The sequence below is a fragment of the Rhodococcus sp. SB1D genome, from assembly GCF_048573875.1.
Lineage (GTDB): Bacteria > Actinomycetota > Actinomycetes > Mycobacteriales > Mycobacteriaceae > Rhodococcus_F > Rhodococcus_F qingshengii.
Map to the genome: position 1 here is coordinate 230,685 of NZ_JBMAIQ010000011.1, position 55,309 is coordinate 285,993.

General features: G+C 62.8%; 58 protein-coding genes (2 of these 58 only partly in view). 30 read left to right on the top strand and 28 right to left on the bottom strand.

The window, feature by feature from the left end; translation table 11 throughout:
* Window positions 1-342, bottom strand: the beginning of a protein-coding gene (locus tag ACN50D_RS23510; RefSeq protein WP_003944195.1) for an SDR family NAD(P)-dependent oxidoreductase. It extends 426 nt beyond the left edge of the window; the window shows 342 of its 768 coding nt (coding positions 1-342); its start codon is at window positions 340-342; its stop codon lies beyond the left edge, outside the window.
* Between the two features lie 158 nt (window positions 343-500).
* Here ACN50D_RS23510 and ACN50D_RS23515 point away from each other — a divergent pair, with 158 nt between their 5' ends.
* Genes ACN50D_RS23515 through ACN50D_RS23530 form a run of 4 tightly spaced genes read left to right on the top strand, consistent with a single transcriptional unit; the run spans window position 501 to window position 4,331 of the window.
* Window positions 501-1,091 carry a hypothetical protein gene (locus ACN50D_RS23515; protein ID WP_050655957.1) on the top strand — a complete coding sequence of 197 codons (591 nt, stop codon included), beginning with the start codon at window positions 501-503 and terminating at the stop codon, window positions 1,089-1,091.
* Window positions 1,084-1,734, top strand: a complete 651-nt coding sequence (locus tag ACN50D_RS23520) for a DUF6308 family protein (protein WP_003944144.1) — start codon at window positions 1,084-1,086, stop codon at window positions 1,732-1,734. The genes ACN50D_RS23515 and ACN50D_RS23520 overlap by 8 nt, the downstream gene beginning before the upstream one ends.
* A 35-nt stretch (window positions 1,735-1,769) precedes the next feature.
* On the top strand, window positions 1,770-3,227 hold the full coding sequence (locus ACN50D_RS23525; protein ID WP_064442942.1) for an HNH endonuclease signature motif containing protein: 1,458 nt from the start codon (window positions 1,770-1,772) through the stop codon (window positions 3,225-3,227).
* Window positions 3,228-3,230: 3 nt separating this feature from the next.
* Complete coding sequence (locus ACN50D_RS23530; RefSeq protein WP_212634056.1) at window positions 3,231-4,331, top strand: FAD-dependent monooxygenase; 1,101 nt, start codon at window positions 3,231-3,233, stop codon at window positions 4,329-4,331.
* On the opposite strand, the gene ACN50D_RS23535 is transcribed toward ACN50D_RS23530, so the two are convergent.
* The gene (locus ACN50D_RS23535) at window positions 4,294-4,752 is read right to left on the bottom strand and encodes a GNAT family N-acetyltransferase (RefSeq protein ID WP_249343254.1); all 459 of its coding nucleotides are present in this window, start codon (window positions 4,750-4,752) and stop codon (window positions 4,294-4,296) included. The two genes, ACN50D_RS23530 and ACN50D_RS23535, sit on opposite strands and share 38 nt — an antisense overlap.
* 104 nt (window positions 4,753-4,856) lie before the next feature.
* A complete protein-coding gene (locus ACN50D_RS23540) occupies window positions 4,857-5,540 on the bottom strand; it encodes a TetR/AcrR family transcriptional regulator (protein ID WP_007735953.1) in 684 nt (227 codons plus the stop codon).
* Between the two features lie 102 nt (window positions 5,541-5,642).
* On the opposite strand from ACN50D_RS23540, the gene ACN50D_RS23545 reads away from it, so the two are divergent.
* From ACN50D_RS23545 to ACN50D_RS23565, 5 genes are read left to right on the top strand one after another with little or no spacing between them, the layout of a single operon-like run.
* Window positions 5,643-6,833, top strand: a complete 1,191-nt coding sequence (locus ACN50D_RS23545) for a lipid-transfer protein (RefSeq protein WP_007735955.1) — start codon at window positions 5,643-5,645, stop codon at window positions 6,831-6,833.
* A gap of 42 nt (window positions 6,834-6,875) precedes the next feature.
* A complete protein-coding gene (locus tag ACN50D_RS23550; protein ID WP_030535858.1) occupies window positions 6,876-7,307 on the top strand; it encodes an SRPBCC family protein in 432 nt (143 codons plus the stop codon).
* A 7-nt stretch (window positions 7,308-7,314) separates the two neighbouring features.
* Window positions 7,315-8,190, top strand: a complete 876-nt coding sequence (locus ACN50D_RS23555; protein WP_019746344.1) for a MaoC/PaaZ C-terminal domain-containing protein — start codon at window positions 7,315-7,317, stop codon at window positions 8,188-8,190.
* A gap of 41 nt (window positions 8,191-8,231) precedes the next feature.
* On the top strand, window positions 8,232-9,098 hold the full coding sequence (locus ACN50D_RS23560; protein WP_007735961.1) for an SDR family oxidoreductase: 867 nt from the start codon (window positions 8,232-8,234) through the stop codon (window positions 9,096-9,098).
* 4 nt (window positions 9,099-9,102) lie between these two features.
* On the top strand, window positions 9,103-11,301 hold the full coding sequence (locus ACN50D_RS23565) for an acyl-CoA dehydrogenase (RefSeq protein WP_212634058.1): 2,199 nt from the start codon (window positions 9,103-9,105) through the stop codon (window positions 11,299-11,301).
* Between the two features lie 20 nt (window positions 11,302-11,321).
* On the opposite strand, the gene ACN50D_RS23570 is transcribed toward ACN50D_RS23565, so the two are convergent.
* From ACN50D_RS23570 to ACN50D_RS23585, 4 genes are all read right to left on the bottom strand, one after another.
* Window positions 11,322-12,734, bottom strand: coding sequence for an amidase (locus ACN50D_RS23570; protein ID WP_118604933.1), 1,413 nt, complete (start codon window positions 12,732-12,734; stop codon window positions 11,322-11,324).
* A gap of 90 nt (window positions 12,735-12,824) precedes the next feature.
* A complete protein-coding gene (locus tag ACN50D_RS23575) occupies window positions 12,825-12,983 on the bottom strand; it encodes a hypothetical protein (RefSeq protein WP_003944172.1) in 159 nt (52 codons plus the stop codon).
* A 144-nt stretch (window positions 12,984-13,127) separates the two neighbouring features.
* Window positions 13,128-13,778: a sterol desaturase family protein gene (locus ACN50D_RS23580; protein ID WP_003944185.1), complete on the bottom strand. Its 651-nt coding sequence runs from the start codon at window positions 13,776-13,778 to the stop codon at window positions 13,128-13,130.
* Window positions 13,775-14,497, bottom strand: a complete 723-nt coding sequence (locus tag ACN50D_RS23585; RefSeq protein ID WP_212634059.1) for a FadR/GntR family transcriptional regulator — start codon at window positions 14,495-14,497, stop codon at window positions 13,775-13,777. The genes ACN50D_RS23580 and ACN50D_RS23585 overlap by 4 nt, the downstream gene beginning before the upstream one ends.
* Before the next feature lie 166 nt (window positions 14,498-14,663).
* Here ACN50D_RS23585 and ACN50D_RS23590 point away from each other — a divergent pair, with 166 nt between their 5' ends.
* Complete coding sequence (locus ACN50D_RS23590; RefSeq protein WP_212634060.1) at window positions 14,664-15,686, top strand: ABC transporter substrate-binding protein; 1,023 nt, start codon at window positions 14,664-14,666, stop codon at window positions 15,684-15,686.
* Complete coding sequence (locus ACN50D_RS23595; RefSeq protein ID WP_054831752.1) at window positions 15,683-16,696, top strand: ABC transporter substrate-binding protein; 1,014 nt, start codon at window positions 15,683-15,685, stop codon at window positions 16,694-16,696. The genes ACN50D_RS23590 and ACN50D_RS23595 overlap by 4 nt, the downstream gene beginning before the upstream one ends.
* A 12-nt stretch (window positions 16,697-16,708) precedes the next feature.
* Here ACN50D_RS23595 and ACN50D_RS23600 read toward each other — a convergent pair whose 3' ends face one another.
* From ACN50D_RS23600 to ACN50D_RS23610, 3 genes are read right to left on the bottom strand one after another with little or no spacing between them, the layout of a single operon-like run.
* On the bottom strand, window positions 16,709-18,160 hold the full coding sequence (locus tag ACN50D_RS23600) for an amidase (RefSeq protein WP_212634061.1): 1,452 nt from the start codon (window positions 18,158-18,160) through the stop codon (window positions 16,709-16,711).
* 33 nt (window positions 18,161-18,193) lie between these two features.
* Window positions 18,194-19,456 carry an amidohydrolase gene (locus ACN50D_RS23605; protein ID WP_054188675.1) on the bottom strand — a complete coding sequence of 421 codons (1,263 nt, stop codon included), beginning with the start codon at window positions 19,454-19,456 and terminating at the stop codon, window positions 18,194-18,196.
* A 13-nt stretch (window positions 19,457-19,469) separates the two neighbouring features.
* The gene (locus ACN50D_RS23610; protein ID WP_042920610.1) at window positions 19,470-20,678 is read right to left on the bottom strand and encodes an MFS transporter; all 1,209 of its coding nucleotides are present in this window, start codon (window positions 20,676-20,678) and stop codon (window positions 19,470-19,472) included.
* A gap of 99 nt (window positions 20,679-20,777) precedes the next feature.
* Here ACN50D_RS23610 and ACN50D_RS23615 point away from each other — a divergent pair, with 99 nt between their 5' ends.
* Entirely contained in the window at window positions 20,778-21,812 is a 1,035-nt protein-coding gene (locus tag ACN50D_RS23615; protein ID WP_212634062.1) for an Lrp/AsnC family transcriptional regulator, read from the top strand.
* Between the two features lie 3 nt (window positions 21,813-21,815).
* Here the strand turns inward: ACN50D_RS23615 and ACN50D_RS23620 are convergent, their stop codons facing one another.
* Together ACN50D_RS23620 and ACN50D_RS23625 are read right to left on the bottom strand one after the other, a co-directional pair.
* Window positions 21,816-22,529, bottom strand: a complete 714-nt coding sequence (locus ACN50D_RS23620; protein WP_058227350.1) for a TMEM165/GDT1 family protein — start codon at window positions 22,527-22,529, stop codon at window positions 21,816-21,818.
* 294 nt (window positions 22,530-22,823) lie between these two features.
* Window positions 22,824-23,351, bottom strand: a complete 528-nt coding sequence (locus ACN50D_RS23625; RefSeq protein WP_003944138.1) for a hypothetical protein — start codon at window positions 23,349-23,351, stop codon at window positions 22,824-22,826.
* 165 nt (window positions 23,352-23,516) lie between these two features.
* On the opposite strand from ACN50D_RS23625, the gene ACN50D_RS23630 reads away from it, so the two are divergent.
* The 4 genes from ACN50D_RS23630 to ACN50D_RS23645 all read left to right on the top strand — a co-directional run bounded on the left by ACN50D_RS23630 (window position 23,517) and on the right by ACN50D_RS23645 (window position 28,141).
* The gene (locus tag ACN50D_RS23630; protein ID WP_212634063.1) at window positions 23,517-24,866 is read left to right on the top strand and encodes a DUF1254 domain-containing protein; all 1,350 of its coding nucleotides are present in this window, start codon (window positions 23,517-23,519) and stop codon (window positions 24,864-24,866) included.
* A 156-nt stretch (window positions 24,867-25,022) separates the two neighbouring features.
* Entirely contained in the window at window positions 25,023-25,595 is a 573-nt protein-coding gene (locus tag ACN50D_RS23635; protein ID WP_003944155.1) for an HdeD family acid-resistance protein, read from the top strand.
* Between the two features lie 4 nt (window positions 25,596-25,599).
* Complete coding sequence (locus ACN50D_RS23640; protein ID WP_212634064.1) at window positions 25,600-26,748, top strand: AI-2E family transporter; 1,149 nt, start codon at window positions 25,600-25,602, stop codon at window positions 26,746-26,748.
* Between the two features lie 43 nt (window positions 26,749-26,791).
* Window positions 26,792-28,141 (top strand): hypothetical protein, encoded by a 1,350-nt coding sequence (locus tag ACN50D_RS23645; RefSeq protein WP_058227349.1) that lies wholly within the window; start codon window positions 26,792-26,794, stop codon window positions 28,139-28,141.
* Here ACN50D_RS23645 and ACN50D_RS23650 read toward each other — a convergent pair.
* On the bottom strand, window positions 28,138-28,761 hold the full coding sequence (locus ACN50D_RS23650; protein ID WP_003944189.1) for a superoxide dismutase: 624 nt from the start codon (window positions 28,759-28,761) through the stop codon (window positions 28,138-28,140). The two genes, ACN50D_RS23645 and ACN50D_RS23650, sit on opposite strands and share 4 nt — an antisense overlap.
* Window positions 28,762-29,021: 260 nt before the next feature.
* Here ACN50D_RS23650 and ACN50D_RS23655 point away from each other — a divergent pair, with 260 nt between their 5' ends.
* The 3 genes from ACN50D_RS23655 to ACN50D_RS23665 all read left to right on the top strand — a co-directional run bounded on the left by ACN50D_RS23655 (window position 29,022) and on the right by ACN50D_RS23665 (window position 31,560).
* Window positions 29,022-30,200 (top strand): acyltransferase family protein, encoded by a 1,179-nt coding sequence (locus ACN50D_RS23655; protein WP_047272742.1) that lies wholly within the window; start codon window positions 29,022-29,024, stop codon window positions 30,198-30,200.
* The gene (msrA, locus tag ACN50D_RS23660) at window positions 30,139-30,852 is read left to right on the top strand and encodes a peptide-methionine (S)-S-oxide reductase MsrA (RefSeq protein ID WP_020905733.1); all 714 of its coding nucleotides are present in this window, start codon (window positions 30,139-30,141) and stop codon (window positions 30,850-30,852) included. The genes ACN50D_RS23655 and msrA overlap by 62 nt, the downstream gene beginning before the upstream one ends.
* 111 nt (window positions 30,853-30,963) lie before the next feature.
* On the top strand, window positions 30,964-31,560 hold the full coding sequence (locus tag ACN50D_RS23665) for a hypothetical protein (protein WP_223304488.1): 597 nt from the start codon (window positions 30,964-30,966) through the stop codon (window positions 31,558-31,560).
* 15 nt (window positions 31,561-31,575) lie between these two features.
* Here ACN50D_RS23665 and ACN50D_RS23670 read toward each other — a convergent pair whose 3' ends face one another.
* Entirely contained in the window at window positions 31,576-32,505 is a 930-nt protein-coding gene (locus ACN50D_RS23670; protein ID WP_058038067.1) for an LLM class F420-dependent oxidoreductase, read from the bottom strand.
* A 16-nt stretch (window positions 32,506-32,521) separates the two neighbouring features.
* Window positions 32,522-34,303, bottom strand: a complete 1,782-nt coding sequence (locus tag ACN50D_RS23675) for a hypothetical protein (RefSeq protein ID WP_212634065.1) — start codon at window positions 34,301-34,303, stop codon at window positions 32,522-32,524.
* Between the two features lie 415 nt (window positions 34,304-34,718).
* Here ACN50D_RS23675 and ACN50D_RS23680 point away from each other — a divergent pair, with 415 nt between their 5' ends.
* From ACN50D_RS23680 to ACN50D_RS23695, 4 genes are read left to right on the top strand one after another with little or no spacing between them, the layout of a single operon-like run.
* On the top strand, window positions 34,719-35,696 hold the full coding sequence (locus tag ACN50D_RS23680; RefSeq protein ID WP_212634066.1) for a DUF4328 domain-containing protein: 978 nt from the start codon (window positions 34,719-34,721) through the stop codon (window positions 35,694-35,696).
* Window positions 35,693-36,457: a glycerophosphodiester phosphodiesterase gene (locus ACN50D_RS23685; RefSeq protein ID WP_003944175.1), complete on the top strand. Its 765-nt coding sequence runs from the start codon at window positions 35,693-35,695 to the stop codon at window positions 36,455-36,457. Before ACN50D_RS23680 ends, ACN50D_RS23685 begins: the two co-directional genes overlap by 4 nt.
* A gap of 11 nt (window positions 36,458-36,468) precedes the next feature.
* Window positions 36,469-37,383: a DUF5926 family protein gene (locus tag ACN50D_RS23690; RefSeq protein WP_003944127.1), complete on the top strand. Its 915-nt coding sequence runs from the start codon at window positions 36,469-36,471 to the stop codon at window positions 37,381-37,383.
* A gap of 53 nt (window positions 37,384-37,436) precedes the next feature.
* Window positions 37,437-38,255, top strand: a complete 819-nt coding sequence (locus ACN50D_RS23695) for an alpha/beta fold hydrolase (RefSeq protein ID WP_003944129.1) — start codon at window positions 37,437-37,439, stop codon at window positions 38,253-38,255.
* Here ACN50D_RS23695 and ACN50D_RS23700 read toward each other — a convergent pair.
* A complete protein-coding gene (locus ACN50D_RS23700) occupies window positions 38,252-38,797 on the bottom strand; it encodes a ferritin (RefSeq protein WP_030535839.1) in 546 nt (181 codons plus the stop codon). The genes ACN50D_RS23695 and ACN50D_RS23700 overlap by 4 nt on opposite strands.
* A 154-nt stretch (window positions 38,798-38,951) precedes the next feature.
* Complete coding sequence (locus ACN50D_RS23705; RefSeq protein WP_007735998.1) at window positions 38,952-39,878, bottom strand: cation diffusion facilitator family transporter; 927 nt, start codon at window positions 39,876-39,878, stop codon at window positions 38,952-38,954.
* Between the two features lie 179 nt (window positions 39,879-40,057).
* Here ACN50D_RS23705 and ACN50D_RS23710 point away from each other — a divergent pair, with 179 nt between their 5' ends.
* Genes ACN50D_RS23710 through ACN50D_RS23720 form a run of 3 tightly spaced genes read left to right on the top strand, consistent with a single transcriptional unit; the run spans window position 40,058 to window position 42,019 of the window.
* On the top strand, window positions 40,058-40,687 hold the full coding sequence (locus ACN50D_RS23710) for a M23 family metallopeptidase (RefSeq protein WP_042453198.1): 630 nt from the start codon (window positions 40,058-40,060) through the stop codon (window positions 40,685-40,687).
* Between the two features lie 28 nt (window positions 40,688-40,715).
* Window positions 40,716-41,075 (top strand): BlaI/MecI/CopY family transcriptional regulator, encoded by a 360-nt coding sequence (locus ACN50D_RS23715; protein WP_003944179.1) that lies wholly within the window; start codon window positions 40,716-40,718, stop codon window positions 41,073-41,075.
* A complete protein-coding gene (locus tag ACN50D_RS23720) occupies window positions 41,072-42,019 on the top strand; it encodes a M56 family metallopeptidase (RefSeq protein WP_003944128.1) in 948 nt (315 codons plus the stop codon). The genes ACN50D_RS23715 and ACN50D_RS23720 overlap by 4 nt, the downstream gene beginning before the upstream one ends.
* On the opposite strand, the gene ACN50D_RS23725 is transcribed toward ACN50D_RS23720, so the two are convergent.
* On the bottom strand, window positions 42,020-42,664 hold the full coding sequence (locus ACN50D_RS23725; protein WP_212634067.1) for a DsbA family protein: 645 nt from the start codon (window positions 42,662-42,664) through the stop codon (window positions 42,020-42,022).
* Between the two features lie 126 nt (window positions 42,665-42,790).
* On the opposite strand from ACN50D_RS23725, the gene ACN50D_RS23730 reads away from it, so the two are divergent.
* Window positions 42,791-43,732: a cytochrome c oxidase assembly protein gene (locus ACN50D_RS23730; RefSeq protein WP_212634068.1), complete on the top strand. Its 942-nt coding sequence runs from the start codon at window positions 42,791-42,793 to the stop codon at window positions 43,730-43,732.
* A gap of 11 nt (window positions 43,733-43,743) precedes the next feature.
* On the opposite strand, the gene ACN50D_RS23735 is transcribed toward ACN50D_RS23730, so the two are convergent.
* The 5 genes from ACN50D_RS23735 to ACN50D_RS23755 all read right to left on the bottom strand — a co-directional run bounded on the left by ACN50D_RS23735 (window position 43,744) and on the right by ACN50D_RS23755 (window position 47,904).
* Window positions 43,744-44,289 carry a ferritin gene (locus tag ACN50D_RS23735; protein WP_003944176.1) on the bottom strand — a complete coding sequence of 182 codons (546 nt, stop codon included), beginning with the start codon at window positions 44,287-44,289 and terminating at the stop codon, window positions 43,744-43,746.
* A gap of 37 nt (window positions 44,290-44,326) precedes the next feature.
* On the bottom strand, window positions 44,327-44,797 hold the full coding sequence (locus ACN50D_RS23740; RefSeq protein WP_212634069.1) for a hypothetical protein: 471 nt from the start codon (window positions 44,795-44,797) through the stop codon (window positions 44,327-44,329).
* Window positions 44,798-44,896: 99 nt separating this feature from the next.
* On the bottom strand, window positions 44,897-46,132 hold the full coding sequence (locus ACN50D_RS23745; protein ID WP_174519508.1) for an LCP family protein: 1,236 nt from the start codon (window positions 46,130-46,132) through the stop codon (window positions 44,897-44,899).
* Window positions 46,133-46,292: 160 nt separating this feature from the next.
* On the bottom strand, window positions 46,293-47,114 hold the full coding sequence (locus tag ACN50D_RS23750; protein ID WP_212634070.1) for a CPBP family intramembrane glutamic endopeptidase: 822 nt from the start codon (window positions 47,112-47,114) through the stop codon (window positions 46,293-46,295).
* 10 nt (window positions 47,115-47,124) lie between these two features.
* Window positions 47,125-47,904 carry a DUF2470 domain-containing protein gene (locus ACN50D_RS23755; protein WP_003945406.1) on the bottom strand — a complete coding sequence of 260 codons (780 nt, stop codon included), beginning with the start codon at window positions 47,902-47,904 and terminating at the stop codon, window positions 47,125-47,127.
* A gap of 139 nt (window positions 47,905-48,043) precedes the next feature.
* Between ACN50D_RS23755 and ACN50D_RS23760 the strand changes: the two genes are divergently transcribed.
* From ACN50D_RS23760 to ACN50D_RS23770, 3 genes are read left to right on the top strand one after another with little or no spacing between them, the layout of a single operon-like run.
* A complete protein-coding gene (locus ACN50D_RS23760) occupies window positions 48,044-48,682 on the top strand; it encodes a hypothetical protein (RefSeq protein ID WP_007736015.1) in 639 nt (212 codons plus the stop codon).
* A gap of 31 nt (window positions 48,683-48,713) precedes the next feature.
* On the top strand, window positions 48,714-49,628 hold the full coding sequence (gene pheA, locus ACN50D_RS23765; protein ID WP_007736017.1) for a prephenate dehydratase: 915 nt from the start codon (window positions 48,714-48,716) through the stop codon (window positions 49,626-49,628).
* A complete protein-coding gene (locus tag ACN50D_RS23770) occupies window positions 49,625-50,293 on the top strand; it encodes a histidine phosphatase family protein (protein WP_083057958.1) in 669 nt (222 codons plus the stop codon). Before pheA ends, ACN50D_RS23770 begins: the two co-directional genes overlap by 4 nt.
* A 9-nt stretch (window positions 50,294-50,302) precedes the next feature.
* Here ACN50D_RS23770 and ACN50D_RS23775 read toward each other — a convergent pair whose 3' ends face one another.
* From ACN50D_RS23775 to ACN50D_RS23795, 5 genes are all read right to left on the bottom strand, one after another.
* A complete protein-coding gene (locus ACN50D_RS23775) occupies window positions 50,303-52,405 on the bottom strand; it encodes an acyltransferase family protein (RefSeq protein ID WP_212634071.1) in 2,103 nt (700 codons plus the stop codon).
* A 40-nt stretch (window positions 52,406-52,445) separates the two neighbouring features.
* On the bottom strand, window positions 52,446-53,264 hold the full coding sequence (locus ACN50D_RS23780) for an ESX secretion-associated protein EspG (RefSeq protein ID WP_065456350.1): 819 nt from the start codon (window positions 53,262-53,264) through the stop codon (window positions 52,446-52,448).
* Window positions 53,264-54,517, bottom strand: coding sequence for a PPE domain-containing protein (locus ACN50D_RS23785; protein ID WP_065456349.1), 1,254 nt, complete (start codon window positions 54,515-54,517; stop codon window positions 53,264-53,266). Before ACN50D_RS23785 ends, ACN50D_RS23780 begins: the two co-directional genes overlap by 1 nt.
* A 60-nt stretch (window positions 54,518-54,577) precedes the next feature.
* Window positions 54,578-54,877 (bottom strand): PE family protein, encoded by a 300-nt coding sequence (locus tag ACN50D_RS23790; RefSeq protein ID WP_042920574.1) that lies wholly within the window; start codon window positions 54,875-54,877, stop codon window positions 54,578-54,580.
* Window positions 54,878-55,011: 134 nt separating this feature from the next.
* On the bottom strand, window positions 55,012-55,309 hold the 3' portion of the coding sequence (locus ACN50D_RS23795; protein ID WP_007736028.1) for a metallopeptidase family protein. It continues 53 nt past the right edge of the window; only the last 298 of its 351 coding nucleotides appear in the window; its start codon lies beyond the right edge, outside the window; it ends in the stop codon at window positions 55,012-55,014.

Below are 55,309 nucleotides of genomic sequence, written 5' to 3' on the forward strand. Positions count from 1 at the left end.
CAGGTTGACGGTGATGACCGTGCGGAACAGCTCGAGGTCGTGCGGACCCTTCTTGGACAGGATGCGTCCGGCCCAGCCGACACCGGCACAGTTGACGACGATGCGCAGCGGGGAGCCCGACTCGACGATCTGGTTGATCGCTGCTTCGACCTCTTCGCCGCTGGTCACGTCGGTGGGGATGAGGGTGACGCCGGCGGGGACGTTGTCGCCTGCGCGCTCGATCGACGCGGGCAGATCCAGGCCGAAGACGGTAGCGCCGGCGTCGGCGAGGCGCTTGGCTGTTGCGGCGCCGAGGCCTGATGCCGCTCCGGTGACCAGTGCTGCGGTTCCCTTGATTTCCACTTCGTGTGCTCCTCGAGTTAGCGATCGGTAAGGCGGTGGTACGTGTCGAGAACCATAACGCGAGGGTGTATGTGAGGGCGAACGCGCGAGACCCGCGTAGGGCTGGGTACCTTGGACGCGAGGTCTGAGAGCAAAGCACCGGACGAGAGGGGACCTGCGTGAGCAAGGCGCCTGTGCGTCCCGCCGCTTCTGTCGAGAATTTCGAGCGGTTGCAGCGCGACCCTCTCTTCGAAGATCTTGCCGAACTGATTGCCGAGGTTCTCTCCTACGCGTTCGACGCTCCGGCCGCCGTCGAGATCGAACAGTGGACGATCAGTTGCCTGCCGTCGACCAACCGATCGGCGGAGCGCCATCGCTTGTTCACGCTCAATATCGGTCCGATGGAGATTCTGAGCGTCGAGTGCCATCTGGTCGGCGGTAAGGCGATCGAGCACGTCATGTCCGTGTACGTATCCAGTTCGGCACTGGAATCGCGAACCGGATGCAGCATCGAAGAACTCGACGCCAAGCACGATCTGGTCGCCATCAGACGCACCGAGTTGGCGTCCGCCGACGGCGACGGGACCGTGATCGACTGCAGTCTCGAGGACTCGGATGCGTTGGAACAGTTTGCTCAACTGCCCGTCGACATGACGACGGTTCGTCCGCTCGCGGAGCATCTTGTTGCCAAGGGCAAGGGCCCATTTCGGCAGTATCACAACGCCGGGTTCGCCAAATATGTACTGGAAAGGTCGCTCGACCATGCTTGATCAGTTGCCCATCCGACTCCCGCGTGTGCTGCGAGACGGGGACGATGACGGCGCGGTCGACGTGCTGCAGGAATATTTCACGAGGCCGCTCCGAAAGACCGGTTATCTCCGAACCGGTGCGTTGTGGGATTCCTGGGATCCCAGTGGCAATCGCGATCGTGATGCGAACATCTTCACCGCGGAAGATCTTGTTGCGGTGACGCTTCTGTCGGTTCAGGTTCCGGCGCAAGGAGCCTTCTTCCTGCTCGGGGAGAACAATGCCGAACTGAACCGACTCCTGGCGGACGTGGGCCCGGATCGCGATCTATCGAACGAACCCGATCCCTTCACTCCGGAATCTCCGGTGTGGCGGTTGGAGACGGCGCTTCGAGAGATTCACGGCGTCGGGCGAACCATGGCGTCCAAACTGATCGCGCGCAAGCGTCCGCGACTCTTCCCGATCTACGACGACGTCATCGGGCGGGAGTTGGGAACGAAGTCGGCCCACCTGGAACCTGTTCGCGTAGCCATGCGGGAAGACGAGTTGCAGAGTCGACTCCTCGATCTACGTGCACGAGCAGGTCTCGACGAATCCGTTCCGGTCATCAGGGTGTTGGACGTGCTGGCGTGGATGCAGGGTAAGGGATACAAACCGGCACTCTAGCTTTCTTGTCGGTGGGTGGGTTTATTGTCGAATGTATGTTCGATAAGGGATTGACGAGCGGTGTGGGGACATCCGTCGATGACGGCCGTCCTGTCGTCGACCCACTCGTGTTGCCGGACATGCTCTTTGCGACGGCGCAGAGCGAGAACATGCTAGCCGCGCAAAAGGTGCTCGGTGCATCCATGTTGTCGGAGTCGCGATTCAACGCCGAACTCGACGTGTCCGGTGATGTCGACAAGGCGTGGCGGATCGCATGCAACGAGATCGCGGTCATGCTCACGTGCTCGCGTCGTACTGCCGAAGTCCACATCGAGATCGGTGATGCCCTACGGGAGTTCCTTCCGCTCACCAAGGCCGCCTTCGCTGCCGGCGAGTTGGACTATGCGCGTGTGCGCAAGATTGTCGACGGACTCACCGGGGCCGATCCGGAGGCGATCGCAGCACTCGAGCGCCGGGTACTTGCCTCGGCGCACCGTCTTCCGCCCGGGCAACTGGAGCGCGACATCGAGCGCCAGCTCTTTGCCTACGATCCGGACGCTGCCGCCGAACGTCGCCGGAAGATGCTGGAACACCGCGATGTTCGCACGCGTGCAGACCGTCACGGACTCGCCCAGTTGCAGGCAACACTCAGTGCGACCGAGGCCGTCGAAGCGCTTGGCCTGATCAACGAGGCCGCCGGAAGCGTCTGCAACCACGATCCACGAAATGTCTCGACCCGTAGGGCCGACGCACTGGTAGCTCTCCTGCACGGCGAACAGGGGCTGACTTGCCAGTGTGGCAGCGAAACGTGCGAGGCAGTATCCCCAGCAGCTCGATCGACTGCATCCTCACGTCGGAAGCCGTTGTTGCACATCGTGTGTGATCTGGCGACGCTCCTCGGATTGACGTCAGATCCCGCGAGCATCGACGGATACGGGCCGATCGATCCTGATTTTGCTCGCGAGCTCTCCGCTGATTCCACCTGGCAGGCCTTGTTCGTCGATTTCCGCGCCCAGGTCGCGGGGAATCGACCGCGTCGGCAGCATGCTCCCACTGTCCTGCCGCTTGTCACCCGACGTGATCGCCCAAGTCGCGAACCGAACGGCTGCGGGGATCGGATTCGGGCAATGCAACGGTTGGTCGCGCGATCCCCGGACATCGTTCGAAGATCGGATGGGCACGGCGCCCAGCACGATCCACCTCCCGGCGCGCTGACCTATGCTCCGGGAGCGGCTCTGGCCGCATTGGTGCGGGCCGTCGACGGTCACTGCCGGTTCCCTGGTTGTTCGGTGCCCGCGAACAGGTGCCAACTCGACCACATCACCGAGTTCGATCCTTCCGATCCGAGACGTGGTGGGTGGACCATTGCGAGCAACCTCCAATGCCTGTGTCGTCATCACCATCAGGTGAAGACATACAGGTTGTGGACGCCGGTGATGCTGGAGGACCGTGCCATTCACTGGACCGATAAAACCAGCGGGTTGACGGCTGTCACGGTTCCGGAGAGGATCTGACCTGTGCCGGAAGGACAGTGCGCGGGAATCGTCGGCGGGGGAATTGGCGGGCTGACGGCTGCCATCGCGCTCCGCAAAGCAGGCTGGGATGTCACCGTGTACGAGCGTTCGTCCGAGTTCACGGAGGTAGGCGCCGCCGTCGTGTTGTTTCCCAACGCTCTGGCAGCGTTGGACGAAATCGGTGTAGGCGAACAGGTCAGGGCGAATTCCCTTCCGTACAGCTCGGGCGCGATCAGGAATCTGCGCGGGCAAAATCTGGTGACGCGCAAAATTGGTGACCTCGCCGGCGGTCGCGATCTGGTGACAATCCACCGCGCCGATCTGATCGACGTGTTGGTTCGCGCAATCTCCGCCGAGTGTCTACGCACCGGAACCAGGGTGACGGGTGTGGGCTGCGGAGATCACGGCCGCGCCGAGATAGTCACCGACGGTGATACCGCTCGATACGACCTTGTCGTTGCCGCGGACGGTGTGCACAGTGTTGTGCGACAGCAGATCTGGCCCGGCGAGGGAACCGTGGTACATACCGGAGTGTCAGCTTGGCGCTGGATCGTCGATGGTCCACCGCCGGATTTTGTCGGACAGGTATGGGGGATTCGAGGGGAGTTCGGGATTCTCCCGTTGGCGGGCAACCGCACCTACGCTTTCGCGGGTGCGCAACGCGGCGAGAGTTTTGCGCATTTTGCGGACTGGCCCGAACCTGTGTCGCAGCTCGTCGCGAACGCTGACCCGGCCCGCATCATCGAGAACGAACTGCTCGAGATTCGGACCCCGAAGTTGTTGACACGCGGCAAAGTTGCGTTGATTGGCGACGCCGCTCATGCCATGCGCCCTCACCTCGGGCTAGGTGCGGCTTTGGCGATCGAGGACGCCGTTACTCTTGCTTCCTATGCGGACGATCTCGCCGGCTACACAAAGGCTCGACGTCATAGAGTTCGAACTGTTCAATGGATTTCGCGGCAGATGTCGACCGTCGTGATGCCGGACAATCGATCGTTAGCGGCGGTGCGTGACGTCGTTGTGCGGTTGACTCCAGACATTCTTGCCTTGTCGGTATTCGGTGTGATCAACCGTTGGCGGCCGAAGCCGATCGAGAGGCACTGACTTCGAAGATGGTTTCCAGACCGTCTTCTTCGTCCCACTGCTCACCGACTTCGTTGAAACCGTACTGGCTGATCAGATTTCGTGATGCGATGTTGTCCGGACTGATGGTCGCGCGAACGATGTGTACTTCGGATTCGCGACTCGCGACTTCGAGAAGTATCTCGAGGGCGGCCCGTGCGTAGCCCTGACGCCGGAACGCCGGGTCGATGCGATATCCGACCTCCACCGTCCCGCGCGCATCGGGGCGACCGTGGAATCCGGCCAACCCCACCGGCGTCGAGGTGCGGGCATCGACTGCGATGCGGGTGATCCACGCGCTGTCGAGGGGATTCTCTGCTATCTGCTTGCTACGGTAGCGCCACAAGCCCTGGCATTCTTCGCCGAGGAGATACGGGGTCAGGAGGTCGGGTGCGAGTTCCATTGCAAGATTAGCGTTGTCTTCACCAAGTGCGTGGAGGGCGAGTGATGGAACCTGGACCAGTTGAAGTCCACGTCCGCCGAGTGTCCAGGGTAATTCGGTGACTGTCACAGGTCGGCGATCGGAGTCGACAGCGTTATGTCGACACCGATGCTCCGGAGATTGCCGTCCAGAACCTGCCAGATGGAGCGTTCGAGGAATTCGGCCAATTCCGCACTGGTCACATCGGAACCCGGCTGGCTGAGCCAACGGTTGACGCTGACGTCGACCAATCCGATGACGCCGAAAGCCAAGGGCTCAGCCATCTTCGACGGTTTGCCACGGCTGGTGAGGATCGTGCCCAACAAATTTCCCAATTGGACGGCGATGGCCGTCTTGGTTCCGGTCACCACTTTCGAACCGGTGGCCCGCGTACTCGGCGAGCCCTTGCCTAAAAAGTGGTGCAGTCGTGGATATTTCACAATCCACTGGAGGTAGGTCTCGACGGCCCGTGAGATGGCCTCGCCGACGGTGCCTTGTGGCGTGAGGGTGGGGGTCAGGTCGGTCATCATCATCTCGAGGATGCGGACTCGCAGCTGCTCGTCGAGGTCGGCTCGATCCTTGAAGATCCGGTAGACAACGGAACGGGGGACGTCGGCGCGCTCGGCGATCTGCTGGACGCCGACGTCGGCGCCACCTTCGTTGACTGCATCGAGTGCTGCGTCGAGGATCCGCGCTTTGCGCTGCTCCTTGTGATCATTCCAGCGAGTGCTGCGCCCGTCGGGCTGCGCCGACTCGGCTGTTTTTGTCATAAATCGAACGATACTCACCCCGCCATTGACTGGACAAGATGTCTCACATACTTTGGTGGGACAGCGTGTCACACACAGATACCGTTCTCTTCAGGAGTGGCAATGAGTAACAGGGTTTTTGTCGTCGGCGTCGGCATGACGAAGTTCGAGAAGCCGGGAGCCCGCGAGTGGGACTACCCCGACATGGCACGCGAGTCGGGTACCAAGGCGCTCGAAGACGCGGGTATCGACTACACCGAGGTCGAGCAGGCATACGTCGGCTACGTCTACGGCGAGTCCACCGCAGGTCAGCGCGCTGTCTACGAGCTCGGTCTGACGGGTATCCCCATCGTCAACGTCAACAACAACTGTTCGACGGGATCGACCGCGCTCTACCTCGCCACGCAGGCGGTCAAGAGTGGTCAGGCCGACTGCGCACTCGCGCTGGGCTTCGAGAAGATGCAGTCCGGGTCCCTCGGATCCACCTACGACGACCGCGAACAGCCCCTCATGCGGCACCTCCTCGCTCTCGCCGAGCTGCAGGAGTTCGCGATGCCGCCCGCTCCGTACATGTTCGGCGCGGCCGGCGTCGAGCACATGGAACGCTTCGGAACCACTGCAGAGCAGTTCGCGAAGATCGCCGTCAAGAACCACAAGCACTCACTGAACAACCCGTACGCGCAGTTCCAGGACGAGTACACCCTCGAGCAGATCCTCGAAGCACGCCAGATCCACGGGCCGCTCACCAAGCTCCAGTGCTCGCCCACCTCGGACGGATCCGGCGCGGCGATCATCGCCAGCGAAGCATTCGTCGAAAAGCACGGGCTCGCTGCTCAGGCGATCGAGATCGTCGGACAGGCCATGGTCACCGACATGAACAGCACTTTCGAGGACAAGAGCGCCATCAGCCTCGTCGGCGCAGACATGACCCGCAAGGCCGCCGAGAAGGTATACGCCCAGGCCGGGATCACCGCCGACGACGTCGACGTCATCGAACTCCACGACTGCTTCTCCACCAACGAGTTGCTGACCTACGAGGCACTTGGACTGTGCGCCGAAGGTGACGGCGGCAAGCTCGTCGACGCCGACGACACCACCTACGGCGGACGCTGGGTGGTCAACCCGTCCGGCGGCCTCATCTCGAAGGGCCACCCCCTCGGAGCAACAGGCCTCGCGCAGTGCGCCGAACTCACCTGGCAGCTCCGCGGAACCGCGGACAAGCGTCAGGTCGACGGCGCGAAGGTCGCCCTCCAGCACAACATCGGACTCGGCGGTGCAGTTGTCGTGACCGCATACAAGCCCTACGCACGCTGAATCACACCCTCAACCCGCCAGCTACCCACTAGGAGTTTCATCATGGCTTCCGTTTCCGTCTCCGCCGTACTGCCCGCATCCCCCGAGAAGACCTGGGATGCGCTCTCCGATCTGTCTCGCTGGGAAGAGTGGCTCACCATTCACCAGGGCTGGAAGAGTGAACTCCCCACCGAGGTCGCGTTGGGCGCCAAGTTCACGGAGGTCGTCTCCGTGATGGGTATGGCCAACAAGATCGAGTGGACCGTCGAAGAGGTCGAGGTTCCGAAGATGGTCAAGATTGCCGGTACCGGAATGGCCGGCGTCACCGTCGAATTCATCCTCTCGGTCGAGGCCGACGGTGCGGGTTCGAAGGCAACCGTCGACGCCAGCTTCAAGGGCACCATGATCGTCGGGCCGATCGGCAAGGCAGTTGCCAAGAACGCCAAGGCTGATCTCGAGGCCTCGCTGGCCAAGTTCGCCGAGCTGGTCGGGTAACGGCTCGATGACGACACCGAAGACCAACGCGGTCGAATTCGATACGTCCGGGCTGGACGTATGGACCGATCCGGAGCACTTCGAGGTGACAGCCGAGCGCATCGCCGAATATGCCGCTGCCACAAACGACCCCATCGAGCGACACCTGAAAGGCGAGATCGCTCCGCCGGTCTTCGCGGTGGTACCCGTCTTCATGTCGATGGCACCCGCTGCGCTGTCGGTGGCGCCGGTCGAACTGCTGATGAAGCTCGTTCACGGTGAGCAGGACTTCCTGTTCCACCGTCCGATCTACCCTGGCGACCATCTGGTCGCTCGCGCCAAGCCCATCGGATTCGAGGGCCGGGACAACGGATCCACCGTCGTCATCTACGTCGAAACCAAAACCGACAAGGGTGAATTGGTCAACGAGCAATGGATGACGGCCTTCTTCCGCAAGGTCGACGCGGGCCCCGGACTTGGCGAGAAGGCTCCCGAACACCGATTCGACGACGCTCTTCGCGCTGGTAGTCCCGCAGCGGTGGTGAACCAGCATATCGACGAGGACCAGACGTTCCGATACTCACCGGCTTCCGGCGATCCGATGCCGATCCACCTTGACGAAGAGATTGCTCGCATGTCCGGTCTCCCCGGAATCATCAATCACGGACTGTGCACGATGGCGTTCACGTCATGGGGAGCCCTGACCGAACTGGCAGGCGGCGAGACCGAGCGGTTACGCCGTCTCGCAGTGCGATTCGCGAAGCCTGTGCTCCCGACCCAGGACATCGAGACGGTGTTCTACAAGTCGGGTTCGGCAGACGGAGCCACGTCGTACTCGTACGAAACCAGCGCGGTCGGTGACCTGGTCATCAAGGACGGCCTCGCGGTCATCGCCGACAAATGAGTCTTCATGTCCGACAACTGAACTGATGGGAATCTGAACTGATGGGAAGTCTCGACGGTCGCGTAGCGATCATCACCGGAGCAGGACGCGGCATCGGCCGTGAGCATGCGCTGCTCTTCGCTCGTGAGGGTGCGAGCGTCGTGGTCAACGATCTCGGCGGAGCAAACGACGGTTCCGGTGCAGATGCCGGCCCCGCGCAGCAGGTAGTCGACGAGATCGTCGCTGCAGGCGGCAAGGCTGTTGCCAACACCGACAACATCGCCACCTGGGACGGCGCCGAGGGCCTCGTCAAGCAGGCCGTCAGCGAGTTCGGCCGACTCGACGTACTGGTCAACAACGCCGGCATTCTTCGTGACGCCTTCATCGCCGGTATGGACGAGAGCCAGTGGGATGCAGTCATTGCCGTGCACCTCAAGGGGCACGCAGCGACGCTGCACCACGCTGCCGCGTACTGGAAGGACCAGAGCAAGGCAGGCGAGACCGTCAACGCTTCGGTCATCAACACCGCTTCGGCTTCGGGTACCTTCATGCCCAACGCGGGCCAGGGCAACTACGGCGCCGCCAAGGCGGGCATCGCAGCCCTGACTCTGGTGGCCGCTGACGAGCTCGATCGATACGGCGTGCGTGTCAACGCTATTGCGCCGATCGCGCGTACTCGGCTGACGCTGGCGACACCCGGTATGGGCGCGTTGTTCGCCGCCGAGGTCCCCGAGGGTGAGTTCGACGCGTTTGCGCCGTCCAACATCTCCCCGCTGGTGGCCTATCTAGCGGCAGCGGATTGCAAGCTGACCGGCAAGGTGTATGCCGTTCAGGGTGGGGCCATCACGGAACTCGCCGGCTGGCACGGTGTGAACACCATCGAGAGCGAGGGTCCCTGGACCACCGCCGACCTCGCAGAACGACTGTAAGCGCATGGCACGCAACGCATACGAACTCGGTCTCGGGCTGAGTGAGGAGCACACCGCGCTTGCAGATTCGGTGCGCTCCTTCGCCGAGCGCACCATCACCACCGAGCAGGTGCGCGCGGCCGTGGAGTCGCGGACCGAGGACAAGTTCCCCCAGTTCTGGACGGCACTCGTCGGGCAGGACCTTCTCGGGCTCGCGGTTCCGGAAGAGCAAGGTGGTCACGGCGCCGGCCTGCTGACCTTGGCGGTGGCACTGGAAGCATTGGGCCGCACAGTCTCTCCCGGACCGTTCGTTCCGACGGTATTGGCAAGCGCCGTTCTCGGCGCCGCCGATTCCAAGGCGGGACCCGAGTTCCTGCCCGGTCTGATCGACGGAAGTCGTACGGCAGCAGTCGCCTTGGGTGCACCGTTGGCGGCCGAGTCGTCGGACGGTGGGTACAAGATCACGGGCGCACTCGACGGTGTGCTCGGTGGTGAGCACGCCGACGTACTGCTGGTTCCGATCCAGTTGCCCGAGGGCGTTCGCTACGCGGTGCTCGAGAGCAGCGCAGTCGAGATCACCGTTCAGGACAGCATCGACGTGCTGCGCGGTAGTGCGCGGATCGAAGCTGACAATGTTCAGATCAGCGCCGAACGGATACTCGACGGTCTCACCGAGGCGCGGGTACGGTCCATTGCCGCAGTCGTTCTCGGCGCCGAAGACGTCGGCGTCATGTCCTGGTGTGTTTCCACTGCGTCGGAGTACGCCAAGACACGCGTGCAGTTCGGGCGACCCATCGGCCAGTTCCAGGGCGTCAAGCACAAGTGTGCGCAGATGGGCATTGCGCTCGAGCAGGCACGCGCCGTTGTGTGGGATGCGGCAAGCGCATTGGACAAGGGCGACGACACGGCAGATTTTGCCGCCGACATCGCCGCAGTCATCGTGCCGGACGCCGCAGTGCAGGTAGCGCAGGACTGCGTGCAGGTTCACGGCGGCATCGGATTCACGTGGGAGCACGACGCACACCTGTACTACCGCCGCGCGCTCACGATCCGCGGCATTCTCGGCACCCGCGAGGATCGAGCCAATCGTGTTGCGCAGCAAGCACTTGACGGTGTCAGCCGGGCTTCGGTTCTCGAACTGCCGCCAGAGGCGGAGGAGATCCGCGGCGGCATCGCGGCCGAGCTTGCCAAGTTGGTCGAGCTCGACGAGGACGACCAGCTGATCGCGCTCGGCGACGGCGGCTGGGTTCAGCCTCACCTGCCGAAGCCGTACGGGCGCAGCGCCGCTCCGCTCGAGCAGATCGTCATCTCCCAGGAAATCAAGGCTGCCGGTATCTCGATGCCGCAGCTTCTGATGGGAACGTGGGCAGTGCAGGCCGTCGTGGCACATGGTTCGGACAAGCAGAAGCAGGAATTGGCAATACCGACCCTGCAGGGTGAGCTGGTGTGGTGCCAGCTCTTCAGTGAGCCCGGTGCTGGTTCCGACCTCGCGTCATTGTCCACGAAGGCCGAAAAGGTCGACGGCGGTTGGAAGATCACCGGTCAGAAGATCTGGACCACGGTCGCGCAGTTCTCCGACTGGGCAATGCTGATCGCCCGTACGGACGCCACCAAGCCGAAGCATCAGGGCATCACCTACTTCGTGCTGGATATGTCGACACCGGGCATCACCGTCCGCCCGCTGCGTGAGATGACGGGTTCGGCGCTGTTCAACGAGGTGTTCCTCGACGACGTGTTCATCCCCGACGAGAACGTGGTCGGCGAGGTCAACGACGGCTGGAACGTCGCACGTACGACGCTGGCAGGCGAACGCGTCGCACTGAGCCAGAAGATGGAGGCGTATGCCTCGGACTCCGATCTGCTGAAGTTCGCGAAGTCGGCAGACCTGAGCCCGATCGGACGCTACCGCGTCGGTGAGCTGGTGGCCGAGAGCCAGGCGATCGACCTCATCGGCTCCCGCGTTGTGCTCAAGCAACTTTCGGGAATCGACGTGAGTACGACGTCGAGCGTCGGCAAGCTGTTGGCGATGAAGATCAGCCAGTCGATCGCCGAGTTCGTCGTCGCCGAACTGGGTGCTGCCGGAGCGGTCAGCATCCCAGGTCAGCCAAGCGACAAGGCGATGGAGCAGCTCATTTCGGGCCGTGCCACCACCATCTACGGCGGCACAACCGAGGTGCAACTCAACGTGATCGGTGAGCGCATGCTCGGATTGCCGCGAGACTGAGGGTATTTATCGGGTGGGGCTCAGTCCTGGATTCTTCTCCAGGGCTGAGCCTCTTCCAGTTCGAAGGCCAATTCGAGGAGCGTGCGCTCGTCGCCGAGATCGGCGGAGAAATGCGAAGCCAACGGCAAACCACTGCTGGTCTGATGCATCGGTAGCGAAATCGCGGGACCTCCGGAGATGTTGTTCAGCGGCGTGAACGACGTGTACGCGATCAACTTGTCGAAAAGCTCCTCGAAAGGCTGAGCGGGAGAGAGGTATCCGAGCTCGGGGGTGGTGTGCCCCAGAGCCGGCGAGAGCACGACGTCGTACTTCAAGAACATGGCGCTGTACTGCTGCTGGAGCCGTCGCAGACGGTAGAGCACGCGCGGCGTCTTCACCAGGTTCTTCCGGTACAGCGTGTAGAGGCCCTTGGTGAGATTGTCGGTGCCGGACTTGTCGAAGTCGGGTCCGAGCATTTGTTTGCCACCGGTGGAGATGGCAAACGACAGAAAGCCCCAGTAAATGCTGAAGTCGTCGATGAATTCGGGGCCGACGGGCAGTGCTGCGTCCTCGACATGATGGCCAAGGCTTGCAAGGAGTTCGGCCGTAGCTTCGACGGACTTGCGCGTCTCGTCGTCCGTCTTGGTGACGGTGACGGAATCGGCGATCACGCCGACGCGCAGGCGGGTTGAGCTGGGTCCTTCGATCAAGCGAACCGGTGCGAGTCGCGGATTGCGGTAGTAGTTCTCAGCCGCAGACATCCATCGTGCAGTGTCGCGAACAGTCCGAGTAACGGCGCCCTGGGCAATCAACCGGATCGGCATCGACTTGTCGGCCGGATCGGCGATGGTGCGTCCGCGAGTGGGTTTGAGTCCGACGAGTCCGCAGGCAGCGGCGGGAATGCGAATCGATCCACCGCCGTCGTTGGCGTGCGCGATCGGGAGTACGCCGGCAGCAACAAGCGCCGCTGCGCCTCCCGAGGAAGCGCCCGACGAGTACGCCGGATTCCACGGGTTGTGGACGGGTTCTTCCGTCATGTATTCGGTGGACGCACTGAATCCGAACTCGGGCAGTCGGGTCTTGCCGATCGAAATGGCCCCGGTGGAGAGGAACTGCTTCGCGAAATCGCTGTCGGCTTTGGCGGGGATCGCGGTGAAGGCGGTACTGCCCTGCTGGGTGGGAAGGCCGGCGCTGTCGGTGTTGTCCTTGATCGCGGTGGGGACACCGGCAAAGACGCCCTTGGCGGGCCGGTTGCTCCTGGCGAGGGCACGATCGAAATCAGTGCAGGCCAGACCGTTCAATTGCCCCTGCACTGCCTCGGCGCGGGCGATTGATGCCTCCATGACTTCCCGTGCGGTCACCTCGCCTGATTCGATCCGGGCGGCGACGCCGGTGGCGTCGAGGTCGCCCAGGGCGTCGTCGGTGAAAGCGTGGATGGGGGTGTTCGCGGTCATGGGGATCCTTGTCAGGCGGAGGCACTCAGGTCGTCCGTCCAGCATATTGGACGGACGACCCCTGAGTGGCGCTATCTGTGGATTGCGGTATCAGCTACCGAAGATCGTCACTGCCTGCTCTGCTGCCTGCGGCGCCTGCTGGAACACTCCCTGTGGGATGAACTGCTGCGGAATGAACTGCTGGGGGCCCAACTGCTGGAAGTTCGTGACCATCGGGTGGATGACGTTGTTGAATACATCGTTGAACATGTGTTGTGTCCTTCGGTTACAGCGTTTTTCGAACTTCTGACTCCATCGACACTAAGCACGGTTCTGGCGAGTTTCAACGAAAATTGCTGATACACAGGCAAGTTCAAGTTCATTGCCAGCTGGGGGCCAGGAATCGGTCTTCCTTCACAGCTTGGACGCTGCGCCGTGCAGGTTCTTGGCTGTCGGGGAGGTCTCGACGGATTTGGGATCGGGGTACGTGCCCAGTACGCGATCGGCAGTTCCCGCGGTGGTGACGGTGAACCAGTAGTGCTCGTTCTTGAAGTGGTGGTTGCGGTGATTGCGCCAAACCGACCGGTAGAGAGCAGTTTTCGGCTTGTAGTCACTGTGGATGAGGAAATGTGTCCACTCGTAACCGAGGCCGAGCACGGAAATGAAGGTCAGGAACGTCAGACCGAGTTCGACGCGGGGAAATGCCAGGAGGGCGACGGCTGTCAGAACGGGAATCACGATCAGGAGCGTCTGCCACGGGATGAAGATGAGTGAGACGGTTCGCGGCGCAAAGTGGTGTTCCCGATGGCTGCGCGCCAGCCGTGAATCGAGTGTGACGCCGGCAATGGTTCGTGGCTTCCAATGAAGAACGAAGACGTGAATGATCCACTCCACGAAGGGGAATGCGGCAAGCATCACGAGCGGAACGAGGGCGTCGGTGATCTGCCAGTTGCCCACTGCGATGCGCGCCGCCGCGGCGGCCAGCAGCATGGTGCCGATCATCCACGGCGTCGGTGACTTGCGGAACGTCCGTGCGGCATCGGCGAGAGTGAGAGGCTTGCTCATGGTTTCAGTCCTTCCAGGAAGGTGAGAGCGTCGCCGATTGCCGTCGTGCCGGTGTGAAGGAGCTGTGCGGCTGACGTCTCGGCAGTTGGCTCGTCGTGTGAAGTGATGGCGGAGGCCAGTTTTCGATACAGGTCGGTCTGGCCGACTTCGGCGACCATGACGGATGCAAGTGCAGTCATAGCCGGCTCGTATGCAGCCCGAAGGCTGTTGAAGATCAAACGGAAGGCAATGGAATCTGCGCTGTCGACGACGACGTCCCAGAACGCCAGAGCGCGGTCTTGCAACTCCACTGGATCTTCGGTGGCGCCTAGTTGATCAACGGCCGCGTCGAGTTCTCGGGCGGATTCCGCGGAGATGCGACGGGCGGCCAGCACAGCGATCTGCGGTCCCATCAACTCGCGAGTTTCCAGGACGCTGCGCACCACGCTCAGGTCGGGGACGCCGTCGCGCACCAGCAGCTGGGGGAGAAGTTCGGGTCCGGCCTGGCGTCGAAAATCGCGCACCGACGTGGACTCGCCCTGGCGGACCTCGACGAGCCCGGCCTGGGCGAGCTTCTGAATTGCCTCGCGGACTGCGGGTCGCGAGACGCCGAATGCCTCGGCGAGCTTGCGCTCGCTGGGTAGCGCCTCGCCCGCAGTCAGCTCTCCGGCCAGCACTTTCACCGAAATCTGGTCGAAGACTGCGCCGGAGGCCGAGGTACGTGCAACGGGTTGAAACATGTACCGACCGTAACCCACTTCTCGGTAAGAGGTCAAGTGGTAATACCAGTTCAACGATTGGAGGCTTGGCGCGAAAGAGATATGTCTTGGCCAAGAGGCTTCACCGTAACGGCGCAGGTGAGAGTAATTTTAGGTAGCCCTAATTCGGATAACCGTCAGGAAACCCATGACATCGCTCCTGTTACCGACTCCAGATACCGATGCAGAGTTCGCTCGCATCACCGCTGCCCTGACTCGACGCGGCTTTCTCGGCGGAAGTGCCGCCGCGCTGTCCACACTTGCTCTCGTCGGATGCGGTAGTGGGGAGGGCGGGGACGGTGCGGACGGCGCAACTCGTACTGTGCAGACGCACTACGGATCCGTGGATGTTCCCGTCGATCCGCAGCGCATCGTCGCCGTCTCATACAACACCCCGTGGCAGTTGCAAGCCGTCGGCGCCCGACCCGTCGCGACGCTCGACTACAGCGCTTACATCGACCAGTTCACCCCGACACAGCAGAAGTTCATCGACGGCTTGTCCACGGTGGGGGTTTTCCTCGAGGTCAACCGCGAAGCCGTCGTGGCTGCCGCGCCTGATCTCATCGTCGGCGATGCGTACGAGATCGACGAGGACATGTTCCGCGAGCTCTCGAAAATTGCTCCGACAGCGGTGTATTCGGGCACGAACCGATCGGATTGGCGCGCTGTCGCCGAGGGTGTCGCAGACGCGGTCAACAAGGGTTCGGCATTGACGTCGAATCGTGAGAAGTATCAGGCGATGCAAGAGCGAATCCGCACCGAATACGCCGCGCAGCTTGGCGAGAATCGGTGGGCCCAGGTTGCTATCGGTGGTTCGGAAGGGCACTTCTCCATCTTGTATCCAACCGGAGTGACCGGCGCGATGCTCGCCGACCTGAACGTGACCCGCGGCGAATTCATCCCGGACCTGCGCCCAGCCACCGGCTTCGAAGCCTTCCCGCTCGAACAACTCGAAATGCTGCGGGACGTCACCGTCGTCATCTACCCGAAGCAGCCGAACGGAACTGATTCTGCAGGAATGAAATCCGTCTTCGCCAGCCCGCTGTGGAGCCGCATTCCGGCAGCAGCTTCGGGCCGGGTATTCGGAATCAGCACTCAGGTCACCGACTACGGCACTGCAATCAACTGGCTCAACGAACTCGAAACCGGCGCCTTGGAGGCACTTTCATGACATCACTTCTATTGCCCACCGCTGACACCGATGCCGAATTCGCTCGCATCACCGCAGCACTTACCCGACGCGGTTTCCTCGGAGCCGGTGCCTTGGCGGGGATCGGATTGCTCACGGCCTGCGGAACCAGCTCCGGTGAATCGGCCGAGGGTTCGATGCGCACCATCAACACGGCTCTGGGGCAGGTGGAAGTGCCCACCAACCCGCAACGGGTGGTCAGCGCCGATTACTACACGGGCCCCGCGATGTTCGACGCCGGGTTCACACCGGTCGGATTGCCGGTCGACTACGAGAACGCCGACGGCGTCCCGGAACCCTATGCGTCCGCTCTGCGGTCTCTCCCGAAGGTGGGACGCTGGTACGAGCCCAACGCCGAGGCGATAGCGGCTTTGTCTCCCGACCTGATCGTGATGACCAACCTGCTGTCGGAGAACAACCCGGATCTTTACGAGCAGATCCGGTCGATCGCACCGACCGCGGTTTTTGCCGAGGACGGGCAGTACGCATGGAAGGAGCGCGCCTTCGGAGTCGCGGACGCGCTGAACCAGAGCGCGAAGGTTCAAGAGTTGGCAGATCGGTACGAGGCGCGGATCGCCAAGTTCCGCAGCGACAACGCTGATGTGCTGAGCAAGGTGAAGGTCGTCTACACCACGTACTTCGAGGAGAGTGGTTTCTCGCTGTACTCGCCGACCAAGTATCAGACGACGGTCATCAGCGAGGCCGGGTTCCAGTTCAACGACCGTTCGCTCGCAATTCCCGCCGGCAGCAACGAGTGGTTCCCGAAGGAGCAGTTGGAGCTACTCGACGAGGCCGACGTCATCATCACCAACAGTGGCAAGGGCCCCATCAACGAGAAGTTGGCGAACGACACCATCTTCCAGCGTCTGCGCGCCGTCAAGAATGATCAGGTGTACTCGTTCGACTACGAGGGCGTCGCGTCCTTCGGTTGGGCCCTGACATTCCTCGAGCAGTTCCAGCCGATCGCTGAGGAGATCAGGGCCAAGCTCTGATCTCCTCAGCGATCACGAGGAAGCCGGCGCCACCACATTCAGCTTCGGTTGATGCTGGTCGGTGTATGCCCACGGGCGGATCTTCTCCAGTGCTTTGCCGATCCGGAACACGGTCGGTTCGTCGTACGTATGGCCGACGATCTGGACGCCCGTGGGAACGCCGTTGTGTGCGTGTCCACTGGGCACCGCTAGTACGGGACACCGATTGGCGACGTTGAACGGCAATGTGAGAAGTGCTTCGGCGGTGGTGTTCACGTGCTGACCCGCCACAGTGAGGCCGTCGAGCAAAGACTCGCCTGCCGGGAAGGCGATGGTGCCCGAAGTCGGGCAGATCAGCGCATCGAATGGAGCCATCGCCTCGGCGAGCTCTCGTTGCATTTGGGTTTCTTTGCGAAGGCCGTCCAGAAATGACATTTCCGCAGCGCCCTTCGACGTGATCGCGACGTTGTCGAGCGTGTAATCGGCGAGAAGATCGCCGTGGGCGCGAGCAACTTCCGCGACGGATGCCCCCATGATCGTTCCGAAATGGACTTTCACCGCTGCTGCCATCGAGTCGCGAGTCCACGGCAGTTCGATCTCCTCGACGATCGCGCCGGCATCGACCAACGACTGTGCGAGAGCCCGGGTGTTCGCCTCGATGTCAGGCTCGATGGGGAAGTCACCGAGCCGCAGGCACAGGGCAATTCGCATTCCCTCGACCGACGGGTAATCGCGGGGCAGTGTGATCGCCGGCCTCAGGGAAGAATGGTCACGCGGGTCCGGCCCGATCAGAACGTTGGCCAAGAGAATTGCGTCGTCAACAGTTCGGGCCATCGGACCGTCGCCACGGTAGGAATCCATGGACAGCGGGGCGACCCCGGCGATACGCCCGTACGATGCCTTGAGGCCGACGGTGCCGGTAAAGCCTGCCGGGCCTCGTGTCGACCCGCCGATGTCGGATGCTGTTGCCAGAGTGGTAGTTCCGGCGGCGAGTGCGGCGCCCGCACCTCCGGATGAACCTCCGGGGCTGTAATCGAGGTTCCAGGGATTGCGGGTCACGCCCCACAAAGGAGAGTGTGTGAACGCCGCGACGCAGAATTCCGGTGTCGTCGTGCGTGCGTGAATCAGGCCGCCTGCTGCCAGAACTCGGTCGATCACGGGTGCGTTCTCGCGGGCGATGTTGCCGCGCCCCGCCAGCGAACCTTCGGTCAGAGACTTTCCGGCAATAGCGTGTTTTTCCTTGGCAGCTACCGGAATTCCCTCCAACGGTCGAGGTTCGGGTCCGTGGCCGAGATATCGGCTCTCCGCTTCCCGAGCGCCGGTGAGTGCCTCGTCGAACATCTCTTCGGTGAAGGCATTGATGTGAGGTTCGAACTTCTGGGTTCGGTCGATGATTGCCTGTAGCAGTTCGACCGGAGACAATTCTCGCGCGCGAAAGTGAGCAATGGCTTCGGTGGCGCTGAGGTAGTGCAGTTCGTCTGACATGACGTTATCTCCCTGGGTAAGTCTGTGTGGGAATCACGCGCTCCGCGCAAGGGCTCCCAGCGCGGCCGCGGTCATGGCCGTGACACCTTCGGGTAGGGCCGCGGCGGGATCTGGGGCGAAGCGCGGTGAATGATTGGACGGCGTGCCGGGTGGTATCCGTCCCTCAGCGAGCGCGGCAAGGGCGGTTCCGTCGAAACTCTGCAGTGCCGTTCCGCCGAAATGCCAGAACACGGAGGGGCATTGGGCGGCGGTGCCGAAGATTCCGAAGTCCTCGCTACCTGAAAGTGGTTGTGACAGAGTGTGCATTCCCAAGCCGGCCTGTCGCAGGTCGGACATCACTGTGGACGTGGCGTCCGGAGTGTTGACCGTGGCCGGAAAGCCGTTGTACGCATGAACGTCCGGCGTCTCGACGGCGCCGGCTCCGTCCGCTTCTGCGCGGGCTATCCGGCGCACCGATTCGAGCATGTTTTCTCGTGACGTTGCGCTGAAAGTCCTCAGGCTGAGCAGTAGTTCGGCTTCATCGGCGATGATGTTCGCAGCCGTGCCGGCGTGCAAGGCTCCCACCGTGAGCACAGGTGCTGTCGGGGTTGCCGCTTCATGAGCGACCAGACTTTGAATGCGCAGCGCGAAAGACGCTGCCATCAACAAAGGGTCGATGCATGCGTACGGTGAGGACGCGTGTCCACCACGGCCGTGAAAGACCACTCGTATCGTGTCGGATGCTGCCATCAAGATGTCGGGTTTGCTGACCAACATCCCCGCAGGAGTTGGGCCCACGTGCTGTCCCAGGCAGAGGTCCGGTCGTGGGAAGCGGTCGAAGATTCCGTCGTCGACCATCGCACGAGCGCCGGAGCCGGTCTCCTCAGCAGGCTGGAAGACCGCGACAACAGTCCCGGTGATCGATGTCGGATCCGCGGAAAGTGCTGCGCACGTGGCAAGTAGCGCGGTTACGTGGACATCGTGGCCACACGCATGCATGACTCCATCAGTTCTGGAGGCGTAGGACAGCCCGGTGTCTTCTGCCACCGGCAACGCGTCCATGTCGGCGCGTAGCAGGATCACCGGACCGCTGCTCCCTTCGAGAACACCGACGACACCCGTACCGCCGACCCCGACCGTGACGTCCCAGCCACCGATTCGCCGAAGTTCCTCGGCAACAATTGCGGCGGTGCGAGTTTCGTCGCCGGACAACTCGGGGTGTGCGTGTAGGTCCCGGTAGAGCTCGAACCAGTGCGGCTCGACGGTTCGCAACCGCGACGGGTCTCCGAACTCGAGATTCGAAAGCAGTTGATTCATGGTTGATCTTCTTTCAGTTGGCGGTTTTCAGTTGCACCAGGTTCAGCATCTTTTCCCGGGTTTGTGGTGCTGCCATGACCGCGACGATCGCCACGACAGGCCCGAGCGCGAGAGATACGAACGCCGCTGACCAGGAGAGGTGGTCCACGATGAATCCGAATACCAACGGCGCGACTATTCCGGCGACCATGCCGCCGAAAATGATCATCGACGAGGCTGCTCCGACCACCGACGAAGGCAGGCTACGAAGCGGAAGTGCAAAACACGGCATGAAAGCGAAAGAGGCAGCGGCAGATCCGAGGGTGACGAGAACGACGAACAAAGCCGTGTTGGAGACGAAAGGAATCGAAACGAGCATCACGATGCACGCGAGCATGGACGGCACCACGACGACACGACTGTTGCCAGCCAGCCGATCGGAGATTCGCCCGCCGATGACGGTGGTCACGGCGGCCACCACGGTAGCCGGAATCAGAAGGAGGCTTGCGCTCGAGAGGGCGATTCCACGTTCGTCATGGAGGTACGACGGAACCCACGACGACATCCCCCAGATCACGAAGTCGTATCCGAAGAACATCAAGGCGAAGAGCCACATCGCGCGGGAGCGAAGTACGGTGCGCATGTTGTCCCAGGAAGAATCCGGACCGTGGTCGATCTCCGCCGGAAGTGCCGGCGGGAGCCACAACTTGATGCTGACGAGCGAGAGTACGCCGAGCGCCGCGACGGCCAGAAACATTCCACGCCAGCCGATCAACGGGAGAAGTGCTGCCGCAACAACGATGGCAAGAAGCGTACCGACGGCGTTGGAACTGTTCATCCATCCTGTGGCAGTGGCACGTTGCTCCGGGATGCTCCGCTCGGCAACGAGCTTTACTGCAGCTGCCGGAAACACGCCCTGCGCGAGACCGAAGAGAAAGCGAACAACCAGAAGCGTCCCGAACGACCAGGCAAGGGCAGTGAGGCCGGTGAAGACACTCCACGCCACCAACCCGATCAGAGCCATCCGGACTGCGCCGTATCGATCGGCGAGCAGTCCACCAGGCAGTTGGGCCAGCGTGTATGCAATGAAGAACGTGGAGATGATCAATCCACGCTGGGAGTAGTCGAGATCGAACTCCTCACCGAGCAAGGGGAGAGCGAGGTTGATCGCCAGCCGATCTATGTAGTCGATCGCGTACGCGACGAACAGCAACGCGACCGTGACTTTGGTGGAGCGAAGCACTGGGCCTCCAAGTGGTGAACCTGTGAAGTGATTCACACATCTTTGGCAAACAGGCAGGGATCGCCGACCAGAATGCAGTAATCCGGCAATACTGGCCCGATGAAGCCGGAATCCGACACATTCGTGATCGCGGAATCTGATCTGGAGATCATCAATGCACTTCAGCTCAACCCCCGCGCGTCGTGGACGCAGTTGTCGTCAGTGCTCGACATGGATTCGACGACGATCGCCCGCCGGTGGCGTCGCCTCGTCTCGAACGGTCATTCGTGGGTCAACGCGGTCGCAATCGGTCGAACCCACATATTCGGCTATCTCCTGATCAGGACCACACAGGATTCCGTTGCCGACGTGGGGGAGCTGTTACGTCAACTCTCCTGTGCCTATCTGTTGGCCAGGACGGAAGGCGAGTACGAATATTTCGTCGGAGTCGTGGCCGCCGACCACAAGAGTTTGGACGCCTTGGTGTGTGAGCACCTTGCCGCCGATCCTGGAATTCTGTCGATCAGAAGCCGGGTCGGGGTGAAGGTGTACCGGGACGGGTTCAGCTGGGAGCCGGGCGCTCTGGGGCAAGCGGGTCGGGCTCAGCTGGCAACGGCATCGACAAAGGGCGCTGCGGTGCCGGCAGATCCGACAGAGTTCCGCGAGTCCGACGGTGCCCTCTTGGAGGCGCTCGGCCGTGACGGACGTGCCAGCTATGCGCGTCTCGCCGCGATTTGTGGAACGAACGAGACTGCGATTCGACGGCGCTTGGCCCAACTGACTGCGTCGCAACAGTTGATTTTCCGCTGCGATGTCTCGCAACAGGCCGTCGGTTCACCGTTCGAAGTGATCTTCGAAGTCGCTGTGGACGGTTCCACCGACGAACTCGGCAATCTTGTGTCGAGTTGGCCGGAGATCAGATTGTTGGTAGCGACCACCGGAACAGCGAACATGTTGATCAGCGTGTGGCTGAGCAGCCTCGCGCAGAGTCTTGTCGTCGAGGATCGCCTCCGTCGAATCGGTAGTGTGCGGATCCTTGATCGACGTGTCTCGTTGTACCCGATGAAGCGATTCGGACAGCTGCTCGGACCAAGCGGAGTGGCGGAAGGTCATGTCCCGGTCGCAATTTGGGGTGCCGGCGACCTTCTTCGCTGAGCGTCAGTCGATCGGCGTCCGATTGTCGTCGACGAGGTGCGTAGCGGAGTCGGTCGCACGGGAGCGCTTCCAGATCATCCGAGCCAGTGCGCCCAGCACGGACACGGCCAGGACAACGCCACCGCCGATGATGCCGGCCGACGAGTCGGGGAAGATGCCCTCGAGCAGCAGCCAGACACCGAAGACGAAGAACAGCACCGCGGCGCCGATCTTGATGAATCCGTCCGGAAGGTGCTTGCCCAGCACCGAGCCGACGATGATGGCGAGAGCGTCGGCCGCCACCATGCCTACCGTCGACCCGATCCAGACGCCGATCCAGTCGTTGTCGGTGGCAAGGGTGATGGTGGCGAGCATGGTCTTGTCGCCGAGTTCTGCCAGGAAGAAGGCCGAGGCGACGGCGATGAAGGCGGATCGCGTGACGCGACCGGCCTTGTTCTGCTCGTCGTCGGTGAGATCGTCACCGCGCAAGGTCCAGAGGCCGAAGATCAGGAAAGCGATACCGCCGACGATGGAAATCGCCGCGGTGGGGAGGGCGACGCCCAGGTAGTGGCCGACGGCGACCGAGACGAGGTGAACAAGGGTGGTGGCGACGGTGATTCCGCCGAGGACGACCCACCAGCGATAGCGCAAGGCAAACGTCATTGCCATCAGTTGCGACTTGTCACCGAGTTCTGCGACAAAAATGACGCCGAAACTCAAAAGTATTGCGGCAAGCAAGATTTACTCCTCCGGTCGGTGTAGGTCGGAGGAAAAATGCGAGCCTCCGGCCTGGGCAGGCGCAGTGGGTGCGCTTGTCCGGCCGAAGGTCTCGCCCACCGAGGCCACAAGACCTTCGGTTCGCCAGGCCGGGTGCTTCGCGATCCGCACCAGGCGGAGCGCGTCGAACCAGTATGTCGACACGGGCGATTGGGGGCTACTCCCCTTCGTTGCTGCCCACGTTAGCGCGCCTGAAACGAATTGGCAAAGCGCACAGCAAGTTTGGGAGTCCGAACTTATCGCTTACCGGGGCCGTCACGAGGCGAGGAGCATGGCCAAAACAGCGGTGTCGGGATCGCTGATCGGATCGATGCCGACACGACTGATCATGGAGACGACTGTGCCGTCCGGCTCAGCCTCGACCCACGCCGCACGATGCTCCAAACCCAGATAGGGAAGGCCTGGCAGCAGTACACACCCCGACGCGCTGCCCTCGCATTCCGGCAGGCTGGGCGTGGTTTCCGACGGTGGGTGCAGCATGATCAGCGCCGGTGGCTGATGGTCGGAGAAACGGCCGGGTGTCAAGGCGAAATCGCCGAGTACCGGACCTTCGGCGACCACCAGACCGACGGTGCCCGGCTGCGGATCTTCGGGAACGTCTTCACGGACCCCGAAGACCGTCGTGGTCGGCAACAAACCTGGCATCGAGGCCACGCGGACGGCCAATGCGAGAAGCTGCGCCCACTCCTGGGTGGTGTCCGGCCAACGACCGGAAATGACGAACCCCTGCAAAGACCCAGCGGCTTGGAACGGAGAAATGCCTATTGCTTCGTTTCTGTTCATTTCTGTTCCTCCCTCGGTGCTGGGGCAAATCTCGGGCAGACGCGCATGCGTCGGTCCGGCACACCTCGTTGGGTAATCGAAATATGCACCCATTCGGTACTGGCACACAAGAGAGGGAGAGTGCCAGCCAGGTTTGCGCTGGTGAGGGCGGTGGTATGCGCAGACATGACTCTGTCGAAGAACCGTTCTCGGCTGGAAGACCTGGCAACGCAGGCGTGGATCTTCGGATATCCCCTGTTGATTGCTGTGGTATCGCGGGATGTCATGACGGCGGTGCCTTCGCCGGTGGCGATGAAAGCCCCGCTCAACCAGTTCGCATACGCGCGTACGACGCCGGATGCGACCTTCACCGATGTCGTCTCACCCAACGCGGACACTCTCTACTCGTCGGGGTGGCTGGACGTCTCGACGGAACCGCAGGTGCTCTCACTGCCGGACTTCGGCACGCGGTACTGGCTGGTCCCCATCCTCGACGCGTGGAGCGACGTGTTCACGGTTCCGGGATCTCGGACAGTCGGGCGGACCGGGGGACCGTACCTGGTGGCCGGGCCGAATTGGAAAGGCAACGTGCCCAAGGGTTTGACGCTGCTGCGGTCTCCGACAGCGATGAACTGGATAGTCGCCCGCTACGCGACGTCGGGGGGAACAGACCTGGCAGAAGTGCACAGCCTGCAGGACCGGACGCGACTCACTCCTCTGTCGGAGTGGACGGGTGACCCGCAGGACTACACGCCTGGTGAAATGCCGGTGAACCCTGCCGTCGACACGCGGACGCCGCCGGTGGACCAGGTGGCCGCCATGGACGGCGAGGCATTCTTCACCAGACTCGACGCACTTCTCGACGACAATCCTCCGCGTCCGGAGGACACCGAGATGATGAAACAACTGTCCGACATAGGAATCGGCTCCTCCTTGCCCTGGAGGTCGCGTCCGCAGGAGGTACGTGATGCCCTCGATAGAGCTGCGCGAACCGGTATGGACGTGCTGAGCGAGATCGCCGAAGAGGCCGAGGGCAGTCCGAAGAACGGCTGGACGATGCACCGCGGCTTGGGGCACTACGGAACCCATTACGCTCAGCGGGCTCTGATCGTCTGGCTCGGTTTCGGGGCCAATCTCGATGCTGATGCCGTGTACCCGCATGCCACGACGGACGTCGACGGGAAGCCGCTGACCGGGGCGAAGAAGTACGTCCTGCACTTCGAGAAGGACGAGCTGCCACCGGTCGAGGGCTTCTGGTCGCTCACGATGATGAATGAGCGGCAGTTCTTCGTGGACAACCCGATCGACCGATACGCGATTGGCGATCGAAGCGATCTGGTGTTTGCCGACGACGGTTCCCTCGACATCTATCTTCAGCACGAATCCCCTGGTGGTGAGAAGGAGCGGAACTGGCTGCCGGCTCCGTCCGGCGACTTCAACGTCTTTCTGCGCCTGTACTGGCCGAAGGCTGCAGTGCTGTCGGGATCGTGGACTGCGCCCGGTATTCGAGAAGCAAGTATTCGAGAAGCAGGCTGAAAGTCCCCTCGCTTCGTACCCGAAGAGCACAACTCGGTATCAGCCGCGCGTTTCGATGGGCGGAAAGGTCACAAGAGTCATACGATCTGTCGGTACTGCCCTGTTTGAAGAGCTGTTGAATCGGTCAGAGACACCCGCTTGTTTCGGAGGCTACTGATGGTCACGCAGAATCCGTTCGTGCAGTACGGCAAAGAGATCTGGTGGATGATCCTGATCCGCGGAATCTTCGGCGTGATCTTCGGAATAATCGCGCTCGTGTGGCCGGGAATTACCGTGGTGGCCTTGGTTTTCCTGTTCGGTATCTACTCCATCGCCGACGGTTTGATCACGATAGTTCGCGCCATCCGGGACCGCGAGCATCTGAGCTCGTGGGGTTGGTGGGTGTTCACGGGCGTCGTCTCGGTCGGAGCCGGCATCGTCGCGCTGGTCTGGCCGGGCATCACTGCGCTGGTGCTGCTGTACATAATTGCCTTCTACGCCATCATGTTCGGAATCTTCGGAATTGTCGGCGCCTTCAAGATGAAGGCGCTGCCCGGATCCAGTTGGGGATGGTTGCTCGCCGCATCGGTGCTTGCTGTCATCTTCGGCATCATTCTTCTCATCGCGCCCGGCGAAGGCATCATCAGCCTCATCTGGTTGTTGGGTTGGTACGCAATCCTGTTCGGCCTCTTCATGATCGTGGGAGCATTCCAGATCAGGAGCCGGGCAAAGGAAGCCGGTGTTCTCTAAGCCGGTGTTCTCTAAGAAGGGAAAGCCGGCCGTCGAGGCTCCCACTCCGATCCCCACGCTGTCCGGTAGTGAGAACTGGTCGATCCCGCGCGGTTTGATCGTCCTGCTCGGTATTGCCGCCACCGTGGTCGCCGTCGGCGGAATGAAGGTGTTCGGCGGCATCCTCGGACCGGTATTCCTGGCCCTGGTGCTGACGATTGCCGTTCAGCCCATTCAGGATTGGTCACAGCGCCGAGGGTGGTCCAAGTGGGTCGGGATGCTCGGCTCACTGGTCACCGTGTACTTGATCCTGCTCGGGTTGGCGGCGTCGTTGATCGTGTCGACGGCTCAGTTGGCGACGATCCTGCCGCAGTACTCCGAGGAGATGACCAACCTCCTCAACGAGGGCCGCGACAAGTTGGCCGACTTCGGAGTGAGCACCGAACAGATCCAAAGCACGCTCAGCAGTGTCGATCTCACGAAGGTTGTGGGCGTACTCGAAAGCGGGCTGGAGGGCCTGCTCGGCATCCTGTCGGATCTGGTGTTCATTCTCGCGTTGTTGTTGTTCATGGCCTTCGACGGCATGAGCATCCGCTCGCGGTTGCATGTGTTGTCCGAGCAACGTCCCGAAATCTCCTACGCGCTCTCCACCTTTGCCGCCGGAACTCGCAAATACCTGGTGGTCTCGACGGTCTTCGGTCTCATCGTGGCGGTACTCGACGGTGGCGCGCTGTGGCTCATGGGCATTCAGCTGCCCGTCCTGTGGGCGTTGCTGTCCTTCATCACCAACTACATCCCCAACATCGGGTTCGTCATCGGCGTGATTCCACCGGCGCTCCTGGGACTGTTGCAGGGCGGGCCGTGGCTGATGCTGTGGGTGATCGTCGTCTACTCCGTCATCAACTTCGTGATCCAGTCCATCATCCAACCCAAGTTCGTCGGCGACGCCGTCGGACTGTCGGTGACGATGACGTTCCTCTCACTTGTCTTCTGGTCGTGGGTTCTCGGGGCGCTCGGAGCGCTGCTGGCGATCCCGCTCTCGTTGTTGGTGAAGGCCGTCCTGCTCGACATCGACCCAGCCACGCGCTGGGCCGACATCCTGATCAGTGGGCCTCGGGACATGCCGAAGGAGGAACCCGAGGAGTCTGAGAAGCCGGCCACGCCCGCAGACTAGGGCTCTCAGTGTTTCTACAAGTTGTTGCTTTATCGTCTCGCCCATGAGCGCCGAGAACACCACAGAAAACTCCCATCGCCGGCCGTCACGACTCGGTCGACGGCTGGCAGTCGGTGGTGTGGCCGCGATCGTCGCGGCTGCGGTGGCGGGGATCGGGTTCGTGATCTTCGCGGGCGGTGCCGACACCTCGAACACCGTCGCGATCGTGAACGCCGACGCGGGAACCACGCTCGACGGCAAGGAACTTCGGGCCGGCGACACGCTGGTGGACACGTTGGGCAAGAACGAAGACTTCGACTTCCAGGTGGTCGACAACCCCGGCGGGAACTACTTCGCGACGTTGACCGTGCCGGAGGACTTCAGCGAAACCGTCGCGTCGATGTTCGGCATGGATCCACGGCAGGCGAGCGTCGACCTCGAGGTGAAGGGCTCGGATTCGGAGAAGTCGGCCGAGTTGACTCGGGCCGTGTCGGCGCAGGTCGGCGCGGACGGCATCAAGGGCCTGCTGGCTCAGACGTCGGCCGCCAGACGCTCGATCGATCAAAACCTCACCACCGCACAGATTCTGGTCGCCGGAACCAACGAGGCCGGAAAGTCCATCGATCAGGTGAAAGCAGGCGCAGGCACTCTGCTGCCGTACCTCGAGACCGCACGGTCCGGGGCGTTGGAGCTGATGAGCGTCGCGGATCAGGTGTCCGGTGTTGTCGATCAGGCGTCGGGGTCGGCGGAAGAGCTGGCCACGCGCGCGGACTCACTGGGCCTGACGCTTGGGGAGGCGTCGTCCTCGACCGCGGAACTGAAGACACGAATCGACGCGCTGCAGACTGCGCTGAACGGCCTTCCTATCCCGCCTGACGTGACAGCGCAACTGGCCGGTGTGAGTTCGGATCTCGGTGCGCTGAATGCGCAATTGGGCACCGTTCCGGCGCTGTTGGGTGGCTCGGTCGGGCCCGATACGGAGCTCGGTGATCTAGTCCGCACCGCTGTCGGGCAGCTGCAAGGCGCGAGCGATCAACTGAGCAGTGCTGCCGGACAATTGAACGACGGCCTCATTCCCATCGCTGATCAGGCGCCGCAGATGCTCGGTGACGTGACCGATCAGATCACCCAGGGATTCACGACGCTGCAAGGAATCGCCAAGTCACTGGTCACGGGCCTCGACGGCGCAAAATCCGGTATTCCCGCGATGACCACCCCGCAGCAGGTTCAGCTGACCTCGGTGCTGTCGGATCCGGTGGCCGTGAATCAGACCACCGCGAGCAGCGGTGACTCCGGAACTCGCACACTGGCATTGGTCTTCGGAGCCACGACGGTCCTGCTCGGTGGTGTTCTGCTGACACGAACGGCGGCGCCCCTGGTGAGGCGCCGCCGTTCGCAAGAAGAGCGTGACTAGACGATCAGACCTGCGGTCTGGGTACGTGCACGGTCGAAGCGAGCCGAAACGTCGTTCCAGTTGACGATGTTCCAGAATGCCTTGACGTAGTCGCCCTTGACGTTCTGGTAGTCGAGGTAGAAAGCGTGCTCCCACATGTCGAGGAGCAGCAGCGGCGTGAGGCCGATGGAGATGTTGCCCTGCTGATCGTAGAGCTGGACGATGATCAGACGCTGTCCGATCGAGTCCCACGCGAGGATGGACCAGCCGGAGCCCTGGATGGCGTTGGCGTTCGCGGAGAAGTGAGCGCGGAAGAGATCGAACGAACCGAAGTTGTCGTCGATCGCTGCGGCGAGTTCACCTTCGGGCTTGTCGCCACCGTCAGCGCTGAGGTTGTTCCAGAAAACGGTGTGGTTGGTGTGGCCACCGAGGTGGAACGCCAGGTTCTTCTCGAGCAGGTTGGCCTGCGCTGCGATGGTGTCGTTCTCACGAGCCTCGGCCAGCTTCTCGAGTGCAGCGTTGGCACCGGCAACGTAAGCCGCGTGGTGCTTGTCGTGATGCAGCTCCATGATCTTGCCCGAGATGTGCGGCTCGAGGGCTGCGTAGTCGTAGGGGAGTTCCGGCAGCGTGTAAACAGACACGAGGGTCCCTTCTTTGCGGGCTGGTGAGCCCTGGTGCTTTAGAGTGCGTCGATCACCGGTCACGGCGTGACGTCACTCGCGTATGTGCAAATCATTCTTCGGGTTTCCACCCAATAACATTCGTACACCGTCCGCAACAGTCCGGCTCAGGTAGGAATCACCAAAGAATAAAGTTTGGGAAACCGAACTTGCCCCGATCTAAGGGTAAGCTAATATGCGCAAATTCGTCGTAAAGGTGAACGGAACCTTAAACTTGCGCGATGCCCGCACCAGTTTTCCTCCCGGAATCACCAGAGGCGGCCGCGCCTCGGGTGAATCTTCCGGGCGCTGACCTGCTGCGAGCCCTGGCGGTTGCCGCCGTGATCTACTCCCACATCTCTTTCTACGTCATCGACGATCTCGGCTCGGGTTGGTGGGTGATCGACGTCGTCTACGGCGTTTTGATCGAGCCTGCCGAACTCAACCAGCACCTCTCTTTTGTCGGCGTCGCAGTATTCATGATGCTTACCGGTGCTCTGGTGACGCGATCCGCGATTCGCGACGGCCCCGGAAAGTTCTTGACCAACCGATTCAGTCGACTGCTGCCCGCATTCTGGGTGGCGACCGCGATTGCCATTCTTCTGGTCCGCCTCGGAATCAACGGAATGTTCAGCGGTCAGGAAGGTATTTCCGATACCGAAGCGTTGATGAGCTTTTTTCTCGGCGGATTCTTTCTCAAGCCCGAGGTAGCAGTTCTGGGAGTGACCTGGACACTCACCGTTCAATTCCTCTTTTATCTCGCATGTGTCGCGGCTCGCCCGATACTGCGGCTGCGACCGATCGTCATGCCGCTCGCCGGTGGTGCGCTGTGCTCGCTGGTGCTGCTCTACAACGTCTACGCGCCGCTGCCGTACACCGTGCCGATGCTGTCCAAGATCGCCGCGACGCTGCCGGCCGTCTTCCTCGGCCAGATCATGTACCTCGCGTGGGCGAAGCTCGCTCCCGGCCGCTGGCTGATCGCGGCCGTCCTCGTCCAGATGCACGTCATCATCGTGGCGACCCAGTTCCGCGTCTACTGGGCCGGTGAGCACTATCTGTGGACCATTTCGGTAGTCGCTGCAGCGGTAGTTCTCATCGGCCGCTACGACGGCGTCCCGACGCGCTGGCCGGTCGTGAAGTGGCTCTCGACGCGTAGTTACGTCATCTATCTCGTGCACACCCTGATCCTGTACCGCGTCGTCGAGAACACTGTTTTGTACGTCGGACCGACGCTGGCGTTTGCGCTCTTCCTTCTGGCCACGGCCGCGGTAGCAGAAATCGGCTACCGGTGGGTGGAGCTGCCCGGCGCCCGCGCGATCACGGCGTGGCGAAACAGTCGCTCGCGCGTAGCATCGAAGCATGAGCTGGTACGACGACATTCTGGGACGAGCGTCCGCAAAATCCACGCTGATCGCGCCTGAGGACGCACTCCCGGGCCGAGAGCAGAAAATGCCGGTTCCGACCGCGCACTACGTCAACGGGCATCCGTTGACGCCGCCGTTTCCGGCCGAACTGCAGACCGTCGTCGTAGGGATGGGTTGTTTCTGGGGCGCCGAGAAGGAGTTCTGGCAGCTTCCCGGCGTGTACACGACCGCTGCGGGTTATGCGGGCGGCTTCACGCCCAACCCGACGTACGAAGAGACGTGCTCCGGACGTACGGGTCACACCGAAGTCGTGCTGGTGGTCTTCGATCCCGCAGTGATCTCCTACGAGCAGATCCTGGCGCACTTCTGGGAGAACCACGATCCGACGCAGGGGATGCGTCAGGGTAACGACCAGGGCTCGCAGTACCGTTCGGCGATCTTCACGACGTCCGCGGAGCAGGAAGAAATCGCTCATGCGTCGGCCGTCGCTTTCGGTGAACGGCTTGCCGAAGCCGGATATGGAGCGATCACCACCGAAATCGGCCCGCTGCGCGACTTCTTCTACGCGGAGGATTACCACCAGCAGTATCTGGCGAAGAATCCCGGCGGTTACTGCCCGGTGCATGCCACGGGCGTCAGTTGCCCGGTCGGATTGCTCCGTCAGGATCAGGTTCCGGCGCAGACGGACATCCTTCCGCCGAGCGAATAACTGGACAGGTGTTGGAGGACACATGTGATTCAGCTCGTTAACACTTGCAACTAGATCGAAACAAAGGGAATCTCGATGTAAGAGTGTGTCGTCGAGAGAACTGAGCTCACAATGTCAGGTAGTACGCGAGGAACTGCGTCGCTGCTCCGACGCACCATTCATGTAGGCCACGATCCGATGGTTCGCCGCAGTGATCGGATCGAAGGGTTCATGTCCTTCGGTCTGATCATTTTCGCGATTCTTCTGCTGCCTCTCGCGGTATGGGCAGGGGCTGCGACTGCTTCGAGCCAGAACGCACTGATCGCCAAACAATCCGCCGAATTACACAGTATTTCGGCGACGACGACTGCAGATTCGACGCAGACCACCGCCTCGACAGCCGATTACATTGCGCCTACCACCGAAATGGCCAGCGCGCAGTGGAACTGGAACGGCCAGGTTCACACGGGTGATGTCACTGTCGACTCGGCGACGCCCGCCGGCACCGAGGTCCCCATCTACGTCAATGATCAGGGCGACAAGACCGTAGCTCCGATCACTCAGAGCGCTGCCGACGTCGCAGCCGTGGTGACCGGGGTTTTCACCTGGTTCAGCGTGATGTCGCTGCTGGTCATCGCTTTCATGCTGGTGCGCGTCTTTCTCGACCGTTCCCGCTCGGCCCAGTGGGACCGAGACCTACGCGCGTTCCTCGACGCGAACGCGCTGTAGATCCCGGCCCATTCTTTACTGCAGTTGGGGCATGACCTCGCTTGCGACGAGTTCGAGATGATCCAGATCGGCGAGATCGAGAGTCTGCAGATACACGCGCTGTGAACCGGCCTCGGCGAAAGTGCCGATCTTGTCGACCAGCTCCGAAGGTGTTCCGGCCAGACCGTTCTCACGTAGCTCGTCGACGTCGCGTCCGATAGCCTCGGCGCGCTTCTTGATCTCCGCCTCGTCGCGGCCGCAGCACAGGACGAGAGCGTTGGAGTACACCAATTCGTTCGGATCGCGCTCGTGCTCGACGCAAGCCTGACGAACCCGCGCAAAGATGTCCTTCGTTTCCTCGAGGGACTTGAACGGGATGTTGAACTCGTTTGCGAACCGAGCGGCGAGCGCCGGAGTCTTCTTCTTGCCCGTGCCACCGATCAGGATCGGCGGACCGTCGACCTGGTGCGGTTTTGGAAGCGCGGGAGAGTTCTTGATCTGCACGTGCTTACCGTCGTAGTCGAACGTGTCGCCGACCGTCGTACGCCACAGACCGGTCACGACGTCGAGAGTTTCCTCGAGCAATTCGAAGCGATCCTTGAGCGCCGGGAACGGGATGCCGTACGCCTGGTGCTCTTCCTCGTACCAGCCGGCGCCGATGCCGAGGTCTACGCGGCCACCACTCATCTGATCGACCTGTGCGACCGAGATGGCCAGCGGTCCGGCGTGACGGAACGTAGCCGACGTCACCAGAGTGCCGAGGCGGATGGTGGATGTTTCGCGGGCGATTCCGGCGAGCGTGATCCACGCGTCGGTGGGCCCGGGAAGGCCGTCGGAATTCATGGCGAGATAGTGGTCCGAGCGGAAAAATGCGCCGTAGCCGAGTTTTTCGGCGGTCTGGGCAACAGTCAGTAGTTGTTCGTAGGTAGCGCCCTGCTGGGGTTCGGTGAATATACGCAGCTCCATGACTTCCACTCTGCCACTATTTTGCGGAGGTCGGGACGACGGCACCGACTTGTCCGGCGCCGAAACACAGGGTCGGTCCCGGTGTTGTCGGCGTGATCTTCACACTGTTTCCGTGGCCGACCAGGCGCACGAACACCGAGTGCAAACCTTGGGTGACGGGTACGGATACTGCGTCGCCGGACTCCATCGCAACATCGATCGTTCCGTCGGCGCTGGCGAGGTAATTGAGCTGAACCGTCCATTCCCAGCCGGCCAGGGGGCCGTCGAGGGGGAGCTCGGTCGGGCCTTCGGCACGGGTGCCGCAGTTCGGCGCCGTTCCTTCGGGAATCCTTCTCGTCCAGGTCACTTCGGCATCGACGATCTGACCGCTGTCGTCGATGGTGCGCAGAATCGGAGTGCTGGAAGAGAATTCGGGCCGATCAGGCAGCGGCGCGAGAACGTTGCTTGCCAAATTGTTCGGAAAGGCGACGGGAAGGAGCACTTCGATCGCGACGGGTTGCTCGAGCAGTGGAGCATCCTGATTCTGTGACAACGACATTCGCGCGTTCGCGAGGTAGTCGCGGGTCGGGTTCTCGCGCCAGATGTCGACGAACGTGACGGTCGAGACGAGCGAACTGATCACGAAGAGCACTGACAGGCCGGCGGCGACTGCGACGGGCAAACGGGCCGGACGTCGCCGAGGCGCAGCGAGAATAAGAGCGGCGGCGAGGGCGAACACCGTCGCCGAATCCGTGAAGTAACGCAAGGTCTGCGCCAACTCGTAAGTGGTGTCGGCGTCGGATCGGGTAGCGGTCATCGCCACCACGGAGGCCAGGAAGTACAGCGCCGCGGCAGCCCAGATCCAGGCAGCGCCGCGTCGGGCACGCACTGTCATCACGGCCGTCGTCAGCAGCGCGGCCCAGGATGCGACCACCAAAAGCGTCGGCGGATCGGCCCAGGCGGGGCTGGGGATCCACCGCTCCCAGCGCCAGGGGCCGCCGAGAAGAGTGGGAAGCATCCCCAAAGACGTTCCGTGATGCAGCAGTTCGGTGGACATCGAACGGCCGTATCCGGTGATCGGAGATTCGACAGTTGTCAGATACACCGGAATCCAGATCGCGAGCACGGCGGCGCAGGCCGTCCACAGGAGTCGGCACTTCGTGATCGCACTTCGTATCGGCGTTCCTTCACCTTGTGTGCGCAAGTACAGCACCAGAAAAGCGAGTGCCACGAACGGAACGAGCACTGCTTTCTCGAAGAACAGCAAGGAGATGACAAAAACCGCGGTGCCCGAGAACACGTAGCGCACCTGCCCGGTGCGGTACAGCTTGATCGCGTCGCCGCATGCCCAGGCCAGCGCGATCTGGAGCGGCAATGCATTGAGCGCGGCTGCCCACCACGAGAACGCCGGAAGTGTCAGCGGGACGAACAGATACAGGATCAACGGAATCAACAGTGCCGGTCGCCGGCCGAGGACCAACCGAAGAGTGCGCAGAAGCGCCAACGACGCGGCGGCCTGACCGATGACGAGCAGCGTTGCCGACAGCGCCCAGTTGTACGGCGCGATACGGGCGATCAACCCGGTGAAGAAGAAGGCCGCGGGCATGAAGTGACCGTCGTGGTCGTAGAGCAGGAGTTCGCTCGAGAAGAGTGGGAAGCGTCCTCCGCGGCCCATCAGGATGAGGTCGTCCCAGTAGAAGTAATTGCTCGCGGCAACCCAGACGCGAATGACGAGCTGACATCCGATCAACACGAACGCGAGCTGCGTGACCCGTCTCGGGGTGAACGTCAGAGTTGGCTCGGGCTGTGGAGAAGTCATCGACGGTCATGCTTCCAGGTGTGTCAAAAACCGACTTCTCATAAAAAGGGGATACCGGTCTTTTCTGTCTTTTCGGGAGCAATTTCTGAATGGATTGTGAACTTTGCCGGGATAAATGACGTCGACGCCCGAAAGTTCACTGACCTGCGGTGTCAAATTCATCCTCGAGCCTGTGCATCGTTCGCTAACACCTGTCAGCAAATTCTCAGGGTCTTGCCCGTGACCTGTGGATAAAGCCCGATTCATTCATCCAGAACTGTGGATGAACCTGTGGAAACTGTGGATAACTCGAGTTTTTAAGTGGCGGAGGTCACATTATTCGAACAATGCAGGTGAACGCGGTGGAGGTTCGATCACAAATCGGGAGTGAATCCATTTGCTGCCGTTACCGATACGGCGTGACAGAATCGAAGTTGTGAGTGTCGTTCAGGTCTGCGCCCGGTGCGCCGCACGCTGGCCTGTCGTCGGCGGCCCGACGCAGTGGTGCCCGCGCTGCAGCGGCGTCCTGCTGATCCCCACCCGCACCGAGATCTACCAACCGCCCAACCGCCGTGGCTTCCGCTGGATCGCGCGCTCCCCGTCCGACCCCCGCGGCGTGGGGGACGCACCAGTGCGTCGTAGCTTCTCCACTCCGCGCTACGACGCTGTCCCGCGGTGGGGACTCCAGGACGTCGTCGACACCTCACCGGTGCCGCCCTCGCGAGCGGACCGGATGGCCGACCGAGTCGGGCCGTTGCTGACGCTCGCAACGATCCTCTACGGACTGGCGGTGTTCGCCGAACTGGGCAGATACGCGATCCTGGTCCGCAACCGCACCAGGCTGATCCCGCAGCCGCTGCTCACGGTCTCCGACGCCGCCGTGTACTTCACTCAGTTGGGTGGACTGCTGATCTCGGTCTTCGCGGCAATCGCCGCTGTGTGCTGGCTGCTTCGTCGGCGTCGTGAACACTTCGCAGGCGTCCGGGAATCCGATCCACGCACAGCGTCGGAAGTTGTCGTCGGCTGCGCTGTGCCGATCCTCAACCTGGTGATGCCGGCCGTTTATCTCTTCGAGTTGGTCCGCCGCGATCCGCGCGGAACCCTGCTGGTCAAGATCTGGTGGGGCTTCTGGGGATTCAGCGCTCTGCTGCTGGTGGTCAACGCGTACTGGCGATCACGCCCGGGGATTCAGGCAATGGCCGACGGGGTTCTGCTGAACGCTTTCATCGCACTGATCGCTGCCGTCACCGCGGCGTTGACACTCGTCGTGATCCGCCGGATCGAGCGCAAGAGCTGGCGCGGTGAACCGGAATCGGAAACCCGGTGGGTGCCAGTGCCGCGCTCGGTGCTGGAAGAAAAGACGGTGCTGGAAGAGAAGACGGTGCTGGACGAGAAGGAGACCGCTGCCCTGTGAGCCCAGATCGTCGAGGTCCACTCGTCGTTGCGCACCGAGGTGCGTCGGCTGCGCGGCCGGAGCACACCCTCGCCGCCTACGAACTGGCCCTCGAGGAGGGTGCCGACGGGCTCGAATGCGACGTCCGGCTCACCCGCGACGGACACCTGGTCTGCGTTCACGACCGCAAGGTCGACCGCACCTCCAGCGGGACGGGGATCGTCAGCGAGATGACGCTCGATTCGCTGAACGCTCTGGACTACGGGTCGACGAGCGAACCGGCCGAACTGCTGACTCTCTCCGACCTCATCACCCTCGCTCTGGATTTTGCGCGCCCGGTGAAGCTGTTCATCGAGACCAAGCACCCCGTGAGGTTCGGCGGATTGGTCGAAGCCAAACTCCTGGCGGAACTGCACCGCTTCGGGATCGCGTCGCCGCCGTCGGCCGATCACTCGCGGGCAGTGGTCATGTCTTTCTCGGCTAGTGCGGTCTGGCGAGTGCGTCGTTCGGCACCGCTGCTGCCGACGGTCCTGCTCGGTGACGCGTCGCGGTACCTCGGCGGCGGTGCGTCGACGGCTGTGGGCGCTACGGCGATCGGGCCGTCGATCAAGGCTCTGCGCGAACATCCCGATCTGGTCGATCGGGCCGCTGCTGCGGGTCGCGCGACGTACTGCTGGACCGTCGACGACAAGGCGGATGTGGACCTGTGTCGTGAGCTCGGGGTCAGTTGGGTTGCCACCAACCATCCCGGGCGCACGAAGCAATGGCTGGGCAGCGTGTAGATTTTGCCCTCGTGGCCAAGAAGAGCAAAAGAAACAGTGGACCGAAGCAGGGCAGCGCACGCGCAGAGAAGCTGGCGGCACGCCAAGCAGAGCGTGAAGCCGCTGCCGGCGTAGTCAGCCGCCCGTTCGAGGGCCTTGCCGCCGAGTGCGATCTGGTTGCGCTGCGCGAATTCGTTCCGTCCGCCACGGCTCCGTTGCCGGTCATCGGCTCCGACCGTCCCGTCACGTTGGCAACGGTCCTCCCCGGCGCTGTTGCCGCACTCGTCCGCGACGAGGGCGAGACGGCCACAGGATTTGTCGGTGTCCAAGTTCAGGCGCACTCGGCCGACCTCGGCGCAGACCTCGCCGCTTCGGTGAACTGGATCAAGGACGCGGCCCCCGGCGACGCGCTTTCTGCCGCGAACCCCGATTCCGAGACCCCCGCAGTCACCGCTGTCGTCGATCCCTCGGCCCTGCTCGACATCACCGTGCACCAGAACTTCAACTGGTGGATCCCCGAGGGCGTCGAAACCGATCCCGAGGTTGCCGCCACCGTGCAGCACGCCAACTCGGCGATCATGCCCTCTGCACGCCTCGAAGGCGACGGCCTCGTTGCCGCGTGGTGGGTCGACGCCGGCGAGAAGGCGCACCTGCGTTGGGTTCGTCCCGAGAGCGAAGACGACCTGATGCTCGCGCTGGCGCGCGTGCACGCGACCGGTGGACTGCATCTGGGTGAGGGCTCGCGCTACGCAGGCTCGTTCCGCACCCACGGCCTGTTGGTTCCCGTCTTCGACCTCGACCGCGAAAAGCATGCAAACGAGTGGGTAGCGGCAACCGTCGAGCTCGGTGAGCGTCTTGCCGAGGCTCTGGCCGTCGATGCTCCGCTGACCTCGGCCGAGCTTCGCTCGCGCGACGGACTTCGTGGTCGTCAGGTCACGCTGCGCTGATTTTTTCGCCCGAACTATAGGCGTTACGCGAAGTTACGGTTAATGTTGGTGACATGACCTTGTCGCATGACATCTCCGGTAGTGGTCCCACGCTTGTGCTCGTCCATGGCATCGTCCATCGACGGCAGGCGTGGGATTCGCTTTTGGACCAGCTGACGCCGTACCGCCGCGTCGTCACCGTCGACCTGCCGGGTCACGGAGAGTCGCTGCTGCCCGAACTCGGTCCGGACGTCATGGGACAGCTGATCGACGATGTCAGTGAGTTCGTCAAGGAAGTGACGCCGGCGGGGGAGCGTGCCCACGTCGCGGGAAACTCCCTCGGCGGCTGGATTGCCCTCTCGCTGGCAGCGCGCGGAGATGTCGCGTCGGCGACAGCTCTTTCGCCGGCCGGGTTCTTTGTCAATCACCTCGATCAGGTGCGAGCGATCAACACGTTCCGTGCACTGCGCGGCACGGCCAAGCTCATGGGTGACGGATTGCCACGCGCATTGCGGTACAAGCTGATTCGCTATCCGGCGCTCGCCGCGTTCTTCGCTCATCCGAGTCATGTCGGTTATGCAGCGGCGTTGGCCGACTGCCGTTCGCTCGTGTCGAACGAACTCGTCGATCTCGGTCTCGAGATGGACTTCGTGCTGCCGCCCATCGTGGATCCCACTGTGCCGGTGACGGTTGCGTGGGGTCGACGCGATCTCATCCTGCCCGTGTATCAGGCGCAGCGCGTGAAAAAGCCGTTCCCGCAGGCAAAGTTGATGGTTCTGCCCGGCCTGGGGCACGTACCGATGACAGATGCCCCCGAGCTGATCAGTTCGATCCTGCTGGCAGGAAGCGAACCGTTCGGCTCGAGGGCAAAATCCGTGAGTGCTGCAGGCTAGATGGTTCCGCCGGCTGCGCTCGGTGCACCGGTGGTGTCACCGACGGTGCTCATCTCGCGGGACACGAAGTCTTCGAGGTCGAACAGGTTGGCGCCTGCGCGGTCCGCGATGGTGAGAAGTGTTGTCATGCTTGCAACTTCCTCGACCTGCTCCTTGAGGAACCACTGCATGAACTGCTCGCCGAGGTAGTCGCCTTCTTCGCGGGCAGTGCTCGCGAGCTGGACGATTTGCTCGGTGACCGTCTTCTCCTGCGTCAGCGCGAGAGCGATGGGCTCGCGGGCATCCTTGAAGTCGGCCTTCGCGGCGTCGACGCCGGTGAGTTCGACATTGATGTCGCGATCGAGGAAATACTGAACGATCATCATGGCGTGGTTACGCTCTTCCACAGCCTGCTTGTAGAAGTGCTTTGCCAGCTGTGGCAGATCCGCATTGTCGAAGTAAACCGCTGTCGCGATGTACTGATGCGAAGCGTTGAACTCGTTGCGAATCTGGTCTCGGAGTAGTGCGTGGAATTTGGTCATGTGAGTCTCCCCAGAAGTCATGAATTCCAAGATAGTGCAGGTCAGAGGCCCTGTCATCCCAGTATGACCTTATTGTGGTAAGCGTTCCCAAACTAAAGAAGACCTAATTTTTCTTCGAATTCGGTGAGGTTATCGAGCCCGGTGAATTCGAATGTTTCATTTAGGAATGTCCATTTCACCAGGCGAGTTCCGCGCATTTACCGTCGCTTCCCTGTAGTTCCACCTGTACGGTGGCGTGCCCCAGTTCGAATACCTCGGCAAGCAAGGTTCGGGTTGCTGCGAGCACCGTTGTGGGATCGGCGTCACTGACCGCGGTGACGTGAACGGAAGCAACTTCCATCCCCGAGGTGAGTGTCCAGACGTGCAGATCGTGCGCGTCGACGACTCCCGGCAGAGCGTTGATCTTCTCGATGATCGAGGTGACGTCGATGCGGTCGGGAGCCTGCTGGAGGAGGATGCGAACGGCGTGGCGGCCCAGGTTGAAGGCACGTGGCAAGACGAAGAGGCCGATCGCGACGCCGATGACGGGGTCGGCGTAGCGCCAACCGAACGCGAGCGTGACCAAGCCGCTGACCAGGACGCCGATGGACCCGACCATGTCCGCCATGACTTCGAGGTAGGCGCCGCGGATGTTGATGCTTTCCTTCGCGCCGCTGCGCAGCATGAGGAAGGCGATGACGTTCATCGCCAGACCGACGACGGCGACTGTCGCGACGGGAAGGCCGGGAACCTCGGGCGGATCCGTGAAGCGGCTGGCGGCCTCGTAAAGCACCCACCCGGCGACTGCGAAGAGCAGGATCGCATTGGCCAGTGCCGCAAACACTTCCGTGCGGTACATGCCGAAAGTACGGTCGGGGCGCCGGGCGGCACGCTGTGCGACGAGGATCGCGGCGAGCGCCATGAAGATGCCGAAGATGTCTGTGAACACGTGCGCCGAGTCCGAGAGCAGGGCCAGTGACGAGGTGAAGAGGCCGACCGTCACCTGCAGCACGAAGGTCACCAACCCGAGGCCGGCGGCGATCCACAGTTTGTTGACATGCTTGCCGCTGTTGCTGGTCGCAGCCTCGGCGGGGGAGATTCCGTGCCCGTGTCCGTGTGACATCGAAGGTCCTTTCGTCGACGCCAGCCTAGACACATATGCATATATGCGCAATAGTGCATGTCTTAAAAACTATGCAACATAGTTGTAAGGTGGCGGCGTAGACCTTCATTTGTCATCGACGCGAGGACCGAGAAGTGGGAAGACATCGAAAATCCGAGCCGATCAGACCCGGCGGGCGCATGGCCGCGGTTTCCGTGGCGACGGGTGCAATCCTCGCGTCCGGCACTTCCATCGGGCACGCGTCGCCGCCGCCGATTGCAGTCGAGGATGCATCTGCGGTGTCGGCGCCGGAGATCCTCGACCTTGTCCGGCCGACGGATCTTGCCGGAATAGCCGAACAACTCGGCAAGACGCGACAACTCGAATCCGAGCGAGCGGCGCTGGCGTTCGAGGCCGAAAAGCCACAGGTGATGGCCCCCGTCAGCGGGACGATGACGTCCAACTTCGGTCCACGGTGGGGAACCACCCACTACGGTCTCGACATCGCGAACGCGATCGGAACGCCCATCGTGTCGGCGACCGACGGTGTTGTGCTCGAATCCGGTCCCGCCGCGGGATTCGGGCTCTGGGTCCGCATCCAGCAGGACGACGGGACCGTCGGCGTCTACGGACACATCAACGAGGCGCTCGTGGTTGCGGGTCAGAAGGTGCGGGCGGGTGAGTTGATCGCGACCGTGGGCAATCGTGGACAATCGACAGGACCACACCTGCACTACGAGGTGTGGCAATCTGACGGACAGAAGACCGATCCGCTCGCGTACCTGAATTCCCGGGGCGTGTCGTTCGGGGAGAAGACCACGGGCGACTGAAGTTCTGTCACGACGCGATGGAGGAGCAATGCAGGGGCTTGGCGGACTCGAAGCCGAGGTCATGGATGTGCTCTGGCAGTCCGACGACGCGCTCTCGGTCAAGGATCTGGTCGAGACCCTGGGTGAGCGTCGACAACTTGCGTACACCACCATCCTGACCGTCGTGACGCATCTCTACGACAAGGGCTGGGTGAGTCGTGAGAAGAAGAGTCGCGCCTACTTCTATCGGCCGAGTCGCAGCCGTGAAGAGGCCACATCCAGAGCACTGCGCGAATTGTTGGACAGCAGTTCCGATTCCGCTGCCGTGCTGTTGCACTTCGCCAAGACCATGACAGATGCCGAGAACGAGGCCCTGCGCCGGGGTCTTTCCGGGGAAGGTGTGCAATGACATTGGCGTTGCCGATGTTTCTCGGTGCGATGCTCGTGGGATTCCTGGTTCCGAGAGTGTTGCGAGCCGTTTCCTCGGCGTTGTCACCGGCGGTGCTGCTCGCGGCGTGGCTCGGCAGCATGGCGTCGGCTTTGTATCTCGCTCTCTCCGCGGTCTTGGTTCTGGTGTGGCCGAGCCACGCGCCGGTCGAGGGGCTGGTCGACGGTATCGCTCGGTGTTTCAGCGCCTTCGCGCACGGCACGAGTTCATGGGTGGGTGAACTGATCACCGGCACAGCCGTTGCTGTGGTGGGTGTGATCGCTGTTCGGATCGTGCTGGCCGGCCGCAAGCAGGCACGTGAGCACGCGAGGGTCCGAGATTTCCATCGTGATGTTCTCTCGATCGTCGCGCGCCGCGACAACTCGGAGTCCGACGTGTTGTGGTTGGATCATCCGCTGCCTATGGCGTACAGCGTCGCCGGAAAGCCTGGATTTGTTGTTGCGACGCAAGGCTTGTCATCCGCTCTCAGTGGAGGCGAGCGTGATGCTGTCCTCGCGCACGAGCGTGCACACCTGAGCGGCGGTCATCACCGAATTGTCGGTGCGTGCGAAGTCTTGGCCGCTGTTCTTCCGCGAGTGCCGTTGTTCGCGGCGGCACCCGCTGCCGTCGGCGCGATTGTCGAACTGTCGGCGGACAGACACGCCGCTCGCGTCACCAGCCCGGCTGCGGTGCGTTCCGCCCTTGCCGTGGTGTCGAAATCGCCGCTTCCTCAGCCGGACTGGAGCTTGAGCGATCGCGGCAGCGCGACCGCGGTGCGATTGAGTTCCCTGGTCGACGGCGACGTGGCGTCGCCTCGGCGACTGACCTGCGCGGTGGCGGCCTGTGCGCCGGCCGCTGTCACGACGGCCGTTGCCGCAGCCGTGACGGTGGCCGTCTCCGCGGGGATCTGCGCTGTTCTGACCTGATCATTCTCCCAAGGCCGAATCGATCTGGGCTTTCAACTGCTCGTAGCTCGGCATCTGGTCCAGCTTCACGTCGTTGAGGAACAGCGTCGGAGTACCTTGGACGCCGAGGCGTCGGCCTTCTTCGAAGTCGCGCTCGACCCGCTCGCGGACGCCGCGGCTGCCGAGGTCGGATTCGAATCGGGCCATGTCAAGTCCGAGATCTTGTGCGTAGGAACGGAACAGCGCCTCCTGTGATTCGGCGGATTCACCCCATTGCGACTGCGTCTCGTACATTCGCTTGCACATCTCGACGAATTTGCCCTGGCGAGATGCGGATTCGACGACCTGCGCCGCGAGAGTGCTGTTGGTGTGACTCGGAATCGGAAAGTATCTGATGCCGAACGTGATTCGATCCTCGTACTCCGCTCTGATCCGCTCCATCGTCGGATACAGCGCGAGGCAGGCTTCGCATTCGAAGTCGAGGAACTCGACCAGGTTCACCTTGCCGTCGGCGGCCGAGGTCAATCGGTACGCGTCGTCGGTGAGGACGGCGGTGGATTGTGCTGCCCGATCGGCGTTCTCGTTGTCTGCCCGAATCGGATCGACGGTGATGAACGTGATCAGTGCTACCGCGAACACCGCGATCAGGGCGGCGGATATCTTCATGCTTCTGGACACTGCTGTGCACCTGTACCTTCCGTCGCATTCCTAAATACTATCCAACATAGTAGTTAGGTGTAGAGTCGACGGTACCCGCATTGAGACGAAGGAGGACCCGCCGGTGAAGCGTTCGTGAATGACACGCCGCCGCCGTCGATCGGGCAGATGCTGGAGTGGGATACCTCATCCCTCCCGCTTCTTCCTGCCCTGGGAGTTGTTCTTGCACTCTGGTATTGGACTGGCGCTCAGCGAGTTCGCGCGAGTGGGCGACCATGGCCGTGGTATCGGACAGCGTGTTTCCTCGGTGGGTGCCTGCTGCTGATCGCGGTAACCGGACTGAAGGTCGAGAGCTACGGCTACGAACTCTTCAGCGTCTGGATGTTCCAACACCTGACGCTCTCGATGGCGATCCCGCCGCTCTGGGTACTGGGCTCGCCGGGACTGATGCTACTACGTTCGACGCCGCACCGAGGAATAGGAAAAGGCATTCTCGCGCTTGCCCTCTCGGCATTGCGTAGCCCACCGGCGCGGTGGATGCTGCACCCCGGGTTCACGATCCCGGTATTTCTGTTCAGCTACTACGGGATCTACCTGTCGCCGATCTTCGACACCGTCTCGGCGTTACCGGCTGGACACGTCTTTCTCGAAATCTTCTTTCTCGCCAGCGGTCTGCTCTTCATCATGCCGGTGCTCGCCACCGGCCCACTGCCGGTGCGACAGAGCTACCTCGGCCGGTGTTTCGACCTGTTCGTGGAGATGCCGCTGCACGTGTTCATCGGCGTCGTACTCATGATGGCGACAAAGCCGCTGCTGACCACGTTCGTGGATCCGCCTCCCGAGTGGGGCGTGGACGTGATGCAGGATCAGCAGCTGGCGGGCGCCCTCGCGTGGTCGTACGGAGAGCCCGTCGCGCTGGTGGTGGTCGTGATCTTCGCGATGCGCTGGAACCGCGACGACAAACGGATGAATGCCGACCTGGACCGCCGCGCCGAGATCGACGGCGACAGTGATCTTGAGGCGTACAACAATTTCCTCAGATCACTGAACGCCGCCGAGCGGCCTGAGACTCGGTAGGCCGGTGGCCCTCAGACGCCGCCGCCGGCGGGCGTCGGCGCCATTGCGTCGGCAGCGGCCGGGGTGTTCATCTCGCGTGCGACAAATGTTTCGAGGTGGAACAGGTTGTCGCCGGCGCGGTCGACGATAGTGAGAAGTGTTGTCATGCTTGCCACTTCCTCGACCTGTTCCTTGAGGAACCACTGCATGAACTGCTCGCCCAGGTAGTCGCCGGTATCGCGCGCGGTGCGTGCCAGCTGCGTGATCTGCTCCGTGACCGTCTTCTCCTGCTCGAGTGCCAACTCGACCGGAGCCCGGACACTGTCGAACTTCGTCACGACGTCGTCGATGCCCGGAACGTCCACGTCGAGGTCGTTGTCGAGCAGGTACTGGATCATCATCATCGCGTGACCGCGTTCCTCGGTGGCCTGGCTGTAGAAGCGCGCGGCCATCTGCGGAAGATCGTGTGCATCGAAGTACACCGCTACCGCGATGTACTGCTGCGATGCAGTGAACTCGTTACGGATCTGCTGACGCAGCAGAGTGGTGAATTCGCTCGAGTTCTTCGCCTGTGTCATCCCAACAGGTTACTGGGTCGTCGCCGCTGAGAGGGAGCTACTTCTTGTCGAGCTGATCGATGACGAAGCCGACAGTTTCCGGTCGGTACCCGTAGACGAACGAGTCCTTTTCGCCGACGTACCAATCGCCGCACTGCAAAGAACTGCCCTTCTCGACCCCCGTCGGCCACCACTGTGCGGACAACGATGCGGGACGAGTTTCGACGGTGGGTCGTGCGATGCAGCTGTTGTGATCTATCTCCGCGATGTTCGCAGTCATTCGCAGGATGCGTTCGTTGCCGGTGGTGCGGATGACCTCGTCGATACCCGTTGCGCTGGCGGGAACCCAACTCGGCAGTGTGTCGATTCCGTTGGATGCTTGTGCAAAAGAGAAGGTTTCGGTTTTCTTGTACGCCTTGGAGTCGTCGAACTTCTCGAAGGTTCCGGAGCAGGACGTCACGAGTGCAGCAGCTCCGACGGCGGCGGCAACGACGGCGAGAGTGCGGAATCGGCGGTGTGTTGTGTTCATACCTTCACGGTATTTTTCGGCCGCCGATTCCGCGTCCTGCCGGAAAGCGATTTGTTCGCCGGGCTTGTCCTCCCGCGGTACTACCGGAACTCAGGGCGATTACCCCGTGGTGATCAGATCCTGTGGAATCTGCTGATCGTTGGCCAGGGCGTCGAAGAACTGCGAAGCGCGCGCCTTGTCCCACAACAACACGTTGCCCGAACCGTCCACGTCCTCGAAACCGGCGACCGGAACCGTCGTGGTGGTCATCCCGCCGCGAAGCGCCCAGGCGAGTGAGGCCAGATTCCAGATGTGATCGCCTTCGTCGACCTGTAGAGATTTGGCGGTATCGGAGACGAGTGGCCACAACCGGAACGGATTGAGGAACGTGGTCGGACTCGTCGCCTTCGACAGCAACGCCGACATGAACTGGCGCTGGTTGTTCATGCGGTCGAGGTCGGCGAGCGCCGTCGCGCGAGTTCGCACGAACCCGAGTGCGTCCGAACCCTTCAAGTCCTGGCATCCGGCGGGGAGGTTGATCCCGGCCAGCGGATCGTCGATCGGCTGTGCCAGGCACACGTTGACGCCACCGACGGCGTCGACGATGCCGGCGAACCCGCTGAATCCGATCTCGGCGTAGTGGTCGATGCGAAGCCCCGTTGCCTCTTCGACGGTCTGCACCAGCAATGGAGCGCCACCGAAGGCGAAGGCGGCGTTGATCTTGTCGGAGCCGTAGCCGGGGATGGGAACGTACGAATCGCGGGGGATGCTGACCATGGTCGTCTTCCCACTTTTGGGGACGTGGACCAAGATGACCGTGTCAGTGCGCTTGGGGCCGGTGTCGCCGCCCGTCGCAAGGGCTTGCTCCTGCTCGGGGGTGAGCCCCTCACGACTGTCGGACCCGACGATCAGCCAGTTCGTGCCCGGAGTATCGGCGACGCGTCCCGCGTAGTCGGGCAGCGCGTCGATTCGATTGAGCGAACTGTCGACGTAATAGATCGCGCCGGCCAGCGCGAGCAGTAAGACCAACAACGTGATGCCGATACGTCTACCCCAGCTACGACGCTTGCGGGGGCGTCGCTGCTTCGGAGGTTCTGGAGGGCGCGGCGGGGCGTTCGGCGGGGTTCGGCGCGGCGGTGCGGGCGCGTACTTCGCCTGGCGCTGCGGATCCTGACGCGGCGGCCCCTGCCTGCGCGGGTCGTCCTGAAACGGTTGCGGGCGCTGGGTCGGCGCCCAGTCCTCACGCCTGGGCTGCTGCGGCGCTTGTGGTGGGACCTGTGACCAGGCCTGATTGGCCGGATTCTGCTGCTGCGGGCGTCCGTCGCGGCGAATGACCGTCGGCCCTTCCGGCGGCATCGGTGGACGCCGCTGCGGGGGTGGGCCCTGACGGGGTGGATTCTGGCGTGGAGGGTTCTGCCTCGGAGGCATCGGTCCACGCGGAGGTGGCCCTGGCGGCTGGCGCCGCGGAGGGCGCTGAGGATATTCGGAGTCGCCGGTCACCAGTTCACGGTACCGGTCACGGCAGCCAGGAGACGTGATCGCGCAGGAGGGCGTAACCGATGAACGCCACCATGTCGATGAGAGCGTGGGCGATGACCAGCGGCCAGAGTTTCCCGGTGCGCTGCCAGTACCGGCCGAACACGAGCCCCATGATCACGTTTCCGACGCCGCCACCGAACCCCTGATAGAGGTGGTAACTGCCGCGCAGGAGTGACGACGCGAGCAGTGATTTGTTCTCGCTCCAACCCAGCGTTCGGAGGCGAGTGATCAGGTAGGCGACGACCAGCACCTCTTCGGCACCGGAGTTCGCGATCGCGGACAGTACGAGGATCGGCACTCGCCACCAGTGATCGTCGAGCGCGCTGGCCTGGACGGTGAGGTTGATGCTCAGTGCCTGAGCCACGAGATAGAACAGCAGACCGGGGAGACCGATCACAGCGGCGAGGCCGAATCCCGGAGCGATGTCGCGCCCGAATCGAGGCTTGGGAGTCAGTCCCGCAGCACGTGGACCGATCCCCGAACGCCACAGTAGATAGAGTCCCAGCGCTGCCCACGCGAGAAGCTTTGCGACGCCCAGCAATTGGCGCGCCAGGTCGATCCAGTCGATGGCGGCCCGCGACGGGTTGAGTGCAACCGTCTGATCCGAGAGCGCAACCGGCGTCGCCAAGGATTCGGCGAGCGAGAGGATCCCGGACAATCCGCTGAGTCCGAACGTGACCAGCAGAACGATGGTGATCTCGATCCAGACTCCGCGTCTGGCGGCCGGATCGAGTTCCGGGCCGGCCGGGACGGGAGTCGGCGGCCGTAACCACGTGCGGACGGTTTCGCGGGCATTCACCCGCGCAACGCTAGCCGTTTGATGCGCCGCCTGATCGGAGGCCGTTGAGGAAAGGGCACCCGACCAGCATGCGGATGGCGCGGCTCAGCGCGGGAGCGTCGTCGACGGGGTTGGCGAACGGCATCCACACGTCGCGGTCACCGGTGTGATCCTCGACCCGCAGGCGAAGTCCGTAGCGGTCGATGCCGAGTGGGCGAACGCGTCCGGTGCGCATGTACGGGGGAAGCTTGCGCACGAGCAGGTCCACGAGGTCGCGGTGGTCTTCGTCGAGATGCTGCAGCCATGCGGTCTCCATTTCCCAGAAGGGATCGGGGCTGGCGTTCAGCAGTTCGTCCACGGCGACGGGTTCTGCCCCCGTTGAATCAGCGACTACAGCCGAGGCCAGGCTCAAGCGAAGGAGGACCGAGGTGTGGCCGATGTCGAGGAGCCCCGGGTGTGGATGTTCGGATGCGACGTCGTCGGCGAGAACGCGTGCCTCGTAGTCGGGCACGGCGTGCAACGAGCCGCGAAGCCACACGAGGGAGCGCACGGGCTCACGCAGCCGCAGTGGTGCGTGATCGGTGATCTCGAGGACGGCAGGCAGGCCGCCGCCGCCGGAGTTCCAGGCCAGAGCCGCAGCAGCGGAGGCATGTGGGACTGCAACGACGACGTCACCGTTCGAACGCAGGTGATGCACCGACGTGACGGTGGGATCGCTGCCTTCGATGGCGAGAACTGCGTCTTGTGCGCGCACACAGGCGCTGCGGACGCGTTCGGCGGTGGACGGGCCGGTGCTGGTCTTCGTTGCCATGCTGCCCCCTTGGCGGGTGTTCTCTCGAACTCCATCGGATGATGAGGTAACCCTAACCTAAGGCGCTTCGGTGTGAATCGCAAGACTTTTGCGCAACTCGCGTGGAATCCGCCGCCTGCGCCGGGGTTACGGTTTGTCTGTGGCCATTCCTCTCTCACTCGGGCTGCCCGCCCCGAGAAACTCGCGCGGACTCCTCGAAGCACTCTTTCTCCCGGTTGTTCCGGCGTCGGTTCTGATCGGTGGCGAAGCAGCAGGCCGGGTTGTCGTCCGTCTCGATATCGATCCGGAAGAACTGCGTGCGGACACGGAAGCGTCGTACGAGGCCGTCCGATTCGACGTCGACGTCACCACCGACCAGATCGACGACGCGATCGCGCTGCGCCTGCCCGCTCCGCTCGCTGTGTATGTCGACGGCGGCGAAGAGGATCTGACACCCGCCGAAGCGGCGCTGCGTCTGTGCGAAGGTGGCCGGATCCCCGGACTCGCCGCCGGTCTTACGCCCACCGAAGTGGCTGATTTCCTGGCGGTACTCGCGCACGAGTCCGTCGGTTTCGTAGCCCGCGCGGCCGACGGCGACGAGGTGATCGCCCTGCTGTGTGGCACCGTCGCTGCACTGCGCGGCGACGACGTGCGCGCCGCGATGGTCGATCCGAAGCCGGAAAAACTTGCCGCGCTGATCCCCGAAGCCGCGTCGGCCATGCGTGAGGTGCTGCTCACGATCGAGGTCGCGGATCTGCCTGCGGTGGAAACGGCTTTGCGTGCCGCGGGTTTGCAGTGACCGGCGTGGGTCGGTGCGTAATCTTTTAGGCGTGCCAAGAATCGCGTATTTCGGTCCGTCGGGAACCTTCACGGAGATAGCTCTCGCCCAGTTGGAGGCTGAGGGCGCGTTCGGCGAAACCGTCGAGCGAGTACCGGCCGGCAGTCCGCCGGCGACTCTCGACATGGTTCGCGACGGTTCCGTGGACGGAGCCGTGGTTCCCTTCGAGAACTCGGTGGAAGGCGGCGTAGCTCCGACGCTCGATTCACTCGCTCTCGGTTCGCCGCTGCAGATCGTCGCCGAAACCGATCTGGACGTGAGTTTCTCCATCCTGGTTCGGGCCGGGACCACCGCCGATCAGGTCCGAACGATCGGCGCGTACCCGCATGCGGGCGCGCAGGTCCGCGGATGGATCGCCGAGAACCTGCCCCAGGCCGAGGTGGTGTTGGCCTCGTCCAACGCCGGTGCGGCCCTGGATGTGCAGGCCGGAACCGTCGACGCCGGTGTGTCCACGGCTTTGGCCGGTCAGATGCTCGGACTCGAGAGCCTGGCGGACAACGTCGCCGATGTAGGCGGCGCCCGCACACGTTTCGTGTTGGTCACCAAGCCGGCCCCGGTTCCGGCGCGGACCGGTGCCGATCGCACCGCGCTGGTGCTTCACCTCGACAACGCTCCCGGCTCCCTGGTGCGTGCACTCTCCGAATTCGCCGCTCGCGGTATCGATCTGACTCGGATCGAATCACGGCCGATGCGAACGGAATTGGGCACGTACCGGTTCTTCGTGGACTGCGTCGGACACGTCGAGGACTCGCTGGTGGCCGAGGCGATGCGTGCGCTGCATCGTAAATCCGGAGTCCGCTTCCTGGGGTCGTGGGCGACAGCGAATTCGACCGGGCCACAACCTCCTTCGGACGAAGAAGCGATTCGGTGGATCGACGAACTCAAGCATGGAGGGGGAGAACGATGACCGGAAGGCTCATCCTCGTTCGGCACGGTCAGACGGAGGCGAATGTCGCCAAACGTCTCGACACCGCCCTGCCAGGAGCAAAGCTCACGCCGGAAGGGTTGGCGCAGGCCGAGACGTTGGGCATCGGCCTGGCTTCGGCGCCTCCGCTGGCGCTCGTATCGTCCTTGGCTTTGCGTGCTCGGCAGACAGCAGGTTTCGTGGAGCAGGCCGCCGGTGTCTCTCTGGACGTGCGGGACGGATTGCACGAGGTGCAGGCCGGTGACCTCGAAGATCGTACCGACGAGGCCGCGCACCGACTGTTCATGGAGACGTTCCATCACTGGCACACCGGCAACCTCGGCGCTCGCATCCCCGGTGGTGAAACGGGATACGACGTCCTGGAGCGGTACGTCCCCGTCGTCAATGCGTTGCGCGAAGAATTTCTCGAAGGCTCACGAGACGTCGGCGACATCGTCGTGGTCAGTCATGGTGCAGCGATCCGTCTTGTCGCAGCCCAGCTTGCCGGTGTCCCCGGTCTGTTCGCAGCCAACAACCACTTGGCCAACACCGAGACCGTCGAACTGTTGCCTTCGGTCGACGGCGGTTGGGAGTGCCTGCGCTGGGGAACCGTCAACCCGCCGTTCGAGCATCGACTCATCCCCGGTGCCGACGACGTGATGGGCTGACGGCCGGCGTCACCACCAACCGGTCTGGACGCTCAGTTGGCGCCCTAGTTCAGCGGACAGCGTTCTCACGTAGCTGGCTGTCAGGTGGTGGGAATCGTGATACACCAACACATTTCCCTCCACGACGCGGCACAGCTCCGGTCCGCACACGCCGTCGCTGAGGTCGAGTAGACGGACGTTGGTCAGATCGCCGATTGCCGACGGCGCCGGATTGACGTCGCTGAGCATTTCGGACCGTGGCATCGCGCAGTGATCGGGTGACGTGGTTGTCGCCAGACAGTCGATCGCGCGGTAGGCGACGCCGTCGTGGTGCAGCCAGGGGGTATCGCGGATGGCGAGTACGTCGATACCGTCGCGCTCCAGTTCCTCCCACACGTGTACGTAAGACTCGGGCGTCACGTCGCCAGGGCCGTCGGAACTCGGCCTGGTTGCCGTCGTGAACACGAAATCGGGTGAGGCGTCGGCCAACTCGGTCAGTACTCCACGCGACCAGTCGACGCAATCCGGATAGTCGTTGTCCGACAACGTCTGCATGGAGTCGATGGTGAGCGGGCAGCCCATCTTCAGATACGTGTCGACGCGGAACCCGTGACTCTTGCCGAGTTCGTCGAGCGCAGTGAGCCAGTGCTCGGAGTGCGAACCACCCGCGAGCGCGATGGTTCTGTCTGCATCGGCGTCGCCGTAGGTGCAGTGGACGACGTCCCGCTCGAGAAAATCGGCGATACAGCCGTCGAGCGTACTGGCCGGAAGGTCCAGTGGCGCATCGAAGATCGAGGGAACCATCGACGCCTTGGGTACTTCGGCACCGTCGGTGAGCGCGAGTGCGCCGGGATGGGTCGGGAGGTCGAGGGTGTCGACCGCCCGCTGGCCCGTCGTCTGGCTGCTCGCGTACGACTGCCAGGCGACCGAAGCGGCGAGGACCACGGCAGCGGTGACGACGCATACCAGGACGGTGTACCGGCGCGAGCGGCCTCCGCGCTCCACCGGAACCTCGACCAGGCGCCGGAGTGCAAGCGCCCCCGCGACGGAGAGGGCGATGATCAGTGCCCCACCGAGCAGGCCGGCTTCGGGGCGTCCGGTGATCACGAGTGCAAACACCAGAATCGGCCAGTGAATCAGGTACAGCGCGAATGCGAACGAGCCGAGCCACGTCAGTGCCGGATGGGCAAGCGTCTTCGACGTCCAAGGCGTGTCGTCGCCGACTCCGGACAGGATCAGCGCAAGAGTGGCCAGCACCGGCACCAGCGCCCACGGGCCGGGGAACTGCTGGGCGCCGTCGAGCACTATGCCGCACAACAGGATCGACGAAAGACCCGCCCAGCCGATCGTCGCTCTGACCGAGAACGGCAGGGATGCGATCTGCCGACTGCGTGTGCTGGTCATCAGAACGGCCAGCAGACCACCGAGTGCCAATTCCCACAACCTGGCACCGGAGTCGTAGTACGCCCAGGCTTGGTGACGTGAAGATTTGGCGAGTGCGTAGAGAAAAGATCCTGCGGTCAGAACCAGAAGGGTGACCGCGAGTGACGGGCGGAAATAGTTGGGATTCACGCGTGAAGCGACATAAGCGATCACGGAGACCAGTGCGATGGCCAGGAGATAGAACTGACCTTGTACGGCCATCGACCACAGGTGCTGCAGGGGAGTGACCGAGCCGTCGGCGGCCAGGTAGTCGCTTGCGGTGCTGGCGAGCTGCCAGTTCTGGAAGAACCCGAGCACCGCGATCAGTTGATCGCCCAGATCGGCCCAGCGTGTGCGTGGCAGCAGCAACGCGGTCCCCAGTGCGGTCAAAATGCTGACCACCGCGATCAGGGGGAACAGCCGCAGAAACACCCGCCGCAGTGCCGGGACCGGGTTGAGTGAACCCCCGGCTTCGGCGCGTCGAACCAGTGAGCCGACGAAGAAGTATCCGGACAGAACCAGGAAGACGTCCACCCCGCCCGATACCCGTCCGAACCACACGTGGAACACGACCACCAAACCGATGGCGAGGCCACGCAGTCCGTTCAGGTCTTGTCGGTGCGGTGTTGTTGCCCGTTCATCGTTCGGCCGGTCGATCGTGGCGACCGAGCCTTGTTCGCCCGGTGACGACGGTTGACGCGAGAACTGCATGCTGAAGTAAGGCTCCGGGCGTTGAAGGGACGCCCCGAGGTTACCCGGAAGTCTCCGGCGCCGATTCCTCGAGTTCCGTTACCAGAGCGTTCACGGCTTGTCGGAGGCGATGGGATGTTCCGGAACTGATGGACGTCCATTCTGTGCCGTCGGCGGCCCGAGTGGTCGAACCGACCAGCCGACCCGACAAGGTGTCGTACACAGTCACTGCGCCGGTCATGAGCGTCGTCGCTCCCAAACTGTGTGGTATTCCGACCAATTCGGCGAAGGCGGTGCATGTGACGATTGCGCTACCCAGTTGGCGCGCGTCGTCTTCGGGTATTCCGGCGTTGATCAAGGCCGAGGTTACGCTGCCTGCATCCGGGCCGGCGCCGAATGCCAGGCTGAGCATCTCGGTCGGTGCGTTGATCACGGCAATCGGCATTGCTTCGGCGCTGCCGAGCGCGGTGACAACGGGTGCAGTCGGTTCGGCGGTGACGCTGCGCAATGCGAACGAAGAATCAGTTGAAGTCGCTTCGACACAAAGGAATTCGCCCTGCGCGACGCAGAGGCGTGAAATGCTTCCGCCGACATGCCGACGCAGCGCCAACTCCCATTTGGGGTGGGTCAGGACGCGCAGGCGGGCACTGAGGTCGTGATGGATCTCCCCGCCGGGGAGGAGATCGCGCTCGGAGAGTGAATCTGCCGCGGACTGCATCGCCGTACGGTGAGCGCTCGCACTGCCGTGAACCGTCGCGCCACCGAGAACCACGGGAAGCCCATCGAGTCCGAGTCGCTCACGTACATAGTCGATTTCGTCCTGTGACAGGGCGACGACAGGTAAATTCCACCCCTCAGGTGAGGTGCCGAGGTCCACCATCAATGCTCTGCAGTTTCGAGTGCGCCACCGATCACGGACGGGATGACTGTTCGGCCGTCGGCGAAGTGCTCGAAGTGCTTCAGGTAATCGGGTGTGTCGTGCTCGGTCTCGTCTTCAGATTGGGCCGCATGACGGCCGCCGGCGATCGGCGCAGATCCGCCTGCGGTTCGGGCCGGATCCACCTTGACGGTATCCGCGGTGCCCTGAACCGGCGAGGTCACGGGGTTCTGGCGTGTGGCGCTCTGGCCGGTGGAGGGATCAGGAAGAGCGTGCCGGCCGGTGCTGCTGCTCGACGACGAGCCCGCGATTGCTCCGGTTCCGGTAGTCGCGGATGCTGCGCTGACCTGTGCCGGTGCCCGGCTTGCCGACGGGGTGCCGAACAGTGATGGTGTGGAAGCGCCGAGTCTTGCGCCGCCGAGTCCCGCGCCGCCCAGTCCGGTGAGTCCTGCTCCTGCCGTCGCGAGAGCTGATGCGGCAGTGGTGGCGCCTGTGACTGCGGTGGTGGTGGCGCTGGCTGCGGTGGCAACTCCACCGGAGATGGCACCGGCCTGTGAGGCAACGGCGGCAAATACCGGGTTGGAAACTACGGATGCGACAGCAGCGGTGGCGGCGCGCACGGGATCCGCGATTGCGTCAGCGAGCGTGGATGCCGCTTGCACGACGGACTGTCGTGCGGCGCTGCCTGGGCTTTCGGCCGAAGCGGATGCCCCAGCTGTGGGTTCCGCGATGGACGATGGTGAGTCGAAGTTCTGCTGCACGGCCAGATGGGCCGTTGCGGCGTCGTACGTTTCCATTGTCACCGCCGCTCGAATTTTGAGAGCTTCTTCGGCAGCCTCGGCGGCGGCGGCACCGCCGACCAGGGCACCGCCGATGGAGTACGCGGCGACCTTTGCCGCTTGAACTGCCGCGATCTCCGCCAGCGACGGCATGGCCAGGGTGGCGAAGGTGTAGGAACCGGACTGTACTTGGGCTTTACCTGCGGTTTCTCCCGCGAGCAACGCGGCAGCAGCAGCCCATTCCTGGAACGGTGCGAATTTGCTCAATGCGGCATCCGCTGCTTCTCCGGACCACCCGGTGCGAAGGTCCGCCATCACGCGAGAGATTGATGCAGCGGTGTCGGTCAGTCCGGACGACACGGTGGACCAGGCCCCGGCCGCCACGCCGAGAGGGACCGGCCCGGCTCCGGCGACCAGTGCTGCGGAGTTGGGTGCTGCGCCCCGTGGATACCAGATGACGCCGGTGATGCCGACCATTGTTCTTCCCCCCAGGAAGTGTGACTGTGTTGCCGAGTTACCGAGCTCGATTTCTGTCGATCAGATCGGTGCGGCTGCCAGGCTGGACTTGGTGAGCTGGTCTTCGAGCTCGTAGGCAGCTGCATTCTTGCGCAGAGCTGCCGCAGCCGCGATGAGCTCCTCGATTGCCCGATCGGTGGACGAGGCAAGGCTGCCCGAGATGGTGTTGAAGTAATTTGCCGCGCTACCGGACACTTCTTCGGATCCCGCTGGGAGAACGCGTAGCGTCGGCTGCGCAGTAGAGACGATTCCGCGCAATCGCGTCGCCGCAGACTCGAGTTCCATTGCGGCGGCAACTAGGGCTTGAGGGTCGACGTGCATAGTGCCGAACTCCTTCCTGACCAGGGCGGATAAGTGGTCGGGAGGCCGTGCGCACAGCCGTCGATATCCCCCCGCACATACTTTGATGCCTACCGCCCGCTTTTGGTTCCCCCCGAAATCGGACGACTTTGCCCTCAGCCCCAGCCGAGTTCGTGCAATCTGTCTTCTTCGATGCCGAAGTAGTGCGCGATCTCGTGGATGACGGTCACGGCAACCTCGTGAACAACCTCGTCCTCGGATGCGCAGATGTCGAGTATCGAATCGCGGAAAATAGTGACCGTGTCCGGCAGGTACCCACCGTAATGAGAATCCCGCTCGGTCAGAGCGACGCCCTGATACAAACCGAGCAGCCCCGGTTCTTCTTCGTCACGTGCTTCGACAAGCACCACGACATTGTCGATTGCCTTGGCAAGTTCGGGCGGAATCAGATCG

Coding starts and splice junctions, on each gene's coding strand:
- ACN50D_RS23780 (WP_065456350.1), bottom strand. CDS start 53,264: ATGGTGGACCTCGGCACCTCACCTGAGGGGTGGAATTTACCTGTCGTC.
- ACN50D_RS23670 (WP_058038067.1), bottom strand. CDS start 32,505: ATGGAGCTGCGTATATTCACCGAACCCCAGCAGGGCGCTACCTACGAA.
- ACN50D_RS23735 (WP_003944176.1), bottom strand. CDS start 44,289: ATGACACAGGCGAAGAACTCGAGCGAATTCACCACTCTGCTGCGTCAG.
- ACN50D_RS23545 (WP_007735955.1), top strand. CDS start 5,643: ATGAGTAACAGGGTTTTTGTCGTCGGCGTCGGCATGACGAAGTTCGAG.
- ACN50D_RS23635 (WP_003944155.1), top strand. CDS start 25,023: ATGGTCACGCAGAATCCGTTCGTGCAGTACGGCAAAGAGATCTGGTGG.
- ACN50D_RS23570 (WP_118604933.1), bottom strand. CDS start 12,734: ATGACCGCGAACACCCCCATCCACGCTTTCACCGACGACGCCCTGGGC.
- ACN50D_RS23525 (WP_064442942.1), top strand. CDS start 1,770: ATGTTCGATAAGGGATTGACGAGCGGTGTGGGGACATCCGTCGATGAC.
- ACN50D_RS23580 (WP_003944185.1), bottom strand. CDS start 13,778: ATGAGCAAGCCTCTCACTCTCGCCGATGCCGCACGGACGTTCCGCAAG.
- ACN50D_RS23725 (WP_212634067.1), bottom strand. CDS start 42,664: ATGAAGATATCCGCCGCCCTGATCGCGGTGTTCGCGGTAGCACTGATC.
- ACN50D_RS23565 (WP_212634058.1), top strand. CDS start 9,103: ATGGCACGCAACGCATACGAACTCGGTCTCGGGCTGAGTGAGGAGCAC.
- ACN50D_RS23600 (WP_212634061.1), bottom strand. CDS start 18,160: ATGTCAGACGAACTGCACTACCTCAGCGCCACCGAAGCCATTGCTCAC.
- ACN50D_RS23615 (WP_212634062.1), top strand. CDS start 20,778: ATGAAGCCGGAATCCGACACATTCGTGATCGCGGAATCTGATCTGGAG.
- ACN50D_RS23715 (WP_003944179.1), top strand. CDS start 40,716: ATGCAGGGGCTTGGCGGACTCGAAGCCGAGGTCATGGATGTGCTCTGG.
- ACN50D_RS23785 (WP_065456349.1), bottom strand. CDS start 54,517: ATGGTCGGCATCACCGGCGTCATCTGGTATCCACGGGGCGCAGCACCC.
- ACN50D_RS23550 (WP_030535858.1), top strand. CDS start 6,876: ATGGCTTCCGTTTCCGTCTCCGCCGTACTGCCCGCATCCCCCGAGAAG.
- ACN50D_RS23700 (WP_030535839.1), bottom strand. CDS start 38,797: ATGACTTCTGGGGAGACTCACATGACCAAATTCCACGCACTACTCCGA.
- ACN50D_RS23605 (WP_054188675.1), bottom strand. CDS start 19,456: ATGAATCAACTGCTTTCGAATCTCGAGTTCGGAGACCCGTCGCGGTTG.
- ACN50D_RS23770 (WP_083057958.1), top strand. CDS start 49,625: ATGACCGGAAGGCTCATCCTCGTTCGGCACGGTCAGACGGAGGCGAAT.
- ACN50D_RS23775 (WP_212634071.1), bottom strand. CDS start 52,405: ATGCAGTTCTCGCGTCAACCGTCGTCACCGGGCGAACAAGGCTCGGTC.
- ACN50D_RS23755 (WP_003945406.1), bottom strand. CDS start 47,904: ATGGCAACGAAGACCAGCACCGGCCCGTCCACCGCCGAACGCGTCCGC.
- ACN50D_RS23630 (WP_212634063.1), top strand. CDS start 23,517: ATGACTCTGTCGAAGAACCGTTCTCGGCTGGAAGACCTGGCAACGCAG.
- ACN50D_RS23710 (WP_042453198.1), top strand. CDS start 40,058: ATGGCCGCGGTTTCCGTGGCGACGGGTGCAATCCTCGCGTCCGGCACT.
- ACN50D_RS23645 (WP_058227349.1), top strand. CDS start 26,792: ATGAGCGCCGAGAACACCACAGAAAACTCCCATCGCCGGCCGTCACGA.
- ACN50D_RS23745 (WP_174519508.1), bottom strand. CDS start 46,132: ATGCCGCCGGAAGGGCCGACGGTCATTCGCCGCGACGGACGCCCGCAG.
- ACN50D_RS23560 (WP_007735961.1), top strand. CDS start 8,232: ATGGGAAGTCTCGACGGTCGCGTAGCGATCATCACCGGAGCAGGACGC.
- ACN50D_RS23665 (WP_223304488.1), top strand. CDS start 30,964: ATGTCAGGTAGTACGCGAGGAACTGCGTCGCTGCTCCGACGCACCATT.
- ACN50D_RS23520 (WP_003944144.1), top strand. CDS start 1,084: ATGCTTGATCAGTTGCCCATCCGACTCCCGCGTGTGCTGCGAGACGGG.
- ACN50D_RS23790 (WP_042920574.1), bottom strand. CDS start 54,877: ATGCACGTCGACCCTCAAGCCCTAGTTGCCGCCGCAATGGAACTCGAG.
- ACN50D_RS23655 (WP_047272742.1), top strand. CDS start 29,022: ATGCCCGCACCAGTTTTCCTCCCGGAATCACCAGAGGCGGCCGCGCCT.
- msrA (WP_020905733.1), top strand. CDS start 30,139: ATGAGCTGGTACGACGACATTCTGGGACGAGCGTCCGCAAAATCCACG.
- ACN50D_RS23555 (WP_019746344.1), top strand. CDS start 7,315: ATGACGACACCGAAGACCAACGCGGTCGAATTCGATACGTCCGGGCTG.
- ACN50D_RS23575 (WP_003944172.1), bottom strand. CDS start 12,983: ATGTTCAACGATGTATTCAACAACGTCATCCACCCGATGGTCACGAAC.
- ACN50D_RS23705 (WP_007735998.1), bottom strand. CDS start 39,878: ATGTCACACGGACACGGGCACGGAATCTCCCCCGCCGAGGCTGCGACC.
- ACN50D_RS23535 (WP_249343254.1), bottom strand. CDS start 4,752: ATGGAACTCGCACCCGACCTCCTGACCCCGTATCTCCTCGGCGAAGAA.
- ACN50D_RS23585 (WP_212634059.1), bottom strand. CDS start 14,497: ATGTTTCAACCCGTTGCACGTACCTCGGCCTCCGGCGCAGTCTTCGAC.
- ACN50D_RS23590 (WP_212634060.1), top strand. CDS start 14,664: ATGACATCGCTCCTGTTACCGACTCCAGATACCGATGCAGAGTTCGCT.
- ACN50D_RS23720 (WP_003944128.1), top strand. CDS start 41,072: ATGACATTGGCGTTGCCGATGTTTCTCGGTGCGATGCTCGTGGGATTC.
- ACN50D_RS23695 (WP_003944129.1), top strand. CDS start 37,437: ATGACCTTGTCGCATGACATCTCCGGTAGTGGTCCCACGCTTGTGCTC.
- ACN50D_RS23740 (WP_212634069.1), bottom strand. CDS start 44,797: ATGAACACAACACACCGCCGATTCCGCACTCTCGCCGTCGTTGCCGCC.
- ACN50D_RS23675 (WP_212634065.1), bottom strand. CDS start 34,303: ATGACTTCTCCACAGCCCGAGCCAACTCTGACGTTCACCCCGAGACGG.
- ACN50D_RS23625 (WP_003944138.1), bottom strand. CDS start 23,351: ATGAACAGAAACGAAGCAATAGGCATTTCTCCGTTCCAAGCCGCTGGG.
- ACN50D_RS23595 (WP_054831752.1), top strand. CDS start 15,683: ATGACATCACTTCTATTGCCCACCGCTGACACCGATGCCGAATTCGCT.
- ACN50D_RS23540 (WP_007735953.1), bottom strand. CDS start 5,540: ATGACAAAAACAGCCGAGTCGGCGCAGCCCGACGGGCGCAGCACTCGC.